The sequence below is a fragment of the Microbacterium sp. NPDC055502 genome (assembly GCF_053643635.1).
Genome location: NZ_JBSHKJ010000003.1, coordinates 54,856 through 112,526 on the forward strand (window position 1 = coordinate 54,856; position 57,671 = coordinate 112,526).

Consider the following 57,671-nt stretch of genomic DNA (forward strand, 5'->3'; position numbering starts at 1 on the left):
GACCACCACCGACGCCACCACCGACCCCGCCACCACCGAGCCCGACGCCACCGACACCACCGATCCCGACACCACCACCGAGCCCGCCACCGCCGACACCGTGCTCCGGCACGACGACGCCCCGCACCCGCACGGGTTCACGCGCGCCGAGGTCGGGTGGACGCCGCACCTGCCCCCGCTCAAGGAGGACGAGCTGACCGAGCGGCACTTTGACGGCCTGGTCGACGCCGCTCGCGCCAAGAACGACTACTTCCGTCTGCTCGCGCGCGACCCCGAGGTGCTCCGGGCGCGCACCCTGGTCGACAAGGACATCTTCTACAACGTCGCCGACGGACTGCCCAGGGCCGATCGTGAGCTGGCGGCTACCGCGGCCTCGCGGCGCAACGGCTGCGTGTTCTGCGCCTCGGTGCACTCGCGCTTCGCGGCGCATCACAGCAAGCGGCAGGACGACGTGGACCGGCTGCTCGACGTGGGCGTGTCCGCCGACCTCGGCGAGCGGTGGAACGCGATCGTCGCGGCCTCCGTCGCGCTGACCGAGACGCCCAGCGCGTTCGGGCCCGACCACATCGCGCTCCTGCGATCCGCGGGGCTCGACGACGGCGAGATCGCCGACGTGGTGCACGGCGCCGCGTTCTTCAACTGGGCGAACCGGCTGATGCTGTCGCTCGGCCGACCCGTGGCTCCGGCCTGAGCCGGGCGGCCCCGGCTCCGGCACCAGGGTGATGGCTACGGCACCAGGATGATCTTGCCCGAGGCGGCGCGGGATTCCATGAGCTCATGGGCCCGCGCCGCCTCGGCGAGCGGGAGCTCCGGGCCGAGCTCGATCGTGAAGTCGCCCGACGCGAGCAGCTCCACGGTCTTCTCCAGGGCTTCGGCGCGCCAGGCGAGCTCCTGCTCCGTGAGCGGGACGGGGGAGCCGCCCGAGAACGCGCGGATGCCGAAGTCGGCGGCGTCGGGGCCGCGCACGATCGTGGCGATGCGGTCGCGGTCGGGCACCAGGGCGAGCGAGGTCTCGATGGCCTCGTCCGTGCCCGCGCAGTCGAGCGCCACCGTGACGGGCGACGGAGCGGCCGCGCGCACGCGGTCGAGCAGGCCGTCTCCGTATGCGACGGGGAGGGCACCGAGCTCGCGCAGCTGCTCGTGCCGGGCGGGGCTCGCGGTGGCGATCACGGTCGCGCCGCCGGCCACCGCGAACTGCACCGCCGCCTGACCCACCGAGCCCGAGCCGCCGTGCACCAGGAGCACGTCGCCCGCGGTCACGCCGAGCGAGCGCAGCGCCTGATACGCGGTGCCGGCGGGGATGCCGATCGCGGCGCCCTCGGCAGCGGTCACCGCGTCGGGGAGCTTCACCAGCTTGTCGGCCTCGACCGCGAGCGCCGAGGCGTACGTGCCGACCGTGTCACGGATCGCGACGCGGTCGCCCACCTCCAGCCCGTCGACGCCCTCGCCGAGCACCTCCACCACGCCCGCGCCGTCGAAGCCGACGCCCCGCGGTTCGGTGATCGGCGGTGACGGACGCTTGCCGCTGCGCAGCTTCGCGTCGATGGGGTTCGCGCCGGCGGCCTCGATGCGCACCACGGCCTCGCCGCGCACGGCGACGGGATCGGGCACCTCCATCAGGTGCAGGACATCGGGGGAGCCGAACTCGGTGTAGACGATCGCGCTGGCCATGACCCCAGGCTACCCGGGGAGGACACGGTCAGCGCCGGGACCGGATCAGCGCCGGGTCAGGATCAGCGCCCGGTCAGGATCAGCGCCCGGTCAGGATCAGCGCCCGGTCAGGATCACCGCCCGGGGAGGACACCGTCAGCGCCCGGGCAGGATCAGCGCCCGGACAGGACCAGCGCCCGGACCGGATCAGCGCCCGGACAGGATCAGCGCCCGGACAGCGCCTTCATGATCCGCTGCGGCGAGACCGGCTGCGCGGTGCCGAGGCGCTGCGCGAACACGCTCACGCGGTACTCCTCCAGCAGCCACCGCACCTCCACCAGCGTCGGCGGCGCGTCGATCGGCAGCGGGATCGTGCCGCCCGCCTCGGTGAACGCGGTCGCCATGCGCTCGAACTCGGTCAGCCGCGCCCGGTCCTTGCCCGGCTCGTTCGCCAGCGTCTTCAGGCGGTCGAGCATGCCGTCGAGGTAGCGGGGGTAGTGCGCGAGCCGGTCGATGCCCGCCGCCGACACGAACCCGGGGTGCAGCAGACCGCTCAGCTGCGTGCGGATGTCGTTCAGCGGTCCGAGCAGCGCCAGGGAGTTCTGCGCCTTGATGCCCCGCTCGACCTCGCGCGCCTTGACCAGGATCCGCGCCACCAGGGACACGGCGGCGAACAGCTCGTCCACGAGCACCGCCGACACCGCCTCCCGGACGCGGGCGAACTCGGCCTCCGTGCGCACGATCCCGCGACCGGCGCCGTCCGGCCCTCCTGTCGACGCGTCGATCACGCGGCGGGCGACCGCGGCCCTGGCGTCTTCGATGAGCGGCGCGGCGGAGGGATACGGCGACGCCGCGAGCGCCAGCTTCTCCTGGCTCGTCAGATGCTCCTGCACGTACGACGACGGCGAGGGCACCGTGAGCAGCACCAGCCGGAGCACGCCGTCCCTGGTCGCGGTCGCGGCGGCCTCCGCGGTCGCCTCCACGCGTACGGAGACGCTCTTGCCCGCGTCGACGATCGCCGGGTAGCCGCGCACGACGCCGCCGGCGACCCGGGTGTCGAGCACCTCGGGCAGGTCGCCGAAGGTCCACGCGGTCAGCCCGGTCTGCTCCACCGGGGCGGCCGCGACGCGCTCGGCGCCCGCCGCCGCGGTCGGGCTCGCGCGTCGTGACGGCGCGGCGATGGAGCGGGCGACGCTGCTGCGGGCGCGGTCCGACAGCTCGGTCTGCAGTGCCCGGAGGTCGCGCCCCGAGCCGACCACGCGGCCGCGTTCGTCCACGGCGCGGAAGTTCATGCGCAGGTGCGCGGGCACGCGGTCGTCCTCGAAGTCCGCGGCCGACACGAGCTGGTTCGCGAGAGGCTGGATGAGGCGGGCCAGTGCCTCCTTGAGCGTGCGCGGGGGAAGGCCCTCGTGCGACTCCGGGCCCTGGTCGGCCAGCTCGGCGCCGAACTTCTCCGCCCAGTCGGCGGCGGGCACCACGTGGCGGCGGATGGCCTTGGGCAGCGCGCGCAGCAGTCCCGTGACGAGCTCGGCGCGCAGGCCCGGCACCTGCCAGTCGAAGCCGCGGTCCTCGATCTGCGCGAGCAGCGGCAGGGGCAGCACCACGCTCACGCCGTCGTCGGGGGCTCCGGGCTCGAAGCGGTAGGCGAGCCCCAGCACCTGGTCGCCCTGCGTCCACCGCGTGGGGAACTCGCGCTGGTCGGCGCGGTCGGCCTCGTCGACCAGGTCGCTCTCGCGCATCACGAGCAGCTTCGGCGCGGTCGTGAGCGCCTCGCGCCACCACTTCTCGAACGAGCGCACATCGAACACGTCGGCGGGGATGCGCTCGTCGTAGAAGCGGAACACGGCCTCGTCGCCGGCGAGGATGTCGCGGCGGCGCTCCCGCTCCTCCAGCTTCTCCAGGCGGCGGCGCAGCTCGGCGTTGCTGCGCCAGAACGCGCTCACCCGCTTGTCGATGCGCGACGGATCCCACTCGCCCTCCACGAGCGCGTGCCGCACGAACAGCTCGCGCGACGCGGCCCGGTCGATGCGGGCGAACTGCACGCGGCGGCGGGGGATGATCTCCACCCCGAACAGCGTCACCTTCTCGAAGGCGACGGCGGCGCCGGCGTCCTTCGACCAGTGCGGCTCCGTGACCTGACGCTTCGCGAGGTCACCGGCCAGCGGCTCGGCCCACGCGGGGTCGATCTGGGCGACCGTGCGGGCGAAGGTGCGGGAGGTCTCCACGATCTCCGCCGCCATCACCGCCCGCGGGCTCTTCTTGCGCAGCGCCGAGCCCGGGAAGATCGAGAACCGGATGCCGCGGGCCCCGCGGTACTCGGTCACCCGGCGCTTCGGGTCCTTCGCGGGGGAGTGGCTCTTGCCGGCCGGGGCCGTGCGCTCGTCGAGGATGCCGATCTGCGACAGCAGACCAGACAGCAGGGCGCGGTGGATCGCGTCGGGGTCGGCCGCGCCACCGGCCTCCGCGCCGCGCTCCGGGTTCTTGCCGAGCGTGCGCAGCTGGCGGTGCACGTCGAACCATTCGCGCACGCGCACGTAGTTGAGGTGCTCGGCGCGGCACAGCCGGCGGAACGCGCTCGACCCCAGCTCGCGCTGCTGCTCGCGCAGGTGGTTCCACAGGTTCAGCAGGGTCAGGAAGTCGCTCGTGGGGTCGGCGAAGCGCGCGTGCAGGCGGTCGGCCTCCTCGCGGCGCTCCTCCGGACGCTCCCGCACATCCTGGATCGTGAGTCCGGCGACGATCGCGAGCACGTCGCGCAGGACGGCGCCGCTGCGGTCGCGTCCCGCCTCGAGGAGCATGCGCGCGAACCGCGGATCGATCGGCATGCGGGCGATGTCGCGGCCCACGCGCGTGAGATGCGTCGAGCCGTCCCGCCGCGACGGCTCGACCGCGCCCAGCTCGGTGAGCAGGTCGAACGCGGCCTTCACGCCGCGGGAGTCGGGCGGGGTGAGGAACGGGAACGCCTCGATGTCGCCGAACCCCAGCGACAGCATCTGCAGGATGACCGAGGCGAGCGAGGTGCGCAGGATCTCCGGCTCGGTGTACTCCGGGCGCCGGTCGTAGTCCTCCTCCGAATAGAGGCGGATCGCGATGCCCTCGCTCGTGCGGCCGGCGCGCCCCGAGCGCTGGTTCGCGGAGGCCTGGGAGATCGCTTCGATCGGCAGGCGCTGCACCTTGGAGCGGTTGCTGTACCGGGAGATGCGGGCGGTGCCGGTGTCGATCACGTACTTGATGCCCGGCACGGTGAGGCTGGTCTCGGCGACGTTCGTGGCGAGCACGACCCGCCGTCGCACCCCCGCCACGCGACTCCGCTCGAACACCCGGTGCTGTTCAGCCGCCGAGAGCCGTCCGAACAGCGGCAGCACCTCGGTGGGGGAGCGGTCCTTCCCGTAGGCGCCGCGCACCGCATCGGCCGCATCACGGATCTCGGCCTCGCCGGGCAGGAACACCAGCACGTCGCCGGGGGCTTCACGGTCCAGCTCGCGCAGGGCCGCGACGATCGCGGACACCTCGTCCCCCGGGTCGCCGGATGCCGATGCGTCCTCGTCCGCGTCGTCCACGAGGGGCCGGTAGCGGACCTCCACCGGGTACGTGCGGCCGGAGACCTCGATGATCGGGGCGGGGGTGCCGTCGGCGGCGGCGAAGTGCCGCGCGAAGCTCTCCGGGTCGATGGTCGCCGAGGTGATGATCACCTTGAGGTCGGGGCGCTCCGGGAGGATGCGGGCGAGGTAGCCGAGCAGGAAGTCGACGTTGAGGGAGCGCTCGTGCGCCTCGTCGATGATGATCGTGTCGTAGCGCGTGAGCAGCCGGTCGCGGTGGATCTCGTTGAGCAGGATCCCGTCGGTCATCAGCGCGATGCGCGTGGCATCGGAGACCTTGTCGGTGAAGCGCACCTTGTAGCCCACGAGCGTGCCGAGCTCGACGTGCAGCTCCTCCGCGACGCGCTCCGCGATCGTGCGGGCGGCCAGGCGTCGGGGCTGCGTGTGGGCGATGCGCTCGCGGCCGAGTTCGAGCGCGATCTTGGGCAGCTGGGTGGTCTTGCCCGAACCGGTCGCGCCCGCGACGATCACGACCTGGTGGTCGCGCACGGCGTCGGCGATCTCCTTCCGCGCGGCGCTGACGGGCAGCTCCGGGGGATAGGAGATCACGGGGGAGGACATAGCCCTCCATCGTATGCCGGGATGCGCGCCCTACGATCAACTCGTGACCTCCCCCCTCGCGCCCACCCGCTGGTTCCGGGACTTCGGCCGGCCACCGCGCATCCTCGGCCTCGACGTGGCCAGGGCCCTCGCGATCCTGGGCATGGCCGCCGCCCACGTCGGCGAGCTCCGGCCGTTCGCATGGGGCGACCCGTCCACCTGGACCGACCTGGTGAACGGCCGCTCCTCGATCCTGTTCGCACTGCTCGCCGGGGTGTCGATCGCGCTGATGACGGGGCGCAGCACGCTGCCCGCTCCCGAGCGCATGCCGACGCTGCGCCTGAACCTGGTGGGCCGGGGCGCGGCGATCTTCCTGATCGGCCTCGCGCTCGAGATGCTGAACACGCCCATCGCGGTGATCCTCACGCTCTACGGGCTGCTCTACGTCGCGGTGATCCCGTTCCTGCGGTGGCGGGCGTGGCAGCTGCTCCTCGCGGCCGGGGTGCTCGCGCTCGTGGCCCCCGCCGCGCTCGCGCTGCTGAGCGCGCTCGCGCTGGAGCCCTACGGCGCAGGGCTCGGCTTCGCGCTGTACGGCGTGTACCCGCTGACGGCGTGGCTCGCGTTCGTGCTGGGCGGCCTCGCGCTCGGCCGGCTGCACGTGGAGCGACTCCGCACGGCGGTCGTCGCGCTCGCTGTCGGCGTGCTGCTCGCGGTCATCGGATACGGGCTCGGCGCGGTCGGCCAGGCGGCCGGAGTCGGGGGCGAGGACGGTGGCATCGGCTCCGGCGACGGCGGCTTCGGATTCGGCTCCGGGTGGGACGCGTACCCCGCGGCGCTCGCGGGGCTGGACCCGCTGCGGTCGGTGCTGTCGGCGTTCTTCGGCGTGGAACCGCACTCCGGGGGCACGGCCGAGATCCTCGGCTCCGGGGGCTTCGCGCTCGCGGTGGTCGCGCTGTGCCTGCTGCTGAGCCGGCCGCTGCGGTGGGTGTTCCTGCCGCTCGCGGCGCTCGGCTCCATGCCGCTCACGGCATACACGGTGCACGTGGTGTCGATCGTGGTGCTGGTGGGCCCCGGCGGCTTCGTGCAGAGCACGGCCTTCTGGCTCCTCACGGCGGTCGCACTCGTGGTGGCCGCGACGCTGTGGTCGATCCTCTTCGGCCGCGGACCCCTCGAGCGCCTCGTGGGTCGGGCGGCGCAGGCCATGGCCCCGGTGCCGGTCGATCGACGCGGTGCCTCCGCCGACACGGAAAGACACGATCCCGCCACACCTGTCATCACAGGTCATAGGCTGGACCCATGACCACCATTCCCTCTCTCGAACTCAACGACGGCAACTCCATCCCGCAGCTGGGCTACGGCGTCTTCAAGGTGCCGCCGGCCGAGACCGAGCGCGCGGTGAGCGAAGCGCTGGAGATCGGCTACCGCCACATCGACACCGCCGCGATCTACGGCAACGAGGAGGGCGTGGGCGCCGCGATCGCCGCCTCCGGCATCCCGCGCGACGAGCTGTTCATCACCACCAAGCTCTGGAACGACCGCCACCACGACGACGAGCCGCGTGCGGCGATCGGCGAGAGCCTCGAGAAGCTCGGGCTCGACCGGGTCGACCTGTACCTCGTGCACTGGCCCACCCCGGCGAAGGACGACTACGTGCACGCGTTCGCCAAGCTCATCGAGCTGCGCGAGGCCGGACTGACCCGCAGCATCGGCGTCTCGAACTTCCTCGTGCCGCACCTGGAGCGCACCGTGAAGGAGACCGGCGTCGTCCCGGCCGTGAACCAGATCGAGCTGCACCCGGCCTACCAGCGTCGCGAGGAGGTCGCGTGGGCCGACGCGAACGACGTGCGCATCGAGGCGTGGGGTCCGCTCGGTCAGGGCAAGTACGACCTGTTCGGCATCCCGGCGGTCGCCGACGCGGCCGCGGCCCACGGCGTCACCCCGGCGCAGGCGGTGCTGCGCTGGCACCTGCAGAAGGGGATCATCGTCTTCCCGAAGTCGGTGCGCCCCGAGCGTCTGCGCGAGAACCTCGACGTGTTCGGCTTCGAGCTGACCGACGCGGAGATCGCCGCGATCGACGCCCTCGACCCGCTCGACGGTTCGGGTCGTGTCGGCTCGCACCCCGACGAGGTCAACTGACGGGAACCCCCGCCCCCACCACGGAGTCGGCCCGATCGACCGGTCACGCAACGGACCGGCTGACCCCGCCCCCGGGAGTCGGCCCGATCGACCGGTCACGCAACGGACAGGTCGCGCCGACCGGCCACCACCCGCCCGCACCCGGACGCCCCGTGTCGCCGCTCGCGACGCGGGGCGTTCGCGGGGGAGCCGCGATCCCGTGCTCACCGCCGCAGCCCGCCGTGCCGCCGCGCGGCGTAGCGTGGACGGCATGACCAACCGGCTCGCGGACACCCTCAGCCCCTACCTCCGGTCGCACGCCGAGAATCCGGTCGACTGGTATCCGTGGGGCGAGGAGGCGTTCGCGGAGGCGCGACGGCGGGACGTGCCGCTGCTGATCTCGATCGGCTACTCCACGTGCCACTGGTGTCACGTGATGGCGCGCGAGTCGTTCTCCGATCCCGTCACGGCCGCGCTGATCGACGAGGGCTTCGTGGCGGTCAAGGTCGACCGCGAGGAGCACCCGCACGTCGATGCGGCGTACATGGCCGCGGCGTCGGCGTTCACGCAGAACCTCGGCTGGCCGCTGACGGTGTTCACGACGCCGGGTGGCCGCGCGTTCTTCGCCGGCACCTACTGGCCGCCCGAGCCCCGGCCGCCGATGCCCGCGTTCCGCGAGGTGCTCGCGGCCGTGCGGGAGGCGTGGACGGTGCGGCGCGCGCAGGCGGAGGAGTCGGCGGACGCGGTGACCGAGGCCCTCGCCAGGGCCGCCGAGTCCGCGCCGTCCGACCTGCCCGACGCGGCGGCGATCGTCACCGCCGCCGAGGGGATCGCGGCCAGGGAGGACCGGCTGTTCGGAGGCTTCGGCGGGGCGCCGAAGTTCCCGGTGGCGACCACGCTGCGGCTGCTGCAGCATCCGCTGGTGCGGGCGGGTTCTCCCGACGCCGGGGCAGCGGCCACGCGGGCGCTCGCGGCCATGTCCGGCTCCGACCTGCGCGACGAGGACGGCGGCTTCTTCCGCTACGCCACGCAGCGGGACTGGACGGTGCCGCACTACGAGCGCATGCTCACCGACAACGCGCAGCTGCTGGAGGTCGCGCTGGACGAGGGGGATACGGGCACCGCCCGCGGCATCGCCGGCTTCCTCCTGGGCGTGCTGCGACGCGACGGCGGCGGCTTCGGGGCCGCGCAGGACTCGGAGTCGTGGATCGACGGGGTGCGCAGCGAGGGCGGGTACTACCAGCGCCCGGTATCCGCGCGCGGCGAGCTGGAACCTCCCACGGTGGACGGCAAGGTCATCACGGGCTGGAACGGCCTCGCGGTCGGGGCGCTGGCCAGGGCGGGGACGACTCTCGGCGAGCCCGACTGGGTCGAGGCGGCGGCCGCGGCGGCCGATCATGTGCTGCGCGTCAACCGCGGCGACGACGGCGCGCTCGCCCGGGCGTCGCTCGACGACCGTGCCTCGGCAGCCCCGGCGACCGCGGCCGACCTCGCGCTGTTCGCGGAGGGGCTGCTGGGCCTCGCCGCCGCGACCGGGGAGGCCGAGTGGGCGGTCACGGCGCTGCGGCTGCTCGACCCGGCCCTCGACGGTGCCGCCGGCGCCGACCCGCTGCTTGCGGCGCAGGGCATCGCGACCTCGCCCGACCACACCGACGGCGACCTCCCCTCCGACGCGGCGGCGGTGGCGGGCGCTGCGCTGGCGGCGTGGCGGCTCGGTGCGGGGGACCGGTACCGCGAGGAGGCGGTCGCCCGGGTGCGGATGCTGGCGGCGCGTGCGCTCGGTCAGCCGTTCGCGCACGGGAGCCTGCTCCGGGTGGCCGCGGGGCTGGTCGCACCGGCCCGTCAGCTCGTGGTCGTGACCGACGACCGCGACGGGGCGCTCGCCCGCGCCGCGCGGGACGCCGACGCCGACGTGCTCGCGGTGGTGTCGCCCGCCCAGGCCGCCGCGTTCGCCGCGGCGGGCTTCGAGCTGTTCGAGGGCAAGGCCGCGACGCCCGAGCGCCTGTACGACTGCCGGGCGTTCGTGTGCCGGCTTCCCACCGCCGACCCCGCCGAGGTCACGAGGGAACGCTGACGCTCACCCTGCCCTCCGCCCCGACCCGGAGGCGGACTGGGCAATCTGCCCAGGGTGGACGGCACGCCGGGCGTTCGATTGCGCGCGATGCCCACCATTCGCTGCACCGATTGCCCAGGGGGCGACGTGCGTTCTAGGGTGGCGCGACACCACCCGGATCACAGCAAGGATGCTCTGACGATGCCCCTCTCCGCCCGTCCCGGCCTCGACGCCGTCCCCGCCTACCGTCAGGGCCGCTCGGCCCCCGCCGGTGCCTCGAAGCTCTCGTCCAACGAGTCCCCGCATCCGCCCCTGCCCTCCGTCGTGCAGGTCGTCCAGGAGCGCGTCGCCGGCATCCACCGCTACCCCGACATGAGTGCCGCGGCCGTGCGGCAGGCGCTCGCCGCGCGCTACGGCGTCGACGTCGACGAGGTCACGGTGGGAGCCGGATCGGTGGAGATCGCGGCCCAGCTGATCCACGCGGTCGCCGGCGCGGGTGACGAGGTCGTGTTCGCGTGGCGGTCATTCGAGGCGTACCCCTCGCTCGTGCGCATCGCGGGGGCCACGCCCGTGCCCGTTCCGCTCGACGCGCAGCACGGCCACGACCTCGACGCGATGCTCGCCGCGATCACCCCGCGCACCCGACTGGTGTTCGTGTGCAACCCGAACAACCCCACCGGCACGGTCGTCGACGCGGACGCGCTCGAGCGCTTCGTGGCCGCCGTGCCGCGCGACGTGCTCGTGGTGATCGACGAGGCGTACGTGCACTTCGATCGCACGGCGAGCCGCGGCGCCGGCATCGAGCTGTTCCGCCGCCACCCGCACGTCGCGGTGCTCCACACGTTCTCCAAGGCCTATGGTCTCGCCGGCCTGCGCATCGGCTATGCGATCGCCCCGCGCGAGATCGCCGAGGCGCAGCGCAAGGTGGCCGTGCCGTTCGGTGTGACCGACCTGGCGCAGGCCGCCGCCCTCGCGTCGCTCGCGGCGGAGGAGGAGCTGGCGGTCCGCATCGACGAGGTGGTCGCGCAGCGCGAGCGCCTGTACGCCGTGCTCACCGCCGCGGGCTGGCCCGCCGTCCCGTCACAGGCCAACTTCGTCTGGGTCCCGTCGGGGGAGCGCACCGCCGAGCTCGACGCCCTCCTGCACGCCGGGGGTGTCGTCGCGCGCGCCTTCCCCGGCGAGGGCATCCGGATCTCGTCCGGCTCCGCCGCCGACATCGACAGGGTCGAGGCCGCCCTCGCCGCCGCGGTCTCCGGCGGCGACGCCGCGCACGATTCCGACCGCGATTCCGACCTGATGGGGGTGTCCGCGTGAGCGTCGAGGTCCCGGTCACGACCACCACCACGAAGGGCCTGCATCCCGGGCTCACCCGGCGCCAGATCTCCATGATGGGGCTCGGCGGCGCGATCGGCGCCGGGCTGTTCGTCGGCTCCGGCCAGGCGATCGGGATCGCCGGTCCCGCGGTCCTCATCTCGTATCTGGTCGCCGGCGGCATCGTCGTGCTGGTCATGGCGATGCTGGCCGAGATGGTCGCGGCACGCCCCAGCTCCGGCGCGTTCAGCTCCTACGCCCAGAAGGCGATGGGGCGCAGCGCCGGCAGCGCGGTCGGCTGGCTCTACTGGATCCAGCTGATCGTGGTGATCGCGGCCGAGGCGACCGGGGCGGCGGGCATCGTGGCCGGCTGGATCCCCGGCGTGCCCGCGTGGGTGTGGGTGCTGGTGTTCGTGGTCGCCCTCACCGCGGTGAACCTGTTCGGGGTGCGCAACTACGGCACCTTCGAGTTCTGGTTCGCGGCGATCAAGGTCGCCGCGATCATCGCGTTCCTCGTGGTCGGCGTGTGCGCGATCGTCGGCCTCATCCCCGGTGTTCCGGCCACGGGTGTGTCGAACCTCGTGGACGAGGGCGGCTTCGCGCCCAACGGCATCACCGGCATCGCGGCGGCGCTCCTGATCGTGGTGTTCGCGTTCGGCGGCACCGAGGTCGTGGCGATCGCGGCGGCCGAGTCCGACGACCCGGCGCGCAACATCCGCCGCATCGTGCGCGAGGTGCTGGTGCGCATCCTCATCTTCTACGTCGGCTCGATCTTCGTGATCGTCGCGGTGCTGCCGTGGGACGACCCCGCGGTGGAGGCCGGTCCGTTCTCGGCGGTGCTCAACACGCTCCATGTGCCGGGTGTCGGTCTGGTGATGGACCTCATCGTCGTGGTCGCGCTGCTGTCGGCCATGAACGCCAACATCTACGGCGCCTCCCGCATGGCGTATTCGCTGGGGGAGCGCGGACTGGCGCCGCTGGCGGTCACCCGCACGAGTCTCACGGGCGTGCCGTACCTGGCGGTGCTGGCGTCGGTCGCGTTCGGGTTCGTCACGGTCGGGTTGAACTGGGCGTTCCCCGATGTGGTGCTCCCCGCCCTGTTGAACGTGGTGGGCTCGACGCTGCTGGTGATCTGGACGGCGACCGCGGTCTCGCAGATCGTGCTGCGGCGCCGGGCGGACCGCGCCGGCGAGGCGATGCCGATGCGGATGTGGGGCTTCCCGTGGATCTCGTGGCTGTGCTTGGCCCTGCTCGCCGGGGTGATCGCCCTCGCGATGATCGACCCCGCGGCACGCACGCAGCTGCTGCTGACCCTCGGGCTGACGGTCGTGCTGCTGGTGGTGGCGCGGCTCACCCGTGGTGTGTCCCGTCCCGGCGTGGTGCGGGAGTAGCGGCGTGCGCATCGACCGGCTGGACGCCGCGCTGATCCGGTTGCTCACCGAGTCGCCGCAGCTGCCCATCCTGGAGTGTGCGCGGCGGCTGGGCATCGCACGCGGCACCGCCACCAGCCGGCTCGCGCGACTGCACGAGGGCGGGGTGATCGAGGCGATCGTGCCGCGCGTCGACCCGGCCGGCTTCGGCTACGGCATGGTCGCGTTCTGCCTGGTCGAGATCGATCAGAAGGTGGGGCACGACGAGGTGGCCGCCGCGCTCGCGGACGCGGTGCCGGAGATCGTGGACATGCACACCGTGACGGGGGCGAGCGACATGCAGCTGCGCCTGGTCGCGCGCGATGCCACGCAGCTGCAGGAGGTGCTCGACCGGGTCGCCGTCGTGCCGGGGGTGGCGCGCACGGCGTCGTCCATCGCGATGCGTACGCACCTGTCGGGGCGCGTGCTGCCGCTGGTCGAGCACGTGGCCACCGACGACGCCGGCTGAGCACCGGCCTCGCCGTCGGGGCTCCCGTGCTCAGATCCAGCCGGGCAGCCAGTTGTGCAGCCGCCAGAAGTCGTACGGCACGCTGATCCCCAGCCACAGCGGCAGGAAGAACGCCGACACGAGCACGACCACGGTCAGGAACACCACCACGGTGCGCTGCCCGGACTGGCGCCGGTGCAGCGGATCGTCGCGTGTCCCGGCGATGATCCGCAGCGTCATCGTCAGCGCGAGCACCAGGAACGGCATCATGACCACCGTGTAGAACTGGAAGATCGTCCGCTCGGGGAACATCAGCCAGGGCAGGTAGGTCACGGCGAGCCCCACGAGCGGCAGCGTGAGCGCCGGTTCGATCGGCTGACGGGCGATCCATGCGCGCACCAGGCGGTACAGCAGGTACACGCTCGCGGCGACGCCGCCGTACCAGATCAGCGGGTTGGGGATCGCGGAGATCACGCCGATGCAGTGGTCGACCCCGCACGCGGTCGGCTCGGGGTCGACCCAGACGGCGGTCGGTCGCAGCAGGAACGGCCACTCCCACGCGGGGCTGGCGTAGGGGTGCCCGCGGCTGAGCCCCACGTGGAAGCCCAGCATCGCTTGGTGGTAGTTCCACAGCGCGAGCAGGGGGTTCGCGTCGCTGCCGCGGTCGTAGCCCTTGTCGGTCACGAGCCACCCGGTCCAGCTCGCGAGGTACACGGCCGCGGCCGGCAGCACCAGCAGCACGAACGACACGGGCCCCTGGCGGAACGCGGCGGACGCGGGCCACACGACCACACCGCCGCGGCGCCGGGCCAGCGCATCGGTGACCACCACGTACAGCCCGAAGCCGGCCAGCACGTACAGGCCCGACCACTTCACGGCGCACGCCGCCCCCAGCGCGAGACCCGCGGCGACGAGCCACGGGCGGCGCCACAGCACCGGACCCCACAGCGGGTCGGGGGCGTCGGGGTCGCGACGCTCCAGGAGGGGGATGGTGCGTTGCCGGTCGAGCAGCACGAACAGCACGCCGAGCAGCACGAAGAAGGTGAGGATGCCGTCGAGCAGCGCGATGCGGCTCAGCACGATGCTCAGTCCGTCGATCGCGAGAAGGGTGCCCGCCACGGTGGCCGCGACCACGGATCCGGTCAGCCGGCGGGCGATCAGGTACACCAGCAGCACGGAGCCCGCACCCAGCAGGGCCGTGGCCAGCCGCCAGCCGGCGCTGTTGTCGGGGCCGCCGATGGCCATGCCGAGCGCGATGAGCCACTTGCCCAGCGGCGGGTGCACGATGAACGCGCCCTTGTTCGTGAGCGGCAGCTCCTGCAGGGTCTGGAAGGCCTCGTCGGCGCCCTGCCCCCAGACGCCTTCGTAGCCGAGGGTCCACAGCGACCAGGCGTCCTTGACGTAGTAGGTCTCGTCGAACGCCAGCTGGTGGGGGTGCCCGACGTTCACGAGCCGCAGCACCGCCGCGAGCGCCGTGACCACGAGCGGTGCGAGCCACCCGATGGCCCGTCCCCAGTCGGCGGCGTGCAGCACGCGGTCGCGCAGCCGCTCGTACCGCGTCGCCCGCGCCTCGGGGGGAGGCAGCAGGGGCTGGGGCGCGGTCACCGCTCCAGCCTAGACACCCCGCTTCCGTGTGCTCGGAAGTGTGCGCTTCGCCGCGGTTTCGCCCCGCGCCGCGTCAGAGCACGAATGCCGATGTTCTAGAAGTTCGAGAGCTGGAGGGATAGCAGCCGAGTGTCTGGCACCGTAGCGTGTATCTGTCCGCATTTGAGGACAGATAGGACACGTTCATGATCATTCAGTTCTCCGCACGACTCACCGCGGCCGCGGCACTGACCGTCGCATCCGCCCTGGTTTTCCCGCTTTCGGCGTCAGCAAGCTTTGAAGCGCCGACGGAGCGAGGGGTGGCGGTCTCTGAAGTCGCGGTCGTGGGTCGCGCCGTGCCGTCGCGCGACCTCGGTCCGTGTTGGGCGCAAGCCGGGAGAGTTGTCGGTGGCTTTTTCGGATCGATCGGTGCGACTATCGTCAGTCCCGGCTGGAGTGTCGCCGCATGGGCGGCGTATCTGGGACAGGTTGCGCAGGAGAAGCGCACGAGCACCGGGGATTTCGCATGTTGACCCATCCTGTCGAGACGGAAAAGAGCTCCCCCATGGATCAGAGTCCGACGACGAAGGCGCAGCCCAGTGGGGCACGGATCACTGGGTGGATCGCCACTCTGTTCTGCGCCGGCCTGGCTTTCCTCAACGCAGCTCTTGCGACCGAGATCGCTTTCCGGATCTTTTTCGTCGCCTGCGGGGTGGTGCTCGTGGTGGGCGTGATCTCCATGGTCATCCGCTGGTATCGCGGGGGCGGTCGCGACGATCAGGATGGTCACCCGCCCGCCTAAGCTGGGCGGGTGATCATCCTCGCCGCCACGCCCATCGGGAATCTCGGGGACGCGTCCCGGCGTCTGGTGGAGGTGCTGGAGAACGCGGAGGTCGTGGTCGCGGAGGACACCCGCACCACGCAGCGGCTTCTGCAGGCGCTGCAGATCGCCAACCGCCCGCGCCTGATCGCGCTGCACGACCACAACGAGAAGCAGAAGGCCGCGGAGCTGGCGGCCCTCGCCGCGGACACCGATGTCGTGGTGATGAGCGACGCGGGCATGCCGACCGTGAGCGACCCGGGCTACGGGCTCGTGGCCGAGGCCGTGGCGCAGGGGGTCACGGTCACCGCGATCCCCGGTCCGAGCGCCGTGCTCATGGCGCTGGCGATCTCGGGTCTGCCGACCGACCGCTTCACGTTCGAGGGGTTCCTGCCGCGCAAGCCGGGGGAGCGCCGGGCGACCCTGACCGCGCTCGCCGCGGAGCCGCGCACCATGGTGTTCTTCGAGTCGCCGTCGCGCCTGGCCGCGACGCTCGCCGACATGGGGGCGGCGTTCGGCGAGGACCGCCGGATCGCGGTGTGCCGGGAGCTGACGAAGCTGTACGAGGAGGTGCGCCGTGGGACCGCCGCCGAGCTCGCCGCCTGGGCCGCCGACGGCGTGAAGGGCGAGATCGTGGTCGTGGTCGAGGGCGCGCCCCGCCGCGCGGTGTCGGCCGACGACGCGCTGGCCCAGGTGCAGGCCCTGCTCGCGGACGGCACGCGCCTGAAGGAGGCCGCGGCCGAGGTGGCGGCGCAGACCGGCCTCTCCACGCGCGATCTCTACCAGGCCGCCCTCGCCGCCCGTACCCGATGAGCTCGGGGGGCACCCGGTGACGACACCGGCGGAGGCGCACGACGCCATCGCGGCCGCCTACGACCACCGCGCCGCGGAGTACGTCGCGATCGCCGGCACGGTGGAGCAGCTGGACCCCCGCGACCGCGACACGATCGATCGCTGGCGCCGAGCCACCTCGGGTGCCCTGCTCGACGCCGGGTGCGGTCCCGGGCTGTGGACGCGGTTCCTCCACGACGCGGGGCACGACGTGTCGGGCATCGACCTGTCGGCGGAGTTCGTCGCGGAGGCCCGCACGCGGCACCCCGGCCTCGACGTCACCCAGGGCTCCTTCCTCGCGCTGCCGCAGCCCGCCGGGTCGCTGGGCGGCGTCCTCGCGTGGTACTCGCTCATCCACACGCCGCCGACCGAGGTGCCCGCCGCGCTCGCCGAGTTCGCGCGCGTGCTCGCGCCAGGGGGACGACTGCTGCTGGGCTTCTTCGACGGCGAGCCGCGCGCGCCGTTCGACCACGCGATCACGACCGCGTACTTCTGGTCGGCGGAGGCGCTCACGCCGCTGCTCGCCGCCGCGGGGCTCGAGGTCGAGGGGACCGAGACCCGCGCCCGCGTGCCCGGGGAGGCGAGCACGCGCCCGCACGGTGCGCTGATCGCCCGCCGGGTCTGATCTACGCTGTCCTGACACCCGATCCGACGACTCGACCCTGGGGGATCCGCCGTGAGCAAGGCCGCGACCGTGTACGACGTCGCCGCGCACGCGGGCGTCTCGATCGCCACCGTGTCGCGGGTGCTGCGGTCGCCCGATGCCGTACGACCGGCGACCCGCGAGCGGGTGCTCGATGCGGTCACGGCTCTCGGCTACGTCCCGAGCGGAAGCGCGCGCGGGCTGGCCGAGCGCCGGACGGGCGTGCTGGGCCTGTACTTCCCGGGGTTCGACGCGGCGGAGGACGCCCCCGCGCTCGACGTCCTGTCGAGTGCGGGAGCCGCGGCCCCGCCGTTCACGGTGGTGGAGGACGAGGGCGAGCCCGGCGCTCCTGCCACCTCGATGCTGTTCCTGGACGAGGTGCTGCGCGGGGCCGAGCTGGAGGCGTGGAAGCAGGGCTTCGTGCTGATGGTGGGCGTGGGGCGCGACGACCCCGACCGGTCGACCGTGCGGGACATGGCCGGTCGTGTCGACGGGCTCATGGTGCTCGCGAGCAGCGTGCCGGATGACGTGCTGGCGCGGCTCGCGCGCCGCATCCCGGTCGTGGTCCTGTCCGGTCCGCCGCGCGGCGACGACTACGACCACGTCACGGTCAGCAACGCCGAGGCGATGGGCGAGCTCACGCGGCACGTTCTCGCGCAGGTCGGGGAGGGTGCGGTCGCGTTCCTCGCGGGTCCCGCGGACTCGCCCGACGCGGAGCAGCGGCGCGAGGGCGTGGTGGCGGCCGTGGCGGCGTCGGGCCGGGCGACCGAGGAGCTGCGGCTGCTGCGCGGCGACTTCACGCGGGCGTCGGGGCGGCGCGCGGCCGAGGAGCTGCTGCGCGACGGCGCACCTCCGTCCGCGGTGATCGCGGCGAACGACCAGATGGCGCTGGGGGTCGTCGACGTGCTGCACCGCGCAGGCGTGCGTGTGCCCGACGACGTGCTCGTGACCGGGTTCGACGGCATCGACGCCGCCGCCCTCTCCGTCCCCCCGCTGACGACGATCCGGCAGCCGATGATCGAGCTGGGCCGCGCCGCGGTGCAGGTGCTGGCGCGCCGGCTGGAGGAGCCGGAGGCCCCGCCCGCGGTGGTGCGGCTGCCGTTGCAGATCCTCCTGCGAGAGAGCTCCGCGCGTCCCGCCTGACGCGCCTCGAACGGACGGGAGCGCGGTGTCAAGGGGTTGCCGATCACAAATGTATGCGCTTACACTCGCTCATGCGGCTTCGGCCGACGGACGCTCCGACCCGTGGGGCGCCCATCATGACAGAGACGACATGAGGTCCCCCAGTGGCAGAGACGCACACCTTCCGACGCTGGCGCAGAGCCGCCGTCGTGGGGCTCGCGGCCGCGGCGATCGCGCTCAGCGGCTGCAGCATCCAGATCAGCTCCCAGCCCGACCCCTCCATCGGCGAGGACACGATGCTGATCAACGCCGACCACGGCAACCCGTTCTTCACGAAGAACTTCAACCCGTACCTGACCAACACGCGCACCGCCTCGCGGTGGATCTACGAGCCGCTGATCCTGGTGAACCCGCTCGACGGCGAGCTCAACCCGTGGCTGGCCTCCGCGTGGTCGCAGCCCGACGCCCGCACGATCGTGATGACGCTGCGCGACGGGGTCGAGTGGAGCGACGGCGAGGACTTCACGGCCGACGACGTCGCCTTCACGTTCCAGCTGCTGAAGGATGAGCCGTCTCTCGACATCAAGGGCGCCTGGCAGCACATCGACTCGGTCGAGGTCGACGGCTCTGACGTGGTCTTCCACCTGCAGAGCGAGGACGCCCCGTCGCTGTCGATCCTCGGCCAGACCATGATCGTGCCCGAGCACATCTGGAAGGACGTGCAGGATCCGGGCACCTGGCGCAACGAGGATCCGGTCGGCACCGGTCCGTTCGTGCTCGGCAACTACAACGATCAGCAGTACTCGATGGACCGCAACCCCGACTACTGGCAGGCCGACCGGATCGAGATCGAGCACATCATCCTCCCGGCGACCAACAGCCAGCTCGACACCGTCACGCGCGGCTACGACTGGGCGTACGCGTTCATCTCCGACGTGGAGGGCACGTGGGGCGCGGCCAGCCCGGACAACACCTGGTGGTTCCCGCCGGGCGGCGTGATCTCGCTGGTGCCGAACCTCGAGGTCGCCCCGTTCGACGACGTCAACGTGCGCCGCGGCATCGCGCTCGCGCTCGACCGCGAGGAGATCGCCGAGACCGCGTCCGAGGGCTACATGAAGCCCGCCGGCCAGACCGGCCTGATCCTGCCGAACCAGGAGCAGTACCTCGACCCCGAGATCCCCGACGCGGGCATGATCGCCCAAGACGAGGACGCCGCGCTCGCCGCCTTCGCCGAGTCCGGCTACACGCTCGACGGCGATCGGCTGGTGGGGCCGGACGGTGAGCAGCTGGAGTTCTCGCTCACCACCGCGAACGGCTTCTCCGACTGGACCCGCGCCGCGCAGACCGTGCAGCGCCAGCTCGGAGACATCGGCATCAAGGTCTCGCTGAAGCTGCCGCAGCCCGCGGGCTACCAGAGCGCGATCGGCAACGGCGACTTCGAGATGGCGATCGGCGGCATGGGCAACGGCGACGTCTACCAGGCGTTCAACAGCCTGCTCTCCAGCGACTTCTACGTGCCGTCGGGCGAGTCGACCACGAACAACTTCGAGCGCTACCGCTCGCCGGAGGCCGATGCGCTGCTCGCGGAGTACCGCGCGACGGTCGACCCGCAGCGCCAGGGCGAGATCGTGCACGAGCTGCAGAACATCGTGTACGACGAGCTGCCCGTGATCGGCATGTACTACGGCGGCATCTGGGGTCTGTTCAACGACGCGAAGTTCACCGGGTGGCCGTCCGCCGACGACCCGTACATGATCCCGCAGAACTACGACTCGGCGCCCCTGATGATCTTCACCCACCTGAAGCGAGTGAACGGAGACGACCAGTGAAGTACGTCGCCCAGAAACTCGGCCTGTTCGTGCTGACCCTGTGGGCCGCGGTCACGCTGAACTTCTTCCTCCCGCGCATGATGCCCGGCTCGCCCGCCGACGCCGCAATAGCCAAGCTCTCGCAGAACGGACCCGTGTCGGATGCGACCAGGGCCGCGATCGAGGCGCAGCTCGGCGTGCCGACCGGCTCGCTATGGGACCAGTACGTCGCCTACCTCGGTCAGGTCGTACGGCTCGACTTCGGCGTCTCGTACACGTTCTACCCGCAGTCGGTGTCGAGCATGGTGTCCACGGCGCTGCCGTACACGCTGGGCCTGGTGGGCATCGTCACGATCCTCGCGTTCGTGATCGGCACCCTCATCGGCGTGATGGCCGCGTGGCGGCGCGGCACCTGGCTCGACTCGCTGCCCACGCTGACCGGCTCGTTCCTCAGCACCTTCCCGTACTTCTGGACCGCGCTGCTGCTGCTGTTCTTCCTCGGCTACGTGCTGCACTGGTTCCCGACGACCGGCGCCTACTCGGCGACCACGACGCCCGGGTTCACGTGGGACTTCATCGTCGACCTGGTGCGCCACGCGTTCCTGCCGGCGCTGACGATCCTGCTCACGTCGCTCGGCGGCTGGATCATCGGCATGCGCAACGCCATGATCAACACGCTCGGCGAGGACTACATCACCTTCGGTGAGGCCAACGGGCTGCGCGGGCGCACGATCGCGCTCCGCTACGCCGCGCGCAACGCGATCCTGCCGAACCTCACCGGCTTCGGGCTCACGCTCGGCGGCGTGGTGGGCGGGTCGATCCTCGTGGAGCAGGTGTTCGGCTATCCGGGCATCGGCTACCTGCTGTTCAACGCCGTGATCGGGCAGGACTACCCGCTCATGCAGGCGCTGTTCCTGATGATCACGGTGAGCGTGCTCATCGCCAACTTCCTCGTGGACATCCTCTACGGGGTGCTCGACCCGAGGACGCGCCGATGATGATCCCTCCTTTCCCCGTCCGCCTGCACTGCGTGCTCGACCCGAGGACCAGACGATGACCTCCACCATGAACGTCAAGATCCCGGCCGATCGGATCGCTGCCCCCAGCCCGTGGCGCTCCTTCGGGCGCATGGTCGGCACCCTGTGGGCCAACGGCAAGGCACGGCTCGGGCTGTGCATCCTCGCCTTCTTCGTCCTGGTCGCGGTGTTCGCGCCGCTCCTCGCGCCGTACGGCCCGAAGGAGAACGGCTTCGAGCGCAACGCCGACGCGTCGTGGGAGCACTGGCTCGGCACGACCGCCGCGGGCGAGGACGTGCTCAGCCAGCTGATCTACGGTGCGCAGGTGAGTCTGCTGGTCGGCTTCGCCGCCGGCATCCTCTCCACGATCGTCGCGGTGCTGATCGGCCTGAGCTGGGGGTACATGCGCGGCTTCGCCGGCGAGGTCGTCGGGTTCATCGTGAACCTGTTCCTCGTGATCCCCGGCCTGCCGCTCATGATCGTGATCGCCGCGTACCTGCAGAACGGCGGCATCCTCATGATCATCGCCGTGATCGTGGTGACCGGATGGGCGTGGGGCGCGCGCGTGCTGCGCAGCCAGACCCAGTCGCTGCGCGGCAACGACTTCGTCACCTCGGCCCAGTTCTCCGGCGACAGCAGGGCCCGCATCGTGTTCCGCGAGATCCTCCCGAACATGACCTCGATCATCGCGGGGACCCTGTTCGGCGCGGCCACCGCGGCGATCCTGGCGGAGGCGGGCCTGGAGTTCCTCGGCCTCGGCGACTCCAGCATCGTCAGCTGGGGCACCATGCTCTACTGGGCGCAGAACTCCAACTCGCTGCTCACCGGGCAGTGGCTGCTGCTGTTCGCCCCCGGTCTGTGCATCGCCCTGTTGGCCCTCAGCCTCACACTCATCAACTTCGGCGTGGACGGCATCTCCAATCCGCGCCTGCGGGAAGGGAAGGGGCGATGAGCGCCATGACCGCGCACACCTCGGATAGCAACGCCGGAATCCTCCTCGACGTGCAGAACCTGTCCGTCGAGTACGCCTCCCCGGGGCAGCAGCCCGTGCAGGCCGTGCACGACGTGTCGTTCACGCTGCGACGCGGCGAGTTCGTCGGACTCGTCGGCGAGTCCGGGTCGGGCAAGTCCACGCTCGGGTTCGCGCTGACCCGGCTGCAGAAGCCCCCGGCGCGCATCAGCGGCGGTCGCATCCTGTTCGACGGGCGCGACATCCGCGAGCTCGACGCCGAGGGACTGCGCCGCCAGCGGCAGGGCGGCTTCGCGATGGTGCTGCAGTCGGGCATGAACGCGCTCAACCCCGTGCGCACGGTCGCAGGTCACTTCCGCGACATCTTCGCCGCGCACGGACATGTGCCCCGCGAGGCCCGTGAGGCCAGGGCCCGCGAGCTCGTGGGCAAGGTCGGACTGAAGCCCGAGGTGCTCGACCGCTACCCCGGGGAGCTCTCGGGCGGCATGCGGCAGCGCGCCTCGATCGCCCTCGCGCTGTCGCTGGAGCCGCAGCTCATGGTGTTCGACGAGCCGACCACGGCCCTCGACGTGCTCGTGCAGCATGCGGTGATGGACACGATCCAGGAGCTGCAGCGGTCGGAGCGGTTCACGGCGATCCTCATCAGCCACGACCTCGGCATCGTGCTCGAGGCCACCGACCGGGTCATGGTGATGCACGAGGGCCGCATCGTGGAGGACGCCCCGAGCCACGACATCCTGCACCGTCCGCAGGACGAGTACACGCGCATGCTGCTGAGCCACTACGCCGACCCCCGGGCGGAGAAGATCGAGATCCCCGGGTTCCTCGATGTGGGCACCCGCCGCCGCGAGGGCCGCAGCCGCACCGACGTCACCGAGACCCTGCCGACCGTGTCTGCGCGCGACACCCGGCGCGCGGACGCCGCGATCGTGGTGGACGGCGTCACCAAGCGGTACCCGGCGCCGCGGCGCGGGCAGGAGCCGGTGGTCGCGGTCGACGACGTGTCCTTCCGGCTGGAGCCGGGGGAGGCCCTCGCGCTGGTCGGCGCCTCGGGGTCGGGCAAGTCGACGATCGCGAAGATGCTCACCGGCGTCGAGAAGCCCACCGCCGGCACGATCCGCTTCGGCGACACCGACGTCGCCGCACTGAAGCGCCGGGGCCTGCGCGACCTCCGCAAGGACGTGCAGATGGTGTTCCAGGACCCGTATGCGGCCCTGAACCCGCTGCACACGGTCGAGTATGCGCTGTCCCGCCCGATCCGCAACTACACGACGCTGCGCGGCACCGAGGCGCGGGCGCGCGTGCTCGAACTGCTGGAGACCGTCGGCCTCACGCCCGTCGAGCAGTTCGCGGCCAAGCTGCCGCACCAGCTCTCCGGCGGACAGCGGCAGCGTGTCGTGATCGCCCGTGCGCTCGCGAGCGACCCGCAGGTGCTGATCGCCGACGAGCCCGTGTCGATGCTCGACGTGTCGCTGCGTGCCGGCGTGCTCGCGCTGCTGGAGGACCTGCGTGAGCGCTGGGGCATCAGCATGCTCTACATCACGCACGACCTGCTGAGCGCGCGCCTGGTCACCGAGAACATCCTGGTGCTCAACGGCGGACGGGTCGTGGAGCGCGGCGAGACCTCGCACGTGCTCCAGCACCCCGAGGACCCGTACACGGTCGAGCTGCTCGACGCCGTGCCCAACCCCTCCCGCGCGCGCTGAACCGCGCCGGGAGATCTGCAAGAAAGAGAGAGGAGCGCATCCGTGCTCGCATTCCCCGACGGCTTCCTCTGGGGCGCCGCGACCGCCGCCCATCAGGTGGAGGGCAACAACACCACGAGCAACTGGTGGGCGATGGAGCACGCCCCCGACTCGCCCATGGTCGAGCCCTCCGGCGACGCCGCCGACCACTTCCACCGCTACCCGGAGGACATGCGGCTGCTGGCCGAGGCGGGGCTGAACTCCTACCGCTTCTCGGTCGAGTGGGCGCGGATCGAGCCGGAGCGCGGCTTCGTGTCACGGGCGATGCTCGACCACTACCGCCGCATGATCGACACCGCACGGGAGCACGGGCTCGACCCGACGGTCACCCTCATGCACTTCACGGTGCCGCAGTGGTTTCAGCGCGACGGCTTCTGGCGCGCGGGCGACGCGGTCGACCTGTTCTCGCGCTACGTGGAGACCGTGCTGCCCATCCTCGACGGCGTGCGCTACGTGTGTACGATCAACGAGCCCAACATCGCCGCGATGCTGGCCGGGGGAGAGGACGCGGCCAACCTCGTCGCCTACGGCCTGCCCAATCCCGACCTCGCCGTGGCGGACACGCTGCTGGCCGCGCACCGCCGGGCCTCCGAACTCGTGCACACCGTGCCGGGCGCGCAGGCGGGGTGGACCATCGCGACCCAGGCCTTCCACTCGACGGGCGAGCCGGGCGCCGACGAGATGCTGGCGGCCTACGGCGACCCGCGCGACCACTGGTACCTGGAGCAGTCGGCCGGTGACGACTTCGTGGGCGTGCAGGCGTACACGCGCACGTTCATCGGTCCGGAGGGACCGCGGCCGGTCGCCGACGACGTGGAGACGACGCTGACCGGGTGGGAGTTCTACCCGCCCGCGCTCGAGCTGGGGGTGCGCAGCGCGTGGCAGCGCAGTGGCGGGGTGCCGGTGATCGTGACCGAGAACGGCATCGCCACGGCCGACGACACCCGCCGCATCGCCTACACGCAGGGCGCACTGGAGGGCCTGCACCGCGCGATCGCGGACGGCATCGAGGTGCGCGGGTATCAGCACTGGAGCGCGCTGGACAACTACGAGTGGGCGAGCGGCTTCCGGCCGACCTTCGGGCTGATCGGGTTCGACCACGAGACGTTCGAGCGGTTCCCGAAGCCGTCGCTGGCGTGGCTGGGCGAGGTCGCGCGACGCAACGCGCTCTGAGCGCGCACCGGCGTAACCTGCGGCATGGGGGCACCTAGAATTGTCCCCATGCCCGCAGGCGAATCCTTCTACATCACCACGCCCATCTACTACCCGTCGGACGTGCCCCACATCGGCCACGGGTACACGACGGTGGCGGTCGACACGCTCGCGCGGTGGCACCGCCAGGCGGGGGATGACACCTGGATGCTCACGGGCACCGACGAGCACGGGCAGAAGATGCTGCGGGCGGCGGCGGCCAACGGCGTGACGCCGCAGGAGTGGGTGGACAAGCTGGTCAGCGAGAGCTGGTTCCCGCTGTTGACGACCCTCGATGTCGCCAACGACGACTTCATCCGCACGACGCAGGAGCGCCACGAGACCAACGTGCAGACGTTCTTCCAGCGCCTGTACGACCGCGGCTACATCTACGCGGGCGAGTACGAGGCGCTCTACTGCGTGGGCTGCGAGGAGTTCAAGCCGGAGTCCGAGATCGTCGACGGCACCGGTCCCTTCGAGGGGCTGAAGGTGTGTGCGATCCACTCCAAGCCGCTGGAGCTGCTGCAGGAGAAGAACTACTTCTTCAAGCTGAGCGAGTTCCAGGACCGGCTGCTCGAGCTGTACAAGACCGAGCCCGACTTCGTGCGGCCGGACTCGGCGCGCAACGAGGTCGTGTCGTTCGTGAGCCAGGGGCTGAAGGATCTGTCGATCTCGCGCTCCACGTTCGACTGGGGCATCCCGCTGCCGTGGGACGAGTCGCACGTGATCTACGTGTGGGTCGACGCGCTGCTCAACTACGCCACCGCCGTGGGCTACGGCTCCGACGAGGAGACGTTCGCGCGCCGCTGGCCCGCGTACCACGTGGTCGGCAAGGACATCCTGCGCTTCCACGCGGTGATCTGGCCCGCGCTGCTGATGGCGGCGGGGCTCGACGTTCCCAAGGGCGTGTTCGCGCACGGCTGGCTGCTGGTCGGCGGCGAGAAGATGTCGAAGTCGAAGCTGACCGGCATCGCGCCGACCGAGATCACCGACGTGTTCGGCTCCGACGCCTACCGCTTCTACTTCCTGTCGGCGATCGCGTTCGGCCAGGACGGCTCGTTCTCCTGGGAGGACCTGTCCGCCCGCTACCAGGCCGAGCTCGCGAACGGCTTCGGCAACCTCGCCTCCCGCACGACCGCGATGATCGAGAAGTACTTCGAGGGCATCGTCCCGCCGGCGGCCGAGTACACCGAGGCGGACCTCGCGATCCAGAAGATCGTCGCCGACGCCGCGACGAAGGCGGATGCCGCGATCGGCCAGTTCCGCATCGACGAGGCGATCTCCGCGATCTGGACCATCGTCGACGCGCTCAACGGCTACATCACCGAGAACGAGCCGTGGGCGCTGGCCCGCGACGACGAGAAGCGCGAGCGTCTGGGCACGGTGCTGTACACGTGTGCCGAGGGCCTGCGGGCCCTGGCGGTGCTGTTGTCGCCGGTGATGCCGCAGTCCACCGAGAAGCTGTGGATCGCACTGGGCGCCGCCGAGACGCTGGGTCGTCTGCAGGACCAGCCGATCCGTGAGGCGGGGGCGTGGGGCGTGCTGAAGCCGGGCACGAGCGTCAACGGCCTCGCGCCGCTGTTCCCGCGCGTGGAGTCGACGGCCTGACCGACACCCCATGACCGAGACGTACGTGCAGCGCCGAGACGGCGACGGGCGCAAAGACCTGCGGTATCCCGCAGCCCCTGAGCCCCTCGCCGTCCCGGTGTACGACAACCACGCGCACCTGGAGATCATGGACGGCGACGAGCCGTTGAGCCTGACGGAGCAGCTCGACCGCGCCGAGGCCGTGGGCATCGCCGGAGTCGTGCAGGCATCGGGCGACATCGAGTCGTCGCGCTGGGCGGTCGAGGCGGCGGCTTCGGACCGGCGCGTGCTCGCCGCGGTGGCGATCCACCCGAACGACGCGCCGACCTATGCCGAGCAGGGCCGTCGCGGCGGTGCCGGTCTCGACGAGGCCCTCGCGGTGATCGACGAGCTGGCGGCGCATCCGCGCACTCGCGCGATCGGCGAGACCGGGCTCGACTTCTTCCGCACCGAGCCGGAGCGCCGCGGGCCGCAGTTCGAGTCGTTCGAGGCGCACATCGCGCTCGCGAAGAAGCACGGCATCGCGATGCAGATCCACGACCGCGACGCGCACGACGCGGTGCTGGAGACCCTGTCGCGTGTGGGCGCTCCCGATCGCACGGTGTTCCACTGCTTCTCCGGCGACGCCGCGATGGCCCGGGTGTGCGCCGACGCGGGCTACCACCTGTCGTTCGCGGGCAACGTCACGTTCAAGAACGCGCAGAACCTGCGCGACGCGCTGAAGGTCACGCCGCTCGACCGACTTCTGGTGGAGACCGACGCCCCGTTCCTCACGCCGACGCCGCTGCGGGGACGCCCGAACGCGCCCTACCTCGTGCCGATCACGGTCCGCTTCCTGGCCGCCGAGCTCGGCATCGGCGTCGACGAGCTGTCCGCGCAGCTCGCCGAGAACACCCTGCGGGTCTACGGCTCGTTCACCGACTGAGCATCCACGTCGTCCGGGCCGGTCTGGGCGACCGGTCTCGCGCTCACGATCTGCGAGATCGGCCTCCACACCAGCAGCAGCGTGATCGCTGCGCCGCCGAACGCGAACCACCACGGTGCGGTGAGCCCCCACAGCTGGGCGATCACTCCGCCGAGCGCCTGGCCGACGATCATGCCCCCGAACACCCCGACCATGTTGACCGAGGCGACGCGTCCCTGCAGCTCGGCGGGCACGAGGCGCTGCCGGACAGTCGTGGAGATCGTGCCCCACACGAAGGCGTACGCGCCGAAGAAGAACATGATGATCAGCGCCACCCAGCCGGCGGTGGTGAGCGCGAACGCCAGGTGCATCAGCACCTCCAGCGAGAGCACGATGCGCATGAGGGTCGCGAACGACACGTGCCGTTCGAGCCACCCGAAGCTGAACGTCGCGAGGATGCCGCCGGCCGCGGACGCCGTGGTGAGGGCGCCGTACCCCACCGGGCCCATCTGCAGGTGCTCGGTCGCGTACAGCACGAGCACGCCCCACGGCGCCGCCCACGTGACGTTGAAGACGAGGATGATGATCACCAGCATGCGCACGGGCGGGTTGCGCCACAGCCAGCGCAGCCCCTCCGCGATGTCGGTGTGCACGGGCGGGTGCGCGGCGGCGTCCGCCCGGGGTGGCACGGGCGTGCGGGCCATGCGGGAGATCAGCACGACCGCGAGGCTGACGCACAGCACCTCGACCAGGAACGGCCAGGCGTGCCCCGCGGCGAACAGGAACGCCCCGAGGGGAGGACCGGCGAACTGGTTGGCCACGAGGTAGCCGGCCTGGAGCCGGGCGTTCCCGAGGCCGAGGTCGTCCGGCTTCACGATCATCGGCAGCAGCGTGCTGCTCGCGGTGTCGACGAACACCTCGGCCGAGCCGTACAGGAAGGCCACCGCGAGCACGATGCCGATGTTCGCGGTGCCCGTCACGAGGAACACGCACAGCGCCGCGAGCACGACCGCCCGCGCGGCGTTCGCGATCATCACCAGGCGCCGACGGTCGAAGCGGTCGGCGATGGCCCCCGCGTGCAGGCCGAACAGCAGCCAGGGCAAGAACTGGAGGACGGCGCCGGAGGCGACGAGGATCGGCGACGAGGTCATCGAGGCGATGAGCAGGGGAGCGGCGGCCAGCGCCACGCCGTCGCCGATGTTGCTCGTCCACGACGACGCGAGCAGCCAGCGGAAGTCCCTGCCCATGCGCCGCGGAGCGATCAGTTCACCGAGGGAGGGCATCCCCGCAGGATAGCGAGTGCCGGGGACGGTCGGGCTTTCGGCGAGAATGGACGCATGACCGTCACCCTGCTCGGAGCCGCCGAGATCCGCCGACTGGCCGCCGAGCTCGATGTCACCCCCACCAAGAAGCTGGGCCAGAACTTCGTCACCGACGCGAACACGGTCCGCAAGATCGTGCAGGCCGCGCGCGTGCAGCCGGGCGAGCGCGTGGTCGAGGTGGGGCCCGGCCTGGGTTCGCTGACGCTCGCGATCCTGGAGACCGGGGCCGCCGTCACCGCCGTGGAGATCGATCACCGCCTCGCCGCCCGCCTGCCGCAGACCGCCGCCGAGCACGGCGTGCCCGAGGGGGCGCTCACGGTGGTCGATGCCGACGCGCTGCGGGTGGCCGAGCTGCCCGGCGAGCCGACCGTCCTGGTCGCGAACCTGCCGTACAACGTGTCGGTGCCGGTGCTGCTGCACTTCCTCGAGACCTTCCCCTATCTGCAGCGGGGCGTCGTGATGGTGCAGGCCGAGGTGGCCGAGCGCCTGGCGGCGAAGCCGGGGTCGAAGATCTACGGCTCGCCGAGCGTGAAGGCCGCGTGGTACGGCGAGTGGCGGCTCACCGGCACGGTGTCGCGGCAGGTGTTCTGGCCCGTTCCGAACGTCGACAGCCTGCTCGTCGGCTTCGATCGGTCGGAGGGCGAGCGCGGTTCCGAGGCCGAGCGTCGCCGCACCTTCGAGATCGTCGATGCCGCGTTCAACCAGCGCCGCAAGATGCTCCGCCAGGCGCTGTCCGGCGTCTTCGGCAGCTCGGCCGCTGCGACCGAGGTGCTGACGGCCGCCGGCGTGGCCCCGACCGCCCGCGGCGAGGACCTCACGGTCGACGACTACCAGCGCATCGCGCAGCAGGCACCGGCTGCCTGAGGCTCTACCCGCCGCTCCCGCCCCGCCGCCGGGCTCCCGCCGTCGCAGCGGGAGCCCGGCGGAGGTGCGGGCAGGACGCGGAGCTCAGACCCCCGAAGGGATCTCCGTGAGCGTGCGGTCGTGCAGGGGCTGCACGGGTCGGTGGTTGTCGGGGTAGACGTCGGTGAACGCGGCGAGCTCCTCCGCCGACACCGTCACCGGGGTGAGGTAGACGTTCCAGCGCACGTCCTCGGTGCACGGCGGCGTGGTGAGCGAGCCGTCGTACTGCACGCTCATGCCGTCCGCCGGGATGAGCGCGCTCGGGTCGATCTCGTGGCTCAGCGGCGTGCCCTTCTCGCTCACGGTGGTGGTGATCGACGAGAAGAACTCGTCAAGTGCCGTGCTGGCCGGCCCAGCCTGCAGCATCACGCCGAGCACGAGCATCGAGCCGTCCTCGGCCTTGTGCACCAGGTGCAGCTCGGCGGGAGCCGTGCGTCCGTCGATCGTGTGCTCGCTGCTCGCGTGCAGGTGGAACTGCTGCAGCTCGTACGTCTTGCCGTTCACCTCGATCGAGTTGGACGTCGGGTCCTCCGGGATCGCCTCGATGGTGTGGCCGTTGTTCTCGATGTCGAACGCGGCGGGGGCGTAGTGCGTCACGACCTTCTGCGCGGCGGTCCCCATCTGCACCGTCGAGGTGTCGATGGCGATGGGGGACTCGTGGGAGCTGTCGACGTTCTCGCACGCGGCGCCGAACTTCCCCCAGTGCTCGGGGCCGTTGGACCCGCGGTACGACCACTCGGCGTCCGCGGAGGCGCCGGGCGAGGGCGACGCAGACGCGGCGGGGGTCGTGGCGGCGGGTGCGCAGCCGGCGAGAGCGCCGATCGCGAGGGCCGCGGTGGACAGAGCGAGAGCGGGGCGGATCTTCATGTTGTTTCCTTCGGAGTGTGCGGCGCGCGCTGCAGGCACAGCGGATCGCCGCGCACCACACCGCGACGCCATCGGGACGATGCCCTGGCGGACTGCGTGATCACCCGGACGGCCAGTTGTCACTGCCCCGCGGCGTCCGAGCGGCACGAGTGTAGGCGACGAAACCCGGAGTTGCCCGTGGTCCCGCACCGCCCGTCGTCCCCGCCTACCAGCGCATCGAGCGCCACGCAACGGCGATCCCGGATCCCACACCGCCCGGTAATCTGGCACCGTGACCGACTCCCCGCGCTTCCGTCCCGATGTCCCCGAGCTCCACCGCCCGTACGCCGCCGACGAGGGCCGCTACGGACGGTTCGCCTACCGTCAGGTCGGGTCGTCCGGCCTCTACCTGCCGCCGATCTCGCTCGGGCTGTGGTGGAACTTCGGCGACAACATCCCGCTCGACAACCAGCGCGCGCTGCTGCGTCACGCGTTCGACGGCGGTATCACGCACTTCGATCTCGCGAACAACTACGGCCCGCCCTACGGCTCCGCCGAGAAGAACTTCGGTCGCATCTTCGCGGAGGACTTCCGGCCCTACCGCGACGAGCTCATCATCTCGTCGAAGGCCGGCTGGGACATGTGGCCGGGCCCGTACGGCGACTACGCGAGCCGCAAGTACATCCTCGCCAGCGCCGAGCAGTCGCTCACGCGCATGGGCCTGGACTACGTCGACATCTTCTACTCGCACCGCGTCGATCCGGTCACCCCGATCGAGGAGACCGTGGGCGCGCTCGACACGCTCGTGCGGCAGGGCAAGGCCCTCTACGTGGGCATCTCGTCGTACAGCGCCGAGCGCACGGCCGAGGCGGTCGCCGTGGCGAAGGATCTCGGCACCCCGCTGGTCATCCACCAGCCCGCGTACTCCATCCTGAACCGGTGGATCGAGGACGGCCTCACGACGACGCTCGAGGAGTCGGGTCTCGGGGCCATCGCGTTCACGCCGCTCGCGCAGGGACTGCTCACCGACAAGTACCTGGGCGACGGCACCGCCGACCGGGCGCAGCAGCGCGGCTCGCTCCCGAAGGGCAAGCTCACCGACGAGGCCGTGCAGACGCTGCGGGCGCTGAACGACGTGGCGAAGGGCCGCGGACAGTCGCTCGCCCAGCTGGCGCTGCAGTGGACGCTGCGCACCCCGGTGGTCGCCTCGGCCCTGATCGGGGCGTCCCGGCCCGAGCAGCTCGACGAGAACCTCGCCGCGCTCGACGGGCCCGAGTTCACCGCGGAGGAGCTCGCCCGCATCGACGAGCTGTCCGGGGGGATCGACGTGAACCTCTGGGCCACCTCCTCGGATCTGTGACCCGGTCATGAGCCTCGCCTCGGCCGCCGGATCCGTGCACGTGCGCGCGCCGGGGAAGATCAACGTCTATCTGGGGGTCGGTGGCCGCCACGACGACGGCTACCACGCCCTCGCGACGGTGTTCCAGGCGGTGTCGCTGTACGAAGACGTGATCGCGCGACGGGCGGACGACTTCTCGATCACGGTGTCCGGGGTCGAGGACGACGGCTCCGTGCCGCTCGACGACCGCAACCTGGCGATGCGCGCGGCGAAGCTGCTCGCCACGGCCACCGAGCACACCGGCGGGGTGGCGCTCGAGGTGCGCAAGAGCGTTCCGGTCGCTGGCGGCATGGGGGGCGGATCGGCCGACGCCGCCGCGGCCCTGGTCGCGTGCGATGCGCTGTGGGGGACCGGTCTGTCGCCCGCGCGTCTGCACGACCTGGCGGCGCGGCTCGGCGCCGACGTCCCGTTCGCCCTGCACGGCGGCACGGCGGTGGGCACGGGGCGCGGTGATCAGCTGAACCCCGCGCTCGCGCGTGGCCGCTTCGACTGGCTGCTGGTGACGAGCGAGCAGGGCCTGTCGACCCCGGTGGTGTACGAGCGGCTCGACCTGCTGCGCGAGGAGGAGGGTGCGCTCGCCGATGACCCGCCGCTGTCGCTCGACGTGCCGATCCCGGTGCTCCAGGCGCTGCGCACCGGAGACCCGCGGCAGCTCGCCGATGCGCTGCACAACGACCTGCAGACGGCGGCGCTGCACGAGCGGCCCGACCTGGGTGACACGATCGACCGCGGGATCGCGGCGGGTGCCCTGCACGGGATCGTCTCGGGCTCCGGTCCCACGGTCGCGCTGCTGTGCCCCGATCCCGAGACCGCGCAGGACGTGCAGACCCGGCTGCGGGACGAGGGGTTGGACCCGCTGCACGTGCACGGGCCGGTGCCCGGCGCCCGCATCCTCGGCTGAGGTCTCCCGCCGCGACGTCCTCCGGCCCACCGGTCCGTGACGCCTTCGGGATGCACGGCGCGGTCGTGGCAGACATAATGAAGTGACGATGTGACCGTGCACACGCGAGGAGGCAGTGATGTCCACGTCCTCCGAGCGTGCCCGCCTGCCGAGCATCCGCGACGTCGCCCGGCTCGCGGGGGTGTCGCACCAGACGGTGTCCCGCGTGCTGAACGATCACCCCAGCATCCGGCCGGAGACCAAGGCGAAGGTGCTCGACGCGATCGCCGTGCTGGACTACCGGCCGAACCTCGCGGCGCGCGCGCTGGTGACGAGCAAGTCGAACATGCTGGGCATCCTGTCCGCCACGATCGGCGAGTTCGGCCCCACCTCGTCCATCGCCGGGATCGAGGATGCGGCGCGCGAGGAGGGCTACTCGGTCTCCACGCTCAACCTCCCCTCGACCACGCCGGAGGCCATCGGCAACGCGGTGCGCCAGCTCGAGCGGGAGCAGGTCGACGGGATCGTGGTGCTCGCGCCACAGGTGCGCGTGTTCCATGTCTTGCGCGGCATGTCCGGCGCGATGCCCTTCGTCACTCTGCAGACGGCGTCGGGCTCGGACGGCGTGAGCCTGTCGGCCGATCAGGTCGCCGGTGCCAAAGCCGCGACGGAGCACCTCATCTCGCTCGGGCACAGCGACATCCTGCACCTGGCCGGACCGCAGGACTGGATCGAGGCGGAGTCGCGCATGCGGGGCTACCTCGACGCGCTGCGCGATGCCGATCTGCCCACGTTCCCGCCCATCCGCGGGGACTGGACGGCGGACTTCGGCTACTTCGCGGGCAAGGAGCTGTCGCACCGCCGCGACTTCACGGCGGTGTTCGCGGCGAACGACCTGATGGCGATCGGACTGCTGCACGGCTTCCGCGACGCCGGGGTGCGGGTGCCGCATGACGTGAGCGTGATCGGCTTCGACGACATCCCGGTCGCGGCCCACGTGGCACCGACGCTGAGCACCGTGCACCAGGACTTCCCGGAGCTGGGCCGCCGCGCGGTGCGCATCCTGCTGGCGCAGATCCGCGGTGAGGATCCGCCCGCGTTCGGGGCGCTGCAGACGCTGCTGCGGGCTCGCGAGTCGGCCGCCGCCCGCTGAGCCGATCCGGCGCGTTCGGGGCATTCGATTCCCGCGGGCCGCGCCCCTCCACGGATCGAATCCTTTCGATCCGCCGCGCCGCCGGGATGCCCGTGTTCCTGCGGATCGCGAGGAGATCACGGTCGCGACACGGAATGCCCGCGCCGACTTGACACCGCTCCCGCGGGAGACGACGATGTATCGATGTGAACGGTCACATCGAAGGTGACCGCACGTCGCGAGGAAGATCCGTGAGCACCACTGCAACGTTGCCGACCGTGTCAGGCCCGATCCTGGAGATGCGCAGCATCACCAAGGAGTTTCCGGGGGTCAAGGCGCTCGCCGACGTCTCGATCACCGTCCGCGCCGGCGAGATCCACGCGATCTGCGGCGAGAACGGCGCCGGGAAGTCGACGCTGATGAAGGTCCTCTCCGGGGTGTACCCGTACGGCAGCTACGACGGGGAGATCCTGCTGTACGGCGAGGAGCAGCGCTTCAAGGACATCGCCGCGAGCGAGCAGGCGGGCATCGTCATCATCCACCAGGAGCTGGCGCTCATCCCCGAGCTGTCCGTCACCGAGAACATCTTCCTCGGCAACGAGATCCGCCGCTTCGGCCGCATCGACTGGCAGGCGCAGAAGGAGCGCACGATCGAGCTGCTCGCCCGCGTCGGGCTGAGCGAAGACCCCGACGTGCCGATCAAGACCCTCGGTGTCGGCAAGCAGCAGCTCATCGAGATCGCCAAGGCCCTCAACAAGGACGTCAAGCTCCTGATCCTCGACGAGCCGACCGCGGCCCTGAACGAGAACGACTCCCAGCACCTGCTCGACCTGATCCTGGGGCTCAAGGCCAAGGGCATCGCGTCGATCATGATCAGCCACAAGCTCAACGAGATCGAGCAGATCGCCGACGAGATCACGATCATCCGCGACGGCCGCACGGTCGAGACGCTCGACATCTCCCGCGGCGAGATCAATGAGGACCGCATCATCCGCGGCATGGTCGGCCGGTCGCTGGAGAGCCGCTACCCCGACCGCACGCCCGAGATCGGCGAGGTGTTCTTCGAGGTCAGGGACTGGTGGGTGCAGCACCCGACGGTGCCGGAGCGCATGGTCGTGAAGGGCTCGAACCTGAACGTGCGGCGCGGCGAGGTCGTCGGCATCGCCGGGCTCATGGGCGCGGGGCGCACCGAGCTCGCCATGAGCATCTTCGGTCGCTCCTATGGCACCTACCTCTCCGGCACGCTCGTGAAGGACGGGCAGGAGATCGAACTGCCCGATGTCGCTGCGGCCATCAAACACGGCCTCGCCTACGTGAGCGAGGACCGCAAGGTGCTGGGGCTCAACCTGCTCGACACCATCAAGCGGTCGATCGTGGCGGCGAAGCTGTCGAAGATCGCGCACAACGGGGTGGTCGACGCGCGCGAGGAGTTCGCGGTCGCCGAACGCTACCGCAAGGCGCTGCGCATCAAGACCCCCTCGGTGGAGGAGGGCGTCGGCAAGCTGTCGGGCGGCAACCAGCAGAAGGTCGTCCTCGCGAAGTGGATGTTCACCGACCCCGACCTGCTGATCCTCGACGAGCCGACCCGCGGCATCGACGTCGGCGCGAAGTACGAGATCTACGCGATCATCAACGAGCTCGCCGCCCAGGGCAAGGGCGTGATCGTGATCTCCAGCGAGCTGCCCGAGCTTCTCGGCATCTCCGACCGCATCTACACCGTGTTCGAAGGCCGGGTCACCGACTGCATCCCGGCCGACCAGGCGACCCCCGAGGACCTCATGCGCAGCATGACCTCCGCGACCCAGAAAGCATCCGCATGACCACCGACTCGACCACCGCGAAGCGCGGCTTCCACTTCAAGGACATCACGAAGATGTTCGGCGGCGGCGGCACCTCCACGCTGCGCCAGTTCGGCATCCTCGGCAGCCTCGTCGTCATCCTCGTCGTCTTCCAGGTGCTGACGTGGATCGTGAAGGGCACCGGACTCACGCTGTCGTCCGGGAACCTCATCAACGTCGTCAACCAGTACTCGTACATCCTGATCCTGGCGATCGGCATGGTGATGGTCATCATCATGGGGCACATCGACCTCTCGGTCGGCTCGGTCGCCGCGTTCACGGGCATCGTGGTGGCGAAGGCCATGCAGGACTGGAACCTTCCCTGGCCGCTCGGCATCCTGCTGGGACTGGGGGTCGGTGTGCTCGTGGGAGCCTGGCAGGGCTTTTGGGTCGCCTATGTGGGAGTGCCGGCGTTCATCGTGACCCTGGCCGGCATGCTGTTCTTCCGCGGGGCGAACCAGTGGGTCGGAGACTCGCAGTCCGTGCCCGTTCCGGAGGGCTTCAAGATCATCGGCGCGGGGTACCTGCCGGAGATCGCACTGCCGCTGCCGTTCAACATCCCGACCATGCTGCTGGCGCTCGCCGGCGTGGCGTGGATCGTGTTCTGGGAGATCCGTACGCGTCGCGTGCAGCGCAAGATGGGCTCCGACATGGCGCCGCTGTGGGTCAGCGTCACCAAGGTCGTGCTGATCTCGGCGGTCATCCTCATCGCGGGCTGGCTGTTCGCCACCGGCCGTGAGGGCACCAGCTTCCCGATCTCGGGCGTCATCCTGCTCGCCCTGGTCATCCTGTACTCGTTCATCACGAACAACACCGTGTTCGGCCGGCACATCTACGCGGTCGGCGGCAACCGGCAGGCGGCGCGCCTGTCGGGCGTGAAGGACCGCTGGGTCGACTTCTTCGTGATGATGAACATGTCGGTCCTGGCCTCGCTCGCCGGCATGATCTACGTCGCGAGGGCGACCGCGTCCGGTCCCCAGGACGGCAACGGCTGGGAGCTCGACGCGATCGCCTCGGTCTTCATCGGCGGTGCGGCCGTCTCGGGCGGCATCGGCACCGTGATCGGGTCGATCATCGGTGGTCTCGTGATGGCGTTCCTCAACAACGGCCTCGCCCTGCTCGGCGCCGGCGCCGACGTCGTGTCGATGATCAAGGGCCTCGTGCTGCTGTTCGCGGTCGGCATCGACGTGTGGAACAAGCAGCAGGGACGCCCCTCGATCACCGGCTTCCTCACGCGTCGCTTCGGCCGCAAGCAGGACCCGGCCACCGACACCTTCGATCCGACGAAGACGAACTACCCCACCAGCCAGAAGTACGAAGCCCCCGCCGTCGAGGAGACGCGCGGAAAGTAAGGGCCGCGTCGCGCAGCGCACGCGCGACGAGACCTGCACACACCAGAGAAAGAGATCACATGAAGAAGATTCTTCTGTCGGCGACAGCGCTTGTCGTCGCGGGCGCATTCGCCCTCACCGGCTGCTCCTCGGAGCGCGGCGGTGACACGGGATCGGGTTCCGGCGATGAGGCCACGAAGGGCTTCGCCGCCGACGCCACGATCGGTGTCGCCCTCCCGGACAAGACCTCGGAGAACTGGGTCCTGGCCGGTGACCTGTTCAAGACCGGTCTCGAGAAGGCGGGATTCAAGGCCGACGTGCAGTACGCGCCGGCCAGCAACACGGTCGCCGAGCAGCAGAACCAGATCCAGGCGCTCGTCACGGGTGGTGCCAAGGTCATCATCATCGGCGCGAAGGACGGCAAGCAGCTCACGACCCAGGTCGAGGCCGCGCGCGACGCCGGTGTCGCCGTCATCGCGTACGACCGCCTGATTGAGAACACCGACGCGGTGGACTACTACGTCGCGTTCGACAACTTCGAGGTCGGCAAGCTCCAGGGCCAGGCGCTCCTCGACGGTCTCGCCGAGCGCGCGGGCCACGAGGCGCCGTACAACATCGAGCTGTTCTCGGGTTCGCCGGACGACGCCAACTCCGCCGTGTTCTTCAACGGCGCGATGGAGGTGCTGCAGCCGAAGATCGACGACGGCACGCTGAACGTCGTCTCCGGGCAGACCGAGATCTCTCAGACGGCGACCGAGGGCTGGAAGCCGGAGAACGCCCAGCGCCGCATGGACTCGATCCTCACGTCCAGCTACGGCTCGGAGACGCTCGACGGCGTCCTGTCCCCGAACGACACGCTCGCGCGCGCCATCATCACCTCGGCGCAGCAGGCCGGCAAGCCCGTCCCGGTCGTCACGGGTCAGGACTCCGAGGTCGAGTCGGTGAAGTCGATCATGGAGGGCGTCCAGTACTCCACGATCAACAAGGACACCACGCTGCTCGTGGAGCAGGCCATCAAGATGGTCGGCCAGCTGCAGAAGGGCGAGGAGGTCGACGTCAACGACACCGACCAGTACGACAACGGCAAGAAGGTCGTTCCGGCCTACCTGCTCCCGCCGGTCATCGTGACCAAGGAGAACGCGGCCGAGGCGTACGCCAACGTGCCGAGCCTCCTCGAGATCGTGAAGTCGTACCAGTAACACGATTCGCACCGCGCACGAGCCGTCCGTCCCTTCCGGGGCGGGCGGCTCGTCCGCATGGGGGCCCGTGTCTGTCCGGCGCCTGCGTCACGGGGCTGTGTCGGTCGCGGCGCCCGTGACGCCAGCGCACCGGCGCCGATCACGAGGTCGCGTCACGAGGTGCGCGTCATGGAGGCGCGGGTGAGGAGCAGGAGGGCGAGGGCGATGCCGGTGAGGGCGACCGCGACCCAGACCGGTCCGAGAGGTCCGGTGCCGGTCGCCAGTGCCGCAGCTCCGAGCACGGGGCCCGCGGCCGCTCCGACGTTCAGGGCTGCGGTCGCGGCGGAGCCGGCCATGGTCGGTGCCCCGGTCGCGGCGTACAGCACACGGGTGACCAGGGTGCTGCCCACCCCGAACGACAGCACTCCCAGCACGAGCACGCCGGCGAGCAGAGCCGCGGGGTGGATCGCGAGGAGTGCGAACGCCGTCCAGCCGGCGAGCAGCAGCGGTCCGCCGATGCCGACCACCAGCCCGGGGTGCCGGTCGGAGAGTCGCCCAGCGACGGTCACACCGACGAACGACCCGACGCCGAAGAGCACCAGGACGATCGCCACCCATCCCTCGGCCAGGTGCGCGGTCTCGGTCACGATCGGCGCGAGGAACGTGAAGGCGGCGAACGTGCCGCCGTTGATCAGCGCCGCGAGCGCCAGAGCGATGGCGACCGGTCGGGTGCCGAAGACGCGCAGCTCGGCACGCAGGGTCGGCGCGGCCGCGGCCGCGGGCGTGGGTGTGGGTGTGGGTGCTGGTGCGGGTGTGGGTGTGGACTCTGGCCGGTATGGAGCGATCACGCGCGCGGGGACGCCGCGGACGATCCCGAGGAGGGCGGGCACGCAGAGCAGCGCGACCGCCCAGAAGGTGGCGCGCCACCCCCAGGCCGCGCCCAGCACGGTGCCCGCGGGAACGCCCGCGACCGTGGCGACGGTGGTGCCGGCCAGGAGCACCGAGACCGCGCGCCCGGTCTGGCCGGGCGGCACCAGCGACGTCGCGGTGCGCAGGGCGACGGCGAGGAAGCCGGCGTTGGCGATCGCGCTCACCACCCGCGTGAGGAGCAGGACCTCGAACGACGTGGTGAGGGCGCCGAGCACGTGGCACGCGCCGAACGCGAGCAGGCACAGGAGCAGGGTGAGGCGAGGCGGCCATCCGCGCGCGAAGGCCGCCATCGCCGGGGCGCCCACGACCATTCCGATCGCGAAGGCGGAAGTGAGCAGTCCCGCGGACCCGACCGGAATATGGAGGTCGTCGGCGATCGCGGGGAGGAGCCCGGCGAGCATGAATTCGGACGTGCCCATGACGAACACCGTCAGGGCGAGGGAGTAGAGGGCAAGAGGCATCGAGGACTCCGAGGTGAGAGAGCAGAAGGGGTCTTCTGGTCACCACGGCCAGCCCGGTGCGACGGGTGCGACGGGGGAGCGCCCGCCCGGGGGCGGATGCGACGAGTCAGCGAGTGTCGGGGCTGGCGGTGCGACCGGCAGCCCCCGACCTGTCTGATTCGGGGCTCGACATGCTTCCACTCTAGGGGGAGGCGCACCGCAGACTCCTGCCGCGCTCGCCGCACCCACCGCGCTCGCCGCACCTGCCGCGCTCGCCGCACTCGCTGCATCCACCGCTCGCCGCACCCGCCGGCATCATCAATGCGCTCGCAGCATCGCGACTCAGAACGGTGCCGCCTCCGCGAACACCACCGATGGCCGAGGCGGCGGACGGTCGAGGTAGCTCCGTCCGGCCGGACTCGTCCACTCCAGAAGGCCGCCCGGCCGCTGCCGCACCTGCCACGGGGAGTGGTGCTTGAGGGTGTGGTGTCTGCGGCAGAGGGTCGCCAGGTTCCGGTGCTCGGTCGTCCCGCCGCGGGCCGCATCGTGGGTGTGGTCGAGGTCGCTCTTCCGCGCCGCGAGGCCGCATCCGGGGAAACGGCAGCGCTGGTCGCGCGCTCGCAGGTGCCGGCGGAGCTCCTCGCTCGGCCGGTAGCGGTCGACCGCGAGCGTCGCGCCGCTGATCGGATGCGTGAGCACCCGATCCCACCCCGCGGCGCCGCCGGTCAGATGTCGGGCGGTCTCCGCATCGATCGGCGTCTGACCGTCGAGCTCAGCCGGAGCACCCGCCGCCGTGGGGTGATCGTCACGAAGAAGGGTCAGCACGGGCACCGTCACCTCCACGCGCGCCCGCAGCTCGCCCAGCAGACCGTCCGCCGTGTCGTGGCCGGCCGGGGTGCCAGTCAGCACCAGATCGGAGAGCAGGTCGGCTCGCAGCTGGTCGACCGTGCGGGTGTCGGGTGTGGCAGGGGAGGGCTCGGTCGCGCCCCGCTCCGCGCGCGCGTTCTCCTGCTGTACGGCGTGAGCCATCTGCGACAGCCGGTCGAACATGCCGTGGACGAGTGCCGCCGGTCCGTGCATGCCCAGGTCGGCCATCCCGTCGCCTGCGTCTTTCACCCAGACCCGCCGCTGCTCGCGGGCGTCGCGGTGCCGTTCGGTGACCGTGCGCTCCTGGAAGCGTTCGGCGAGGCGTCGCACGAGCGGCCGCAGCCGGTTGGGCGAGGTGGTCTGCGCGAGGGCTACGGCGTCGTCGGCGAAGGCCGACCGCTCGGAAGCGTCGTGGAGATGCGCACCCGCGTCGAGGATCGCGCGCGCGTGCGCCGCGCTGATCAGCCCGCGGCCCTGCGCCTCCCACACCGCGGGGAAGCGCTCGACCAGCCAGGACGCCTCGGACATGCGCCGTTCGACCGCGCGATCGCTCGCGCGCTGGGCCGCGCCGATCTCGGCGGCGACCGTGCGGATCGCCAGGTCGCCGTGGTCGGGGTGGCGCCCCTGCCGGGCGATGTCGACCGCGAGGCGCCCGGCCAGGGCCAGCAAGCCGTCGCGGGCGGCCTGCATGCTGCTCAGCGTCTGCTCCGCCGCGACCAGGCCCGCGACCAGCTCGGCGAGCATCGCCCGCTGGGAGTCGGTGGCGTCGAGCAGCGCGGTCATGACCTCACTCCATCACTGACCACCGACATTCGAACAAAGGATCGAACGAGTATGGACGAAAGTCAGGTCACGGAAAGGTAACGGTCGTGGTTTACTGACGCGATGCTTCTCAACGTCGTCGAAGCCGGTTCGGGCGAGCACACGGTCGTGCTCCTCCACGGCATGATGGGCTCCGCCGAGAGCTGGCACCGCGTCGTGCCCGCGCTGACGGAGCGCGGTTTCCGCGTACTCGCGCTCGATCTCCCCGGTCACGGACTCTCGCCGCGCGATCCGCAGCTCACGATCGAGAGCGCGGCCGACGCGGTCGTCGAGACCCTGGTGCGCCTCCTCGAGCCCCCGTCCGCCACCCCCGGCCCGCCCCTGATCGCCGCGATGGGACACTCCTTCGGTGCCACGGTCCTCGCCGCGGCCGCCCCGCGACTCGAACCGGCGCTCGCCGTCTACGTCGACGCGGCGCTGACCCTGCAGGGCGGTCAGGATCGCGCGGCGCTGGTGTCGCAGTACGAACACGACCGGCGTGCACGCCTGTCGCCGACCGAGCTGCGCCGCGCGCGTCCGTTCTATTCGGTCGCCGATGCCGAGGCGGAGGCCCGCGCGGCCGAGCGGTTCGATGCCGCGACGGCCGCGTCCGTGTCGTGCGGCTCCGATGGGCACTGGAGCGCCGCACCGGGCTCGATCGTGGTCCGCGCCGACCCCAGCGCGTGGGTCACCGACGAGGATGCGCGCCGGTTCGAGCACGAGGGCGTCCGCGTGCGGAGCATCCCCGGCGCGGCGCACACCGTCTGGTACAGCCACTTCGACGTGTTCACGGCGGCGCTGCCGGAGCTCTTCGGCTCCCGCTGACGACAGGGCGGGCGGCCCGCGATCCGCGACTACCCTGGAGAGGACATGGCACATCTTCTCGGGGCCGAAGCCCTGCACCTCGAATACCCGACCCGCGTCGTCTTCGACTCCGTCACCCTCGGCATCGAGGAGGGGGACCGCATCGGGATCGTCGGCCGCAACGGCGACGGCAAGTCCAGCCTCCTCGGCATGCTCGCCGGCACCAAGGAGCCGGACTCCGGCCGGGTGACCGTGCGCGGCGGCACCCGCATCGGTGTGCTGACCCAGGCGGATACGCTCCCGGACGACCTCACGATCGGCGCGGCCGTGGTCGGCGACGTGCCGGAGCACGAGTGGGCGGGCGACGCCCGGGTGCGCGATGTGATCGACGGGCTGCTGCGAGAGCTCCCGTGGGACGCGCGGATCGGATCGCTCAGCGGCGGCCAGCGGCGGCGTGTGTCGCTCGCCAAGCTCCTGACCGGCGACTGGGACGTGATCGCGCTCGACGAGCCCACCAACCACCTCGACGTCGAGGCCATCACCTGGCTCGCCGGTCACCTGAAGAAGCGCTGGTCCCCGAACGCCGGGGCGCTGCTGGTCGTCACGCACGACCGCTGGTTCCTCGACGAGATCTGCACCGAGACGTGGGAGGTGCACGACCGCATCGTCGAGCCGTTCGAGGGCGGCTACGCGGCGTACATCCTGCAGCGGGTCGAGCGTGACCGCATGGCCGCGGCGACCGAGGCGAAGCGGCAGAACCTCGCCCGCAAGGAGCTCGCGTGGCTGCGCCGTGGCGCCCCCGCGCGCACCAGCAAGCCGAAGTTCCGCATCGACGCGGCCAACGAGCTGATCGCGGACGTGCCGGAGATCCGCGACAAGGTGTCGCTGCAGTCGCTCGCGGTGTCGCGGCTCGGGAAGGACGTGGTCGACCTGCTCGACGTCGGCGTGACCTACCCGACCGAGGACGGCGGCGTGAAGACGGTGCTGAAGGACGTGGAGTGGCGCATCGCACCGGGGGAGCGCACCGGCATCCTCGGGGTGAACGGGGCGGGGAAGTCCACGCTGCTCGGGCTGATCTCCGGTGCCGTCGAGCCGACAGAGGGCCGGGTCAAGCGCGGCAAGACCGTGCAGGTGCGCACCCTCACGCAGCGCCTCGACGAGCTCACGCCGCACTGGAACGACCCGGTGCGCGTGGTGATCTCCGGGTTGCGCACCTCCTACACGCTCGGCGCCGGGTCGAAGGCGCAAGACCTCACGCCCGGTCAGCTGCTGGAGCGGCTCGGCTTCTCCTCGGCGCAGCTGTCGACACCGGTCAAAGACCTCTCGGGCGGCCAGCAGCGCCGGTTGCAGCTGCTGCTCGTGCTGCTCGACCAGCCCAACGTGCTGATCCTCGACGAGCCGACCAACGACATGGACACCGACATGCTCGCCGCGATCGAGGACCTCCTCGACTCCTGGTCGGGCACGCTCCTGGTCGTCAGCCACGACCGGTACTTCCTGGAGCGCGTGACCGACCAGCAGTACGCGATCCTCCCGGGGCCCGACGGCGCCGGACGGCTGCGCCACCTCCCCGGCGGCGTGGACGAGTACCTGCGGCTGCGCGAGCGGGTGGAGGCCGAGGGGCCGAAGCCCTCCGCGAGTGCCGCTGCGGCGGCACCGACCGGCCTCGACGGTGCCGCGCTCCGCACGGCGCAGAAGGAGGTCGCGGCGCTCGAACGACGCATCCAGAAGCTCACCGCGCAGGTCGACGCGGCCAAGCACGCACTCGCCGACCACGACCAGTCCGACTACGCCGGACTGGGGGAGCGGATGAAGGAGATCTCGGCGCAGGAGGCCGAGATCGAGGAGCTCGAGCTGCGCTGGTTCGAACTCACCGAACAGATCGGCTGAGACCAGGAATATCCTTCTCCCCATAGCGTTGGGAGGTAGGGATGGAAGGCCTTGAAGTCACCGTCCTGCTCGGACTCACGATCCTCGTCGGAACCCTGATCGCCCCGCGCGTGCGTCTCGCGCTCCCGCTCGTCCTCGTCCTGCTCGGACTGCTGCTCGGTTTCGTGCCGGAGCTGCGCGAGGTGCAGCTGCCGCCGGAGACCGTGCTGCTGCTGTTCCTGCCCGTGATCCTGTTCTGGGAGAGCCTCACCACGTCGCTGCGCTCGATCCGCCGCGACTTCCGCTACATCCTGCCGATGAGCACCCTGCTCGTGGTGGCCTCGGCGTTCGCGGTCGCGGGCATCGGCGTGCTGTTCGGGATGCCGTGGGAGGTCGCGCTCATCCTGGGCGCCGCCGTCGCCCCGCCCGATGCCACCGCGGTCGCCGCGCTCGGACGTCTGCTGCCGCGACGCATGTTCATGAAGCTGAAGGCGGAGAGCCTCACGAACGACGGCACCGCGCTCGTCCTGTATGCGATCGCGGTGTCGCTCGCGCTCGGCGGCCAGGTCACGCCGCTCTCGGTCACGTGGGACGTGCTGGTGTCGTACGTCGGCGGGGTCGCGGCGGGCGTCGCGGTCGCCGCGATCGCGTACCTGCTGCTGCGTCGCATGTCGTCGACCATCGTCATCAACGTGACGCTGCTGCTCGTGCCGTTCTCGGCGTTCCTGGTCGCCGAGATGGTGCACGCCTCGGGGGTGCTGGCCGTGGTCGTGGCCGGACTCATCGTGGCCTGGGTGTCGCCGCGCGTGACGACCGCGGCGTCGCGGCGCCAGGCGGACGCGGCGTGGCCCTTCGGCGTGTTCCTCCTCAACGGCGCGCTGTTCGTGCTCATCGGGCTCGAGGTGCAGTACGTGGTGCACGAGGTGCCGCCGTCGGTGATCGGGCGACTGGTGCTGATCACGCTCGCGGTGTGGGCCACGCTGCTGGTCGTGCGCTACCTGTTCCAGCTGCTCAACGTGCTGTTCCAGGGCAGGCCGTCCGCCCGCCCGGCCCCTGGCTCGCGCTCCCGTGCGCGCCTCGTGTCCACCGTCGCGGGGATGCGCGGAGCCGTGTCGCTCGCGATCGCCCTGTCGGTGCCCACGACCGTGACCGAGGGCGGCGCGATCGCCGGCCGCGACGAGATCGTGCTCGTGACGGCCGGGGTGATCCTGCTCAGTCTGCTCGCGCAGGCCCCCATGCTGCCGGCCCTGGTGCGCTGGGCGCGGTTCCCGGTCGACCACGCGGAGGCCGAGGAGTTCGAGCTCGCGGAGCGTGCGATCTCCGGCGCCGCTCTGGCCGCGCTGGACGACCTGGCCGCCGAGCACGGCGTCGGCGCGGAGGTGCGCGATCACGTGCGGGCCGAGGGGTATCGCAACCTGGAGTTCGCGAACGCCCGGACCCTGGCGCGGGAGCAGGCCCTGATCGACGCGGAGGCCGAGGCGCTGGACGACATGCTCGGCGAGCCCGACCCCCTGGGCATCGGCGGGGAGGAGGGCACCGGGGAGCCGGAACCCGACGGCGGCGTCGGCGGCGCGGTCGACCCCGAGTCGAGCGACGGCACGGTACTGCAGATGATCGCGACCTCGGCCGACGTCGACCTGGCCCAGCGCTCTCCGCTCATCCGGCACGAGGAGCACACGCGACTCAAGCTCGCGCTGCTCGATCGCAAGCGCGAGGTGCTGCTCGGGCTGCGCAGCGCCGGGACCGTGGACGACCTGGTGGTGCGGCGCATCTCGGCCCGGCTCGACCTCGAACAGGTGCGTCTGCAGGGCATCGAGGAGTTCGACTGACCCTCACCCGGTCGTCCGTGCCGGGCTCCGCCGGGACCTGTGACGCCGTGTGACGGCGCGATTCCGCCGCCTGCGCCCGACCTGCCTAACGTAGTCGGGTCCCGCCAGGAAGGAACCCCCTCATCATGTCCCGCCGCACCACCACCGTCCTCGCCGCGCTCGCCGCGGTCCCGCTGTTCGTCGCGCTCTCCGGATGCGCGACGGCCTCCTCCGACGCCGGTTCCGGCGACGCGGAGAACGAGACCGTCAAGATCGGGGTCGTCGGCAAGGGCGACGCGCAGTGGCCCGCCTTCGTCGAGGCTGCCGCCGACGAGGGCATCACGGTCGAGCTGGTCGACTTCGGCTCCTACGAGCAGCCGAACCCCGCGCTGACGGAGGGCGAGATCGACCTCAACCAGTTCCAGCACATCGTGTACCTCGCCGAGTACAACAACGCCTCGGGCTCCGACCTCACGCCGATCGGCTCCACCGCGATCTACCCGCTCGGCCTGTACTCGAAGAAGTACGACGACGTGGACGACATCCCCAAGGGCGAGACCGTCGCCGTGCCGGACGACGCGTCGAACCAGGCCCGCGCGCTGAACGTGCTGCAGCAGGCCGGCCTCGTCGAGCTGAAGAGCGGCGGCACGCCCTACTCCGACCTCGCCGACGTCGACACCGAGAAGTCGAAGGTGCAGGTGAAGGCGCTGGAGGCGGCGCTCATCCCCACCTCACTGCCCGATGTCGCCGCTGCGATCATCAACAACGACTTCGTGGAGGACGCCGGGCTCACGTTCGACGACGCGATCGCGCAGGACGACCCCGAGGACCCGAGCGCCCTGCCGTACGTGAACATCTTCGCGGCCCGCGCGGAGGATGCCGACAACGAGACCTACAACAAGCTGGTCGAGATCTTCCAGACGAACGAGGACGTGCAGGCGGGACTCCTCGAGTCCTCCGGTGGCACGGCGGTGGCGCTGCAGACCCCGGTGAAGGACCTCGTGGCCTCGCTGGAGAAGGTCCAGAAGGACGCCGACGCGAAGAAGTGACGCAGTGGGGGTGCGGGGCACCCCCACCCCATGAGGGAGAATCGGGTGGCGCCTCTCGCGTCGCCCGATTCTCCGTTTCCCGAGACCCAGACCGGAGCAGCACATGCCGATCGTCTCCCTGACGAACGTGTCCAAGACCTACCCCTCCCGCAGTCACGGTGAACCGGAGGTCGTCGCCGTCGACGACGTGACCCTCGACATCGACCAGGGCGACGTGTACGGCATCATCGGCTACTCCGGCGCCGGCAAGTCGACGCTGGTGCGCCTGATCAACGCCCTGGAGCCGGCGACGAGCGGCACCATCACGGTCGACGGCGTCGATCTCACCACGCTCGGCGAACGCGAACTGCGCCGCGTGCGCGGCGGCATCGGCATGATCTTCCAGCAGTTCAACCTGTTCTCCTCGCGCACCGTGCGGTCGAACGTGGCCTACCCGCTGACGCTGGCCGGCTGGTCGAAGCCCGACATCGAGGCGCGGGTGACCGAGCTGCTGTCGTTCGTGGGGCTGTCCGACAAGGCGAAGGCCTACCCCGAGCAGCTGTCCGGCGGCCAGAAGCAGCGCGTCGGCATCGCCCGGGCCCTGGCCACCAAGCCCGCGATCCTGCTCGCCGACGAGGCCACCAGCGCCCTCGACCCGCAGACCACGCACGAGGTCCTCGACCTGCTCAAGCGGGTCAACGAGGAGCAGGGCGTCACCATCGTGGTCATCACCCACGAGATGGACGTCATCCAGACGATCGCGACCAAGGTCGCCGTGATGGAGAACGGTCGCGTGATCGAGCGCGGCGACGTGTTCGACGTGTTCTCGGCGCCGCAGAACCCGGCGTCGCAGCGCTTCGTCGGCACGGTCGTGAAGGGCGTGCCGTCGCCGTCCGAGCTCGCCGTGCTGCGCGAGCGGCATCGCGGGCGTCTCGTCACGTTCTCGTTCCGCGACGGCGACTCGTCGCAGGCGCAGGTGTTCCTCGACCTCGCGGCCGCCGGACTCGACTTCGAGCTCGTGTACGGCGGCATCAACGACATCCGGGGCAGGGCGTTCGGGCACCTGACGCTCGCGATCCGCGGCGACTCCTCCGCGATCGACAGGGCGCTCACCACGATCGGTGAGCGCGTGGACGTGACCGTGATCGCCGCAGAGGAGGCCCGCTGATGGATCGTCTGAACGAACTGTGGCCCGAGTTCTGGTCGGCCGCACTGGAGACGCTGTACATGGCGTCGTTCGCGCTCGTGCTCGGCGGGATCCTCGGTCTTGCGATCGGCATCATCCTCTACATCACGCGCCCCGGTGGACTCCTGCAGAACCGGGTCGTCTCGGTGCTCGTCAACCTGGGGGTCAACTTCTTCCGACCCATCCCGTTCGTGATCTTCATGGCCGTCGCGCAGCCGTTCGCACGGCTCGTGGTGGGGTCGGGTATCGGCACCACGGCGGGCGCGTTCATCATCGGTCTCGCGGCGGCGTTCGCGATCGGCCGCATCGTGGAGCAGCACCTCGTGTCGGTGTCGCCCGGCGTGATCGAGGCGGCGCGGGCGATGGGGGCGGGGCCGTGGCGCATCCTGTTCACGGTCGCGATCCCGGAGTCCCTCGGACCGCTGATCCTCGGCTACACGTTCATCGTGGTCGCGCTCATCGACATGACCGCGATGGCCGGTCTGATCGGCGGCGGCGGCCTGGGTGCGTTCGCGCAGATCTACGGCTTCCGGCAGTTCGAGCCGATCGTGATGTGGGCCGCCATCATCCTGATCGTGGTGTTCGTGCACCTGGTGCAGCTGCTGGGAACGCGGCTCGCCCGGAGGATCATGCGACGCTGACCCCCGGTGGGGCGCGGGTCAGCGCGCCGGGGCGTCCTGCAGGCTCCGGCGGGTGGTGAACACGCGCTCCTCACCGGTGAGCGGGTCGAGGAACCGCAGTTCCCGCGCCAGGAGCTGCAGGGGCCGGGAGAAGTCGTCGGGCTGCTCGGGCAGCAGCTCCGGGTAGAAGCCGTCGTGCAGGATGCCGAGCCCGAGCGCGGCCAGGTGCACGCGCAACTGGTGCATCTTGCCGCTGTGCGGGCGCAGCAGGGTGTGCACCACGCGGTCGTCGGCGTCGATCACGTCGATGAGCGTCTCCGAGTTGGGCTCCCGGGTGTCGTCGACCTGCACGCGCACCTCTCCGCGGTGCTTCTCGATGTGGGTGCGGTACACCAGCGGGAAGCGGGAGGGATCCCAGCCGGCGGGCCGGGCCGATACGGCCTCGTACACCTTCTCGACCCGTCGATCCTCGAACAGCAGCTGGTAGGCGCCGCGGGTGGCGGGGCGGACGGAGAACATCAGCAGCCCGGCGGTCGCGCGGTCGAGGCGGTGGATCGGCGTGAGCTCCGGGTTGCCGAGCCGGTTCCGCAACCGCACGAGAGCCGAGTTCTGCAGGTACTTGCCGCCGGGGGTGGTGGGCAGGAAGTGCGGCTTGTCGATCACGACGAGGTGGTCGTCCTCGTGCAGGATCTCCTCGGTGAAGGGGATCTCCTTCTCGACGGGCGGCTCGCGGTAGTACCAGACGAACTCCTCGGCGCCCAGCGGCGTCTCCCGGCTGAGCGGTCGTCCGTCGCGGGCGACGATCTCGCCGCGGTCGAACCGCACGAGCAGCCGCTCGGGGTCGAGGTGGAAGAACCGCTCGACCATGTAGTCCGCGATCGTCGGCCAATCCCCGGTCAGCGGAACGTGCAACCGCGTGGCGCCGACGCCGTCGCGCACGGGGAGCGGGGAGGGCATGCCCATTGTTCGGCCTTCGGCAGGAGGGGCGGGACCCCTCCACCCTAGGGGACGGCGCCGGTCGGCTCGGCTCAGTCCGCCCCGGCGGCGATCCAGTCGTCGAAGGTGGTGGGGGCGAGCCGGGCTCCCTCGGCGGGGAGCAGCACCTCGCCCGCGAACTCGACGCCCAGAGCCGCACCGCGCCACGAGGCGCGCAGCGGAAGCTCTCGTCCGCGGGCGGCGAGGGTGCGCCTGGCCATGTCGACGGCGTCTTCGGTGCGGGGCCCGGCGATGTCGAAGGATCCGCCCAGCGCGGGGGCGGCGGCCGCCTCGACGAGGGCGACCGCCACGTCCGCCGGGGCGATCGGCTGCAGCAGCAGCGGGGGGACGACGCCCTCGCCGTCGACGATCGACCACTCGGCGATCATGGCGGGGAAGTCGTGGAACTGCGTCGCGCGCACGATCGTGAAGGGCACGGCGCCGCGGGCGACCTCGCGCTCCTGAGCCCGCTTGCCGAAGTAGTGCGGGTTGCCCTGCACCCGATCGAGCGCCGCGATCGACAGGGCCACGTGGTGGGCGACCCCGGCGGCGGCTCCGGCGACCAGGAGGGTGCGCGTCACCGTCGCGAACACGCGCTCGGCCTCTGCGACGTCGGACACCGGGGGATTGGTCGCGTCGATCACCGCGTCGACCCCGTCGAGCCTCGCCGCTAGACCCTCGCCCGTCGTCAGGTCCACCCCTTCGCCGCGGCTGAGGGAGATCGCGTCATGGCCTCGCCGTCGCGCCTCCTCCACCACGAGCCGTCCGATCCGTCCTGTTCCGCCTGCCACCGCGATGCGCATGCCGCTCCTTTGTCGTGATCCGTGGCTATCCTGCCCCGGGCCGCCGACATCCGCCGCGCACGCGTGAGCGGCGTCAGGCGTCGAAGCTCAGGCTGAGCTTGCGCAGCAGACCGGCGAGCCGTTCGCGGTCGCCGCGCGACAGTGCCCTGAGCAGCTCGGCCTCCGCGTCGACCAGCCGGGTGATCGCCGCGTCCACCCGGATACGCCCGTCGTCGGTGAGCGTCACCAGCACGCTGCGGCCGTCGCCGGGGTCGGCCTCCCTGCGCACCAGCCGCCGCCCGACCAGCCGGTCGATCCGGTTGGTCATGGTGCCGCTGGACACGAGGGTCTGCTGCAGCAGCTGCTTCGGGGAGAGCTGGAAGGGGGCGCCGGCGCGGCGCAGCGCCGACAGCACGTCCCACTCCCACGACTCGAGGTCGCTGCGGCGGAACACCTCGCGGCGGGCGCGGTCGAGGTGACGCGACAGCCGGTCCATCCGCGACAGCACCTCGAGCGGGGAGAAGTCGAGGTCGGGGCGCTGCGTGTTCCACGCGCCGACGATCCGGTCGACCTCATCCACCTCGCTCATGCGTTCATTATCGCGTGCGCCCCGTCGTCCGCCGACCCGCGGGCGGGCAGCTCCCGGGTCAGGAACACGCTGTGCGGATCCGGCCGGTAGCGGCCGAACGCCGCGCACTCGCGGAAGCCCGCGCGGGTGTACATCGCGACCGCGGGCAGGAAGAAGTCGTCGCGCCCGGTCTCCAGCGACACCCGGCGCACCCCGCGGGCGGTGGCGTCGTCGAGGAGGAACCGTACCAGGGTGCGTCCGATGCCGCGGCCGCGCAGTGCGGGGTCGGTGCGCATCGACTTGAGCTCCTCGTGCCCGTGGTCGACCGTGGCGAGGGCGCCCGTGCCGACGATGCGGTCGTCCAGGGTGGCGGCGAACAGGCGCACGTGCGGTGCGAGGAGTCCGTCGATGGGCAGGGCGTGCTGGCTCTCGGGTGGCGCGGTGCCCTGCATCTCGGCGTGATGCGCGGACACGAACGCCGCGAGGTCCGGCGTGGCGGAGGCGATGCGGGTGATGACGACGTCGCTCATGGCCCCAGCATCGCAGAGCCGTGTTTCGTCGCGATGTCGGCCACCCGGGCGTGCATCGGAACACGAGCGGGGACGTGGCAGACTTGTCGGGCGGTGCCCACGCGGGGGCCGCGGTCCGCCGTGGTGTAATGGCAGCACGACAGCCTTTGGAGCTGTGAGGTCTAGGTTCGAGTCCTGGCGGCGGAGCATGACTGGGAACAATCTCGCCATCGTCGTCCTCGCCGCAGGTCAGGGCACCCGCATGAAGTCGCGGCTGCCCAAGGTGCTGCACCCCATCGGCGGCCGACCGCTCGTCGGGCACGTGCTCACCACGGCGCGTCGGCTGCAGGCCGCGCACATCGAGGTCGTCGTGCGTCACGAGCGCGACCAGGTGGTGGCCGCGCTCGCGGAGGACTACCCCGATGCGGTGTTCGTCGACCAGGACGAGGTGCCGGGCACGGGGCGGGCCGTGCAGGTTGCGGTCGATGCGCTGCCCGGCGACTTCGACGGCGATGTGCTCGTGCTCTCGGGCGACTGCCCGCTCGCGGACGCCGAGACGCTCACCGCGTTCCTGGAGGAGCACCGCGCCTCCGGTGCGGCGGCCACCCTCATGACGGCCCTGGTCGACGACCCCACCGGCTACGGCCGGGTGATCCGCGACGCGGACGGCGGTGTCGACCGCATCGTCGAGCAGAAGGACGCGACGGCCGAGGAGGCCGCGGTCACCGAGATCAACGCCGGCATGTACGTGTTCCGTGCCGCGACGCTGCGCACGTACCTGCCGCAGGTGGGCGTCGACAACGCGCAGGGCGAGATGTACCTGACCGATGTGCCCGGGCTGCTGCGCCGTGACGGCGACCGCGTGGCCGCCTCGGTCGTCGACGACGTCGAGGTCACGTTCGGGGTGAACGACCGTGCGCAGCTCGCCGAGGTCGGCCGCCGCTTGAACGCCCGCATCGTGCGCCGCTGGCAGCTCGAGGGCGTCACGGTGATCGATCCGGCGACCACGTGGATCGACGACGACGTCACCCTGGCGCCCGACGTGACGCTCCTGCCGAACACGCAGATCCTGCGCGCGACCACCGTCGCCGCGGGCGCCACGATCGGTCCCGACACGACGCTGGTGACCTGCGAGGTGGGGGAGGACGCGGTGGTGCGGCGCACCGACGCCACGCTCGCCGTGATCGGCGCAGAGGCGACCGTCGGGCCCTTCTCCTTCCTCCGTCCCGGCACCGTGCTGGGCGCCAAGGGCAAGATCGGCGCGTACGTCGAGACGAAGAACGCCGAGATCGGCGAGGGCAGCAAGGTGCCGCACCTCTCTTACGTGGGGGATGCGACGATCGGCCGCGGGGTCAACCTGGGCGCGAGCACCATCACCGCCAACTACGACGACGTGAACAAGCACCGCACCGAGATCGGCGACGAGGTCCACACCGGCTCGCACACGGTCCTGGTCGCGCCCGTTAGGCTGGGTGCTGGTGCGAAGACCGGTGCCGGCGCCGTCGTCCGCAAGGACGTCCCCGCCGGTGCCCTGGCCATGAGCGTGGCCCCCCAGCGCAACGTCGAGGGGTGGGTCGAGAAGAACAGAGCAGGCACGGGGGCGGCGGACGCCGCGGCCCGGGAGAACACGGCGGAATAGGCGGAGCATGGCCCGGAAGAAGAAGACGGTCGACCTGGATCGCGACAACGGGGTGGCCCCCGGGATCATCGCGAAGACCAAGAAGCGGCTCGTCGTCGCGGGCGGGCGCTCCCACCCCGAGCTGACAGCGGCCGTCGCCGAGGCCCTGGGCACCGAGATCGCGCCGGTGGAGCACCGCACGTTCGCGTCGGGGGAGATCTACGCCCGCTTCGAGGTCTCGATCCGCGGCGTCGACCTCTTCCTCATCCAGACCTTCGGCGAACCGGTGAACGAGTGGCTCATGGAGACGCTCATCATGATCGACGCCGCCAAGCGCGCGTCGGCCAAGCGCATCACCGTCGTCGCCCCCTATTACCCGTATTCGCGCCAGGACAAGAAGGGCCGCGGCCGTGAGCCGATCAGCGCCCGCCTGGTCGCCGACCTGCTCAAGACGGCCGGCGCCGACCGCGTCATGAGCGTCGACCTGCACGCGGCGCAGATCCAGGGCTTCTTCGACGGCCCGGTCGACCATCTCTTCGCCAAGCCGGTGCTGCTCGACCACTTCGAGCGCACGCTGAGCCCGGAGGACCGCGAGATCCTCACGGTCGTGTCGCCCGACATGGGCCGCGTCCGCGTCGCCGACACGTGGTCGGACAGCCTCGGTGCGCCGCTGGCGATCATCCACAAGCGCCGCGACCCGAAGGTCGCCAACCAGGTGTCGGTGCACGAGATCGTCGGCGCCGTCGAGGGGCGCACGTGCCTCCTGGTCGACGACATGATCGACACCGGTGGCACGATCGTGAAGGCCGCTCAGGCGCTCAAGGCCAACGGCGCGCACCGTGTGATCGTGGCCGCGACCCACGCGATCTTCAGCGACCCCGCCTCGGAGCGGTTGCAGGACGCCTCGATCGATGAGGTCGTCGTGACGGACACGATCCCGCTGTCGGCGTCGCGCCGCTGGGACAACCTCACGATCCTGCCGATCGCCCCCCTGCTGGCCAGGGCGATCCACGAGGTGTTCGAGGACGGCTCCGTGACGAGCATGTTCGGCGGCGACGCCTGACGCATCGGCACAGCACAGCCGGAGCATAGGCGCGGTCCCTACCGTCGAAGGATCGACAGACCCCGACCCACGGAGGCCCCCATGATCCGCACGACCGTACCCACGTCCGTCCGCACCGGTTCCGCGCTTCTCGGGGTCGCCGGCCTGGTCGTGCTCGCGGGGTGCGCGGGCACCCCCGACGCCGCCGACTCGTCGAACGCTTCGACGGCGCCGACGGGTTCGAGCTCGTCGTCCGGCGGGGGCGACGCCGCGGGCTCCTACAACGACGGCACCTACACCGCCGAGGGGTCGTACCAGACCCCGGAGACGGTCGAGCAGATCTCGGTCACTCTCACGCTCGCGGACGGCGTCGTGACCGACGTCGAGGTGACGGGCGACCCGAAGGCACCCGAGACCGAGCAGTATCAGGGCCAGTTCATCGACGGCATCGCGGACGAGGTCGTGGGCAAGCCCATCGACGAGCTGAACGTGAGCCGCGTCGCGGGGTCGTCGCTCACCAGCGGCGGCTTCAACGACGCGCTCGAGTCGATCAAGGAGCAGGCCGCCTCCTGAGCGCGGGGCCTCGTCATGGCGGGTTGGCGTTTCGAGGCGATCGGCACGCACTGGGAGATCGAGACGTCATCGCCGCTCCCGGAGCCCGTCCGATCCGCCGTGTCGGCGGTGATCGAGAGGTTCGACCGCGCCTGGTCGCGGTTCCGGGCCGACTCGGAGGTCTCGCGGCTCGGGCGCGAGGGCGGGACGCTGGCCTCCGCCGACGCGGCGCCCATGCTCGACGCGTATCGCGCGCTGACCACGGCGACCGACGGGGCCGTCAACCCTCTCGTCGCCGACAGTCTCGCCGCCCTGGGCTACGACCGGGAGTACTCGCTCGTGCCGCGGGACCCGCTCGCCGCGCCCGCGGACTGGACGGAGCGGGTCTCGTGGACCTCGACCGGGGTGACCGCGTCGGCTCCGGCCCTGCTCGACGTCGGCGCGCTCGGCAAGGGTCGCCTGGTGGACCTGGTGATGACGGAACTGGCGGAGGTGCCGGACGACGTCGTGGTCGACGCGGGCGGTGACCTCCGGGTCCGCGGCTCCGGTGAGCGCGTCGCCCTGGAGCATCCGTACGACCCGCGGAAGGCCGTGGGCGTGGTCGAGGTGCGTGACGGCGCGCTGTGCGCCTCGGCCGTGAACCGCCGCGCGTGGGGAGACGGGCTGCATCACGTGCTGGACGCCCGCACCGGGGTGCCCGTGCGCACCTGGGCGGCGACCTGGGCGCTGGCGCCCGACGCGATGATCGCCGACGCCGTGGCCACCGCGCTGTTCTTCGACGGGGGCCCGGCGCTCGCCCTGGCCTGGGGCGTGGAGTGGGTGCGCATGACCACCGATGGGCGCCTGCAGTGGTCGCCGGGCTGTCCGGCCGAGCTGTTCACGGTGGGCGGGCCTGGCCGGGCGGCCGCTGACTAGGGAAGAGTGGAACCGTGATCACGACATTCGCCGCTGCACGCCAGCGCGTCCTCGCCGTGCTGGGCGCGCTGTCGATGTACCGCCTGGTGCTGTTCGCCCTCATCGCCCTCGCCGCGATCGCCCTCGTCCTGTCGCTGTTCGGGGTGATCGTGTCGCCGACGCCCGTCGAGCTCGTGGTGTCGTTCGTGGTGCTCGCGGCCGTGATCTCGGCGGTGGACGCGGCGGCGCAGCGCATCCTCCGGCTGCCGTGGCGGATCGAGTCGTCGCTGGTGACCGCGCTCATCCTGCTGTTCGTGCTGCGTCCCGGTGTGGAGCCCGCAGCCCTGCTCGGGCTCGCGATCGCGGGCGCCGTGGCGAGCGTGTCGAAGTACGTGATCGCCTGGCGCGGCCGCCACATCTTCAACCCGGCGGCCTTCGGTGCGGCGGTCGTCTCGATCCTCGGCGCGTTCGGAGCCTTCGCGTGGCTGGGCACTTCGTCGTCGTGGTGGGTCGGCACTCCGGTGCTCGCCGTGCCGGTGGTGCTGCTCGGGCTCGCCGTGCTCTGGCGCACCGAGAAGATCCGGGTCGTGTCGCTCTTCCTCGTGGCCGCGGTGGCCACGTCCCTGGTGCGCCAGGCCGTGCAGGCGGCGCAGTTCGACATCCCGTTCGACCTCGTCACGGCGCTGTCGTTCGCGGTGCTGCAGTCGCCGTTCCTGTTCCTCGGCGCGTTCATGCTGTCCGAGCCGCTCACGCTCCCGCCACGACGGCGACAGCAGCTCGCGGTCGCGGTCCTGGTCGGCGTGCTCGCCGGCTGGCCGATCTCGGTGGCCGGGCTGTTCACGCTCGGCCAGGAGCGGGCGCTGCTGATCGGCAACCTGCTCGCCTTCGCGTTCGCGCTGCGCGGCTCGGTGCGGCTCGTGCTGGAGCGTCGCACCTTCGTCACCCCGACCGCGCAGGAGCTCACGTTCCGCGCGAAGGGGCGGGTCCGGTTCCTCGCCGGCCAGTACCTCGAGCTGGACGTGCCGCACCGCCGTCCCGACGCGCGGGGCACTCGACGGGAGTTCAGCATCGTCTCGGCACCGGCCGACCTGCCGACGCTGCGCATCGCGTACAAGAACGGCGACCAGAAGCACCCGTCCAGCTACAAGCGCGCGCTGGCGGCCGCGGAGCCGGGGGCGACGTTCGCGGTCACCGGCACGTGGGGCGACTTCGTCCTGCCGCGCGGCGAGCAGCCCGTGCTCATGGTCGCGGCGGGCATCGGCGTGACGCCGTTCGTGTCGCAGTTGCGGCAGCTGCGGGCCACGGGTCAGCAGCGCGACGTGGTGCTGGTCTACGTCGCCGCGGAGGCCGCGGAGCTCGCGTTCCGGGAGGAGCTGGAGGCGACCGGCGTGCGGACGGTGGTGTTCACGCGCGACGAGCCCACCGGGCTTCCCGCGCACTGGTCCTGGGCGCGGGGCGCGCGCCTGGGTGCGGAGTCGCTCGAGCAGGCCGTGCCCGACCTGGCCGAGCGGCACGCGTTCATCTCCGGACCGCCGCGGCTGATCGCCGACCTCGCGCCGGCGCTGCAGAGGGCGCGCAGCCTCACGACCGATGCGTTCGCGGGTTACTGAGCGGGGGCCGGAGCGGGCGCGGACGGGATCCGCACCGTGAAGGTGGTGTCACCCGGCTCGCTGGTCACGTCGATCACGCCCCCGTGCCCCTCGACGATGGCCTTCACGATCGCGAGGCCGAGCCCGGTGCCGCCGGTCTGACGGGCGCGCGAGGTGTCACCGCGGGCGAAGCGGGCGAAGAGCTCGTCGCGGATCGCGGGGTCGATGCCCGGCCCGTCGTCGTGCACGCGGAGCACGGCGTCGTCGCCCTCCCTGGCGACGCTGAGCGTCACCGTGGTCCCCGCCGGGGTGTGTGCCCTGGCGTTCGCGAGCAGGTTCGCCACCACCTGGTGCATGCGCCCGGCATCGCCCAGGATCAGCACCGGCTCGTCCGGGACCTCGATGCTCCAGTGGTGCTCGGGTGCGGTCGGCCGCGCGTCGGAGAGGCCCTCCAGCGCGAGCTGCGCGAGGTCGACGTTGCTGTAGACGAGCTCGCGGCCCTCGTCGAGCCGGGCGAGCAGCAGCAGGTCCTCCACGAGCCTGGTCATGCGCAGCGACTGCGCCTGGATGCGCTCGAGCGACGACGTGGTGCCCTCGATCGCCTCGGGGGCCTTGGC

The 57,671-nt window shown here is 71.4% G+C and carries 50 protein-coding genes and 1 tRNA gene (3 of these 51 cut by a window edge); 39 read left to right on the forward strand and 12 right to left on the reverse strand.

All coding sequences use genetic code 11. From position 1 onward, the window contains the following. Positions 1–2 carry a 2-nt sliver of a CMD domain protein gene (locus tag ACWH95_RS16585; RefSeq protein ID WP_454121038.1) on the forward strand. 625 nt of this gene lie to the left of the window's left edge, so a 2-nt sliver of its 627-nt coding sequence is all that appears in the window; its start codon lies beyond the left edge, outside the window; its stop codon straddles the left edge of the window (only 2 of its three bases are visible, at positions 1–2). Beyond that, positions 1–691, forward strand: the 3' portion of a protein-coding gene (locus tag ACWH95_RS16590; protein WP_454121039.1) for an alkylhydroperoxidase domain protein. Its footprint begins 2 nt before the window's first position; only the last 691 of its 693 coding nucleotides appear in the window; the start codon is cut by the window's left edge — 1 of its three bases falls inside, at position 1; its stop codon occupies positions 689–691. The genes ACWH95_RS16585 and ACWH95_RS16590 overlap by 4 nt, the downstream gene beginning before the upstream one ends. 35 nt (positions 692–726) lie before the next feature. On the opposite strand, the gene ACWH95_RS16595 is transcribed toward ACWH95_RS16590, so the two are convergent. Both ACWH95_RS16595 and hrpA read right to left on the reverse strand, forming a co-directional pair. After that, on the reverse strand, positions 727–1,671 hold the full coding sequence (locus tag ACWH95_RS16595) for a quinone oxidoreductase family protein (protein ID WP_454121040.1): 945 nt from the start codon (positions 1,669–1,671) through the stop codon (positions 727–729). A gap of 203 nt (positions 1,672–1,874) precedes the next feature. Next, positions 1,875–5,807: an ATP-dependent RNA helicase HrpA gene (hrpA, locus tag ACWH95_RS16600; RefSeq protein ID WP_454121041.1), complete on the reverse strand. Its 3,933-nt coding sequence runs from the start codon at positions 5,805–5,807 to the stop codon at positions 1,875–1,877. Positions 5,808–5,850: 43 nt separating this feature from the next. Here hrpA and ACWH95_RS16605 point away from each other — a divergent pair, with 43 nt between their 5' ends. From ACWH95_RS16605 to ACWH95_RS16630, 6 genes are all read left to right on the forward strand, one after another. Then, entirely contained in the window at positions 5,851–7,086 is a 1,236-nt protein-coding gene (locus ACWH95_RS16605; protein WP_454121042.1) for a heparan-alpha-glucosaminide N-acetyltransferase domain-containing protein, read from the forward strand. Next, positions 7,083–7,922, forward strand: coding sequence for an aldo/keto reductase (locus tag ACWH95_RS16610; protein ID WP_136037144.1), 840 nt, complete (start codon positions 7,083–7,085; stop codon positions 7,920–7,922). The genes ACWH95_RS16605 and ACWH95_RS16610 overlap by 4 nt, the downstream gene beginning before the upstream one ends. Positions 7,923–8,172: 250 nt before the next feature. Continuing rightward, positions 8,173–9,975, forward strand: coding sequence for a thioredoxin domain-containing protein (locus tag ACWH95_RS16615; protein ID WP_454121043.1), 1,803 nt, complete (start codon positions 8,173–8,175; stop codon positions 9,973–9,975). Between the two features lie 180 nt (positions 9,976–10,155). After that, positions 10,156–11,268 carry a histidinol-phosphate transaminase gene (gene hisC / locus ACWH95_RS16620; RefSeq protein WP_378803896.1) on the forward strand — a complete coding sequence of 371 codons (1,113 nt, stop codon included), beginning with the start codon at positions 10,156–10,158 and terminating at the stop codon, positions 11,266–11,268. Further along, a complete protein-coding gene (locus ACWH95_RS16625) occupies positions 11,265–12,656 on the forward strand; it encodes an amino acid permease (RefSeq protein ID WP_378803897.1) in 1,392 nt (463 codons plus the stop codon). Before hisC ends, ACWH95_RS16625 begins: the two co-directional genes overlap by 4 nt. 4 nt (positions 12,657–12,660) lie before the next feature. Next, positions 12,661–13,143: an Lrp/AsnC family transcriptional regulator gene (locus tag ACWH95_RS16630; RefSeq protein ID WP_136028578.1), complete on the forward strand. Its 483-nt coding sequence runs from the start codon at positions 12,661–12,663 to the stop codon at positions 13,141–13,143. 30 nt (positions 13,144–13,173) lie between these two features. Here the strand turns inward: ACWH95_RS16630 and ACWH95_RS16635 are convergent, their stop codons facing one another. Beyond that, complete coding sequence (locus ACWH95_RS16635; RefSeq protein ID WP_378803898.1) at positions 13,174–14,727, reverse strand: dolichyl-phosphate-mannose--protein mannosyltransferase; 1,554 nt, start codon at positions 14,725–14,727, stop codon at positions 13,174–13,176. A gap of 185 nt (positions 14,728–14,912) precedes the next feature. On the opposite strand from ACWH95_RS16635, the gene ACWH95_RS16640 reads away from it, so the two are divergent. The 12 genes from ACWH95_RS16640 to ACWH95_RS16695 all read left to right on the forward strand — a co-directional run bounded on the left by ACWH95_RS16640 (position 14,913) and on the right by ACWH95_RS16695 (position 27,364). Beyond that, on the forward strand, positions 14,913–15,239 hold the full coding sequence (locus ACWH95_RS16640; RefSeq protein ID WP_136028580.1) for a hypothetical protein: 327 nt from the start codon (positions 14,913–14,915) through the stop codon (positions 15,237–15,239). Between the two features lie 32 nt (positions 15,240–15,271). Continuing rightward, the gene (locus tag ACWH95_RS16645) at positions 15,272–15,508 is read left to right on the forward strand and encodes a hypothetical protein (RefSeq protein ID WP_136028581.1); all 237 of its coding nucleotides are present in this window, start codon (positions 15,272–15,274) and stop codon (positions 15,506–15,508) included. Positions 15,509–15,517: 9 nt separating this feature from the next. After that, the gene (rsmI, locus tag ACWH95_RS16650) at positions 15,518–16,339 is read left to right on the forward strand and encodes a 16S rRNA (cytidine(1402)-2'-O)-methyltransferase (RefSeq protein ID WP_454121044.1); all 822 of its coding nucleotides are present in this window, start codon (positions 15,518–15,520) and stop codon (positions 16,337–16,339) included. Positions 16,340–16,355: 16 nt separating this feature from the next. Continuing rightward, positions 16,356–16,982, forward strand: a complete 627-nt coding sequence (locus ACWH95_RS16655; RefSeq protein ID WP_136036295.1) for a class I SAM-dependent methyltransferase — start codon at positions 16,356–16,358, stop codon at positions 16,980–16,982. Positions 16,983–17,033: 51 nt separating this feature from the next. After that, positions 17,034–18,143, forward strand: a complete 1,110-nt coding sequence (locus ACWH95_RS16660; RefSeq protein ID WP_247639076.1) for a LacI family DNA-binding transcriptional regulator — start codon at positions 17,034–17,036, stop codon at positions 18,141–18,143. Positions 18,144–18,286: 143 nt separating this feature from the next. Further along, the gene (locus ACWH95_RS16665) at positions 18,287–19,951 is read left to right on the forward strand and encodes an ABC transporter substrate-binding protein (RefSeq protein ID WP_136036525.1); all 1,665 of its coding nucleotides are present in this window, start codon (positions 18,287–18,289) and stop codon (positions 19,949–19,951) included. Next, positions 19,948–20,928 (forward strand): ABC transporter permease, encoded by a 981-nt coding sequence (locus tag ACWH95_RS16670; protein WP_136028586.1) that lies wholly within the window; start codon positions 19,948–19,950, stop codon positions 20,926–20,928. Before ACWH95_RS16665 ends, ACWH95_RS16670 begins: the two co-directional genes overlap by 4 nt. Before the next feature lie 55 nt (positions 20,929–20,983). Beyond that, positions 20,984–21,898 (forward strand): ABC transporter permease, encoded by a 915-nt coding sequence (locus ACWH95_RS16675; protein ID WP_136028587.1) that lies wholly within the window; start codon positions 20,984–20,986, stop codon positions 21,896–21,898. Continuing rightward, a complete protein-coding gene (locus ACWH95_RS16680; RefSeq protein ID WP_240744477.1) occupies positions 21,895–23,622 on the forward strand; it encodes an ABC transporter ATP-binding protein in 1,728 nt (575 codons plus the stop codon). Before ACWH95_RS16675 ends, ACWH95_RS16680 begins: the two co-directional genes overlap by 4 nt. 42 nt (positions 23,623–23,664) lie before the next feature. Then, a complete protein-coding gene (locus ACWH95_RS16685; RefSeq protein WP_136036524.1) occupies positions 23,665–24,834 on the forward strand; it encodes a glycoside hydrolase family 1 protein in 1,170 nt (389 codons plus the stop codon). Between the two features lie 48 nt (positions 24,835–24,882). Next, positions 24,883–26,460, forward strand: a complete 1,578-nt coding sequence (gene metG / locus ACWH95_RS16690; RefSeq protein ID WP_136028589.1) for a methionine--tRNA ligase — start codon at positions 24,883–24,885, stop codon at positions 26,458–26,460. 10 nt (positions 26,461–26,470) lie between these two features. Next, complete coding sequence (locus ACWH95_RS16695) at positions 26,471–27,364, forward strand: TatD family hydrolase (RefSeq protein WP_454121045.1); 894 nt, start codon at positions 26,471–26,473, stop codon at positions 27,362–27,364. On the opposite strand, the gene ACWH95_RS16700 is transcribed toward ACWH95_RS16695, so the two are convergent. Next, complete coding sequence (locus ACWH95_RS16700) at positions 27,343–28,626, reverse strand: MFS transporter (protein WP_378803902.1); 1,284 nt, start codon at positions 28,624–28,626, stop codon at positions 27,343–27,345. The two genes, ACWH95_RS16695 and ACWH95_RS16700, sit on opposite strands and share 22 nt — an antisense overlap. A 54-nt stretch (positions 28,627–28,680) precedes the next feature. Between ACWH95_RS16700 and rsmA the strand changes: the two genes are divergently transcribed. Further along, positions 28,681–29,529: a 16S rRNA (adenine(1518)-N(6)/adenine(1519)-N(6))-dimethyltransferase RsmA gene (gene rsmA, locus ACWH95_RS16705; RefSeq protein ID WP_247639070.1), complete on the forward strand. Its 849-nt coding sequence runs from the start codon at positions 28,681–28,683 to the stop codon at positions 29,527–29,529. 84 nt (positions 29,530–29,613) lie between these two features. On the opposite strand, the gene ACWH95_RS16710 is transcribed toward rsmA, so the two are convergent. Beyond that, positions 29,614–30,435, reverse strand: a complete 822-nt coding sequence (locus ACWH95_RS16710; RefSeq protein ID WP_454121046.1) for a carbonic anhydrase — start codon at positions 30,433–30,435, stop codon at positions 29,614–29,616. Positions 30,436–30,706: 271 nt separating this feature from the next. Here ACWH95_RS16710 and mgrA point away from each other — a divergent pair, with 271 nt between their 5' ends. From mgrA to ACWH95_RS16740, 6 genes are all read left to right on the forward strand, one after another. Beyond that, positions 30,707–31,774 carry an L-glyceraldehyde 3-phosphate reductase gene (mgrA, locus tag ACWH95_RS16715; protein WP_136036205.1) on the forward strand — a complete coding sequence of 356 codons (1,068 nt, stop codon included), beginning with the start codon at positions 30,707–30,709 and terminating at the stop codon, positions 31,772–31,774. A gap of 7 nt (positions 31,775–31,781) precedes the next feature. Next, positions 31,782–32,714, forward strand: coding sequence for a 4-(cytidine 5'-diphospho)-2-C-methyl-D-erythritol kinase (locus ACWH95_RS16720; RefSeq protein ID WP_247639067.1), 933 nt, complete (start codon positions 31,782–31,784; stop codon positions 32,712–32,714). A gap of 118 nt (positions 32,715–32,832) precedes the next feature. Further along, the gene (locus ACWH95_RS16725) at positions 32,833–33,846 is read left to right on the forward strand and encodes a LacI family DNA-binding transcriptional regulator (protein WP_136028596.1); all 1,014 of its coding nucleotides are present in this window, start codon (positions 32,833–32,835) and stop codon (positions 33,844–33,846) included. A 257-nt stretch (positions 33,847–34,103) separates the two neighbouring features. After that, positions 34,104–35,645 (forward strand): multiple monosaccharide ABC transporter ATP-binding protein, encoded by a 1,542-nt coding sequence (gene mmsA, locus ACWH95_RS16730; protein ID WP_136028601.1) that lies wholly within the window; start codon positions 34,104–34,106, stop codon positions 35,643–35,645. After that, complete coding sequence (gene mmsB, locus ACWH95_RS16735) at positions 35,642–37,015, forward strand: multiple monosaccharide ABC transporter permease (RefSeq protein ID WP_136028597.1); 1,374 nt, start codon at positions 35,642–35,644, stop codon at positions 37,013–37,015. Before mmsA ends, mmsB begins: the two co-directional genes overlap by 4 nt. 59 nt (positions 37,016–37,074) lie before the next feature. Then, positions 37,075–38,193, forward strand: coding sequence for a substrate-binding domain-containing protein (locus ACWH95_RS16740; RefSeq protein ID WP_136028598.1), 1,119 nt, complete (start codon positions 37,075–37,077; stop codon positions 38,191–38,193). Between the two features lie 152 nt (positions 38,194–38,345). Here ACWH95_RS16740 and ACWH95_RS16745 read toward each other — a convergent pair whose 3' ends face one another. Together ACWH95_RS16745 and ACWH95_RS16750 are read right to left on the reverse strand one after the other, a co-directional pair. Further along, the gene (locus ACWH95_RS16745) at positions 38,346–39,563 is read right to left on the reverse strand and encodes a Cmx/CmrA family chloramphenicol efflux MFS transporter (protein WP_454121047.1); all 1,218 of its coding nucleotides are present in this window, start codon (positions 39,561–39,563) and stop codon (positions 38,346–38,348) included. Positions 39,564–39,884: 321 nt separating this feature from the next. Then, positions 39,885–41,192 carry a DUF222 domain-containing protein gene (locus ACWH95_RS16750; RefSeq protein WP_447653087.1) on the reverse strand — a complete coding sequence of 436 codons (1,308 nt, stop codon included), beginning with the start codon at positions 41,190–41,192 and terminating at the stop codon, positions 39,885–39,887. 102 nt (positions 41,193–41,294) lie between these two features. Between ACWH95_RS16750 and ACWH95_RS16755 the strand changes: the two genes are divergently transcribed. The 6 genes from ACWH95_RS16755 (at position 41,295) to ACWH95_RS16780 (ending at position 48,546) form a co-directional block, all read left to right on the forward strand. Continuing rightward, positions 41,295–42,035 carry an alpha/beta fold hydrolase gene (locus ACWH95_RS16755; protein ID WP_136045695.1) on the forward strand — a complete coding sequence of 247 codons (741 nt, stop codon included), beginning with the start codon at positions 41,295–41,297 and terminating at the stop codon, positions 42,033–42,035. 45 nt (positions 42,036–42,080) lie between these two features. Next, entirely contained in the window at positions 42,081–43,904 is a 1,824-nt protein-coding gene (locus ACWH95_RS16760) for an ABC-F family ATP-binding cassette domain-containing protein (protein ID WP_136036321.1), read from the forward strand. Positions 43,905–43,945: 41 nt separating this feature from the next. Further along, entirely contained in the window at positions 43,946–45,712 is a 1,767-nt protein-coding gene (locus ACWH95_RS16765) for a Na+/H+ antiporter (RefSeq protein WP_136036320.1), read from the forward strand. A gap of 125 nt (positions 45,713–45,837) precedes the next feature. Continuing rightward, entirely contained in the window at positions 45,838–46,740 is a 903-nt protein-coding gene (locus ACWH95_RS16770) for a MetQ/NlpA family ABC transporter substrate-binding protein (protein WP_378803908.1), read from the forward strand. 103 nt (positions 46,741–46,843) lie between these two features. Next, positions 46,844–47,887 carry a methionine ABC transporter ATP-binding protein gene (locus ACWH95_RS16775; protein ID WP_136030433.1) on the forward strand — a complete coding sequence of 348 codons (1,044 nt, stop codon included), beginning with the start codon at positions 46,844–46,846 and terminating at the stop codon, positions 47,885–47,887. Further along, positions 47,887–48,546, forward strand: coding sequence for a methionine ABC transporter permease (locus tag ACWH95_RS16780; protein ID WP_136030431.1), 660 nt, complete (start codon positions 47,887–47,889; stop codon positions 48,544–48,546). Before ACWH95_RS16775 ends, ACWH95_RS16780 begins: the two co-directional genes overlap by 1 nt. 18 nt (positions 48,547–48,564) lie before the next feature. Here the strand turns inward: ACWH95_RS16780 and ACWH95_RS16785 are convergent, their stop codons facing one another. The 4 genes from ACWH95_RS16785 to ACWH95_RS16800 form a co-directional block, all read right to left on the reverse strand. Beyond that, positions 48,565–49,488, reverse strand: a complete 924-nt coding sequence (locus ACWH95_RS16785; protein WP_378803909.1) for a pseudouridine synthase — start codon at positions 49,486–49,488, stop codon at positions 48,565–48,567. A 65-nt stretch (positions 49,489–49,553) separates the two neighbouring features. Beyond that, positions 49,554–50,303, reverse strand: a complete 750-nt coding sequence (locus ACWH95_RS16790; protein WP_136030427.1) for an SDR family oxidoreductase — start codon at positions 50,301–50,303, stop codon at positions 49,554–49,556. A gap of 73 nt (positions 50,304–50,376) precedes the next feature. Next, positions 50,377–50,871 (reverse strand): MarR family winged helix-turn-helix transcriptional regulator, encoded by a 495-nt coding sequence (locus ACWH95_RS16795; RefSeq protein ID WP_136030425.1) that lies wholly within the window; start codon positions 50,869–50,871, stop codon positions 50,377–50,379. Beyond that, positions 50,868–51,380: a GNAT family N-acetyltransferase gene (locus tag ACWH95_RS16800; RefSeq protein ID WP_378803910.1), complete on the reverse strand. Its 513-nt coding sequence runs from the start codon at positions 51,378–51,380 to the stop codon at positions 50,868–50,870. The genes ACWH95_RS16795 and ACWH95_RS16800 overlap by 4 nt, the downstream gene beginning before the upstream one ends. A 114-nt stretch (positions 51,381–51,494) precedes the next feature. Here ACWH95_RS16800 and ACWH95_RS16805 point away from each other — a divergent pair. From ACWH95_RS16805 to ACWH95_RS16830, 6 genes are all read left to right on the forward strand, one after another. After that, positions 51,495–51,566, forward strand: a tRNA-Gln gene (locus ACWH95_RS16805). A gap of 1 nt (position 51,567) precedes the next feature. Then, positions 51,568–52,998 carry a bifunctional UDP-N-acetylglucosamine diphosphorylase/glucosamine-1-phosphate N-acetyltransferase GlmU gene (gene glmU, locus ACWH95_RS16810; protein ID WP_136030420.1) on the forward strand — a complete coding sequence of 477 codons (1,431 nt, stop codon included), beginning with the start codon at positions 51,568–51,570 and terminating at the stop codon, positions 52,996–52,998. Positions 52,999–53,005: 7 nt separating this feature from the next. Then, positions 53,006–54,040: a ribose-phosphate diphosphokinase gene (locus ACWH95_RS16815; protein ID WP_136030418.1), complete on the forward strand. Its 1,035-nt coding sequence runs from the start codon at positions 53,006–53,008 to the stop codon at positions 54,038–54,040. A gap of 81 nt (positions 54,041–54,121) precedes the next feature. After that, entirely contained in the window at positions 54,122–54,592 is a 471-nt protein-coding gene (locus ACWH95_RS16820) for an FMN-binding protein (RefSeq protein ID WP_136030415.1), read from the forward strand. A gap of 15 nt (positions 54,593–54,607) precedes the next feature. After that, on the forward strand, positions 54,608–55,486 hold the full coding sequence (locus ACWH95_RS16825) for an FAD:protein FMN transferase (protein WP_206253094.1): 879 nt from the start codon (positions 54,608–54,610) through the stop codon (positions 55,484–55,486). A 14-nt stretch (positions 55,487–55,500) separates the two neighbouring features. Next, positions 55,501–57,075, forward strand: coding sequence for an FAD-dependent oxidoreductase (locus ACWH95_RS16830; protein ID WP_136030410.1), 1,575 nt, complete (start codon positions 55,501–55,503; stop codon positions 57,073–57,075). On the opposite strand, the gene ACWH95_RS16835 is transcribed toward ACWH95_RS16830, so the two are convergent. Continuing rightward, positions 57,069–57,671: the 3' end of a sensor histidine kinase gene (locus ACWH95_RS16835; protein WP_240753228.1), read on the reverse strand. Its footprint extends 906 nt past the window's final position; 603 of the gene's 1,509 nt are visible here — the last part of the coding sequence; the start codon falls outside the window, past its right edge; its stop codon occupies positions 57,069–57,071. The two genes, ACWH95_RS16830 and ACWH95_RS16835, sit on opposite strands and share 7 nt — an antisense overlap.

Bases quoted from the DNA above. Each gene is read 5' to 3' on its own strand.
- ACWH95_RS16680 (WP_240744477.1), top strand. From the start codon at position 21,895: ATGAGCGCCATGACCGCGCACACCTCGGATAGCAACGCCGGAATCCTC.
- ACWH95_RS16780 (WP_136030431.1), top strand. From the start codon at position 47,887: ATGGATCGTCTGAACGAACTGTGGCCCGAGTTCTGGTCGGCCGCACTG.
- ACWH95_RS16700 (WP_378803902.1), bottom strand. From the start codon at position 28,626: ATGCCCTCCCTCGGTGAACTGATCGCTCCGCGGCGCATGGGCAGGGAC.
- ACWH95_RS16595 (WP_454121040.1), bottom strand. From the start codon at position 1,671: ATGGCCAGCGCGATCGTCTACACCGAGTTCGGCTCCCCCGATGTCCTG.
- ACWH95_RS16710 (WP_454121046.1), bottom strand. From the start codon at position 30,435: ATGAAGATCCGCCCCGCTCTCGCTCTGTCCACCGCGGCCCTCGCGATC.
- rsmA (WP_247639070.1), top strand. From the start codon at position 28,681: ATGACCGTCACCCTGCTCGGAGCCGCCGAGATCCGCCGACTGGCCGCC.
- ACWH95_RS16785 (WP_378803909.1), bottom strand. From the start codon at position 49,488: ATGGGCATGCCCTCCCCGCTCCCCGTGCGCGACGGCGTCGGCGCCACG.
- hisC (WP_378803896.1), top strand. From the start codon at position 10,156: ATGCCCCTCTCCGCCCGTCCCGGCCTCGACGCCGTCCCCGCCTACCGT.
- mmsB (WP_136028597.1), top strand. From the start codon at position 35,642: ATGACCACCGACTCGACCACCGCGAAGCGCGGCTTCCACTTCAAGGAC.
- hrpA (WP_454121041.1), bottom strand. From the start codon at position 5,807: ATGTCCTCCCCCGTGATCTCCTATCCCCCGGAGCTGCCCGTCAGCGCC.
- ACWH95_RS16755 (WP_136045695.1), top strand. From the start codon at position 41,295: ATGCTTCTCAACGTCGTCGAAGCCGGTTCGGGCGAGCACACGGTCGTG.
- ACWH95_RS16795 (WP_136030425.1), bottom strand. From the start codon at position 50,871: ATGAGCGAGGTGGATGAGGTCGACCGGATCGTCGGCGCGTGGAACACG.
- ACWH95_RS16675 (WP_136028587.1), top strand. From the start codon at position 20,984: ATGACCTCCACCATGAACGTCAAGATCCCGGCCGATCGGATCGCTGCC.
- ACWH95_RS16745 (WP_454121047.1), bottom strand. From the start codon at position 39,563: ATGCCTCTTGCCCTCTACTCCCTCGCCCTGACGGTGTTCGTCATGGGC.
- ACWH95_RS16615 (WP_454121043.1), top strand. From the start codon at position 8,173: ATGACCAACCGGCTCGCGGACACCCTCAGCCCCTACCTCCGGTCGCAC.
- ACWH95_RS16760 (WP_136036321.1), top strand. From the start codon at position 42,081: ATGGCACATCTTCTCGGGGCCGAAGCCCTGCACCTCGAATACCCGACC.
- ACWH95_RS16765 (WP_136036320.1), top strand. From the start codon at position 43,946: ATGGAAGGCCTTGAAGTCACCGTCCTGCTCGGACTCACGATCCTCGTC.
- ACWH95_RS16800 (WP_378803910.1), bottom strand. From the start codon at position 51,380: ATGAGCGACGTCGTCATCACCCGCATCGCCTCCGCCACGCCGGACCTC.
- ACWH95_RS16820 (WP_136030415.1), top strand. From the start codon at position 54,122: ATGATCCGCACGACCGTACCCACGTCCGTCCGCACCGGTTCCGCGCTT.
- ACWH95_RS16790 (WP_136030427.1), bottom strand. From the start codon at position 50,303: ATGCGCATCGCGGTGGCAGGCGGAACAGGACGGATCGGACGGCTCGTG.
- ACWH95_RS16610 (WP_136037144.1), top strand. From the start codon at position 7,083: ATGACCACCATTCCCTCTCTCGAACTCAACGACGGCAACTCCATCCCG.
- ACWH95_RS16695 (WP_454121045.1), top strand. From the start codon at position 26,471: ATGACCGAGACGTACGTGCAGCGCCGAGACGGCGACGGGCGCAAAGAC.
- ACWH95_RS16740 (WP_136028598.1), top strand. From the start codon at position 37,075: ATGAAGAAGATTCTTCTGTCGGCGACAGCGCTTGTCGTCGCGGGCGCA.
- ACWH95_RS16775 (WP_136030433.1), top strand. From the start codon at position 46,844: ATGCCGATCGTCTCCCTGACGAACGTGTCCAAGACCTACCCCTCCCGC.
- ACWH95_RS16725 (WP_136028596.1), top strand. From the start codon at position 32,833: ATGTCCACGTCCTCCGAGCGTGCCCGCCTGCCGAGCATCCGCGACGTC.
- ACWH95_RS16750 (WP_447653087.1), bottom strand. From the start codon at position 41,192: ATGACCGCGCTGCTCGACGCCACCGACTCCCAGCGGGCGATGCTCGCC.
- ACWH95_RS16720 (WP_247639067.1), top strand. From the start codon at position 31,782: ATGAGCCTCGCCTCGGCCGCCGGATCCGTGCACGTGCGCGCGCCGGGG.
- ACWH95_RS16815 (WP_136030418.1), top strand. From the start codon at position 53,006: ATGGCCCGGAAGAAGAAGACGGTCGACCTGGATCGCGACAACGGGGTG.
- ACWH95_RS16825 (WP_206253094.1), top strand. From the start codon at position 54,608: ATGGCGGGTTGGCGTTTCGAGGCGATCGGCACGCACTGGGAGATCGAG.
- ACWH95_RS16770 (WP_378803908.1), top strand. From the start codon at position 45,838: ATGTCCCGCCGCACCACCACCGTCCTCGCCGCGCTCGCCGCGGTCCCG.
- metG (WP_136028589.1), top strand. From the start codon at position 24,883: ATGCCCGCAGGCGAATCCTTCTACATCACCACGCCCATCTACTACCCG.
- ACWH95_RS16640 (WP_136028580.1), top strand. From the start codon at position 14,913: ATGATCATTCAGTTCTCCGCACGACTCACCGCGGCCGCGGCACTGACC.
- glmU (WP_136030420.1), top strand. From the start codon at position 51,568: ATGACTGGGAACAATCTCGCCATCGTCGTCCTCGCCGCAGGTCAGGGC.
- ACWH95_RS16645 (WP_136028581.1), top strand. From the start codon at position 15,272: ATGGATCAGAGTCCGACGACGAAGGCGCAGCCCAGTGGGGCACGGATC.